The organism is Pseudoalteromonas sp. CuT4-3 (assembly GCF_035666335.1).
In the GTDB taxonomy this organism is placed as follows: Bacteria; Pseudomonadota; Gammaproteobacteria; order Enterobacterales; family Alteromonadaceae; genus Pseudoalteromonas; species Pseudoalteromonas atlantica.
The window spans coordinates 2,189,160-2,246,830 of sequence record NZ_CP142030.1; the positions used below are offsets into that span (position 1 = coordinate 2,189,160).

General features: G+C 40.6%; 52 protein-coding genes, 6 tRNA genes and 1 pseudogene (1 of these 59 only partly in view). 27 read left to right on the top strand and 32 right to left on the bottom strand.

The genetic code is table 11. From position 1 onward, the window contains the following. From pabB to VOI46_RS09975, 3 genes are all read left to right on the top strand, one after another. Nucleotides 1–64, top strand: the final stretch of a protein-coding gene (gene pabB / locus VOI46_RS09965) for an aminodeoxychorismate synthase component I (protein WP_282337919.1). Its footprint begins 1,283 nt before the window's first position; the window shows 64 of its 1,347 coding nt (coding positions 1,284–1,347); its start codon lies off the left edge, out of view; its stop codon occupies nucleotides 62–64. Between the two features lie 6 nt (nucleotides 65–70). Beyond that, a complete protein-coding gene (locus VOI46_RS09970; protein WP_282337920.1) occupies nucleotides 71–646 on the top strand; it encodes a CoA pyrophosphatase in 576 nt (191 codons plus the stop codon). 102 nt (nucleotides 647–748) lie between these two features. After that, nucleotides 749–2,125 carry an L-serine ammonia-lyase gene (locus VOI46_RS09975; RefSeq protein ID WP_282337921.1) on the top strand — a complete coding sequence of 459 codons (1,377 nt, stop codon included), beginning with the start codon at nucleotides 749–751 and terminating at the stop codon, nucleotides 2,123–2,125. Nucleotides 2,126–2,196: 71 nt separating this feature from the next. Here VOI46_RS09975 and cysB read toward each other — a convergent pair whose 3' ends face one another. After that, nucleotides 2,197–3,174: an HTH-type transcriptional regulator CysB gene (gene cysB, locus VOI46_RS09980; RefSeq protein WP_024032357.1), complete on the bottom strand. Its 978-nt coding sequence runs from the start codon at nucleotides 3,172–3,174 to the stop codon at nucleotides 2,197–2,199. Between the two features lie 293 nt (nucleotides 3,175–3,467). On the opposite strand from cysB, the gene VOI46_RS09985 reads away from it, so the two are divergent. Beyond that, nucleotides 3,468–4,226 carry a hypothetical protein gene (locus VOI46_RS09985; RefSeq protein ID WP_024032356.1) on the top strand — a complete coding sequence of 253 codons (759 nt, stop codon included), beginning with the start codon at nucleotides 3,468–3,470 and terminating at the stop codon, nucleotides 4,224–4,226. 250 nt (nucleotides 4,227–4,476) lie between these two features. On the opposite strand, the gene VOI46_RS09990 is transcribed toward VOI46_RS09985, so the two are convergent. Continuing rightward, on the bottom strand, nucleotides 4,477–5,769 hold the full coding sequence (locus tag VOI46_RS09990) for an NCS2 family permease (RefSeq protein ID WP_004589400.1): 1,293 nt from the start codon (nucleotides 5,767–5,769) through the stop codon (nucleotides 4,477–4,479). A gap of 117 nt (nucleotides 5,770–5,886) precedes the next feature. Here VOI46_RS09990 and VOI46_RS09995 point away from each other — a divergent pair, with 117 nt between their 5' ends. The 3 genes from VOI46_RS09995 (at nucleotide 5,887) to VOI46_RS10005 (ending at nucleotide 7,581) form a co-directional block, all read left to right on the top strand. Then, nucleotides 5,887–6,342, top strand: a complete 456-nt coding sequence (locus tag VOI46_RS09995) for a sel1 repeat family protein (protein WP_004589399.1) — start codon at nucleotides 5,887–5,889, stop codon at nucleotides 6,340–6,342. A gap of 282 nt (nucleotides 6,343–6,624) precedes the next feature. Beyond that, a complete protein-coding gene (locus VOI46_RS10000; protein ID WP_004589194.1) occupies nucleotides 6,625–7,059 on the top strand; it encodes a SulA-like leucine-rich domain-containing protein in 435 nt (144 codons plus the stop codon). A 42-nt stretch (nucleotides 7,060–7,101) separates the two neighbouring features. Further along, nucleotides 7,102–7,581 carry a YchJ family metal-binding protein gene (locus tag VOI46_RS10005; RefSeq protein WP_004589193.1) on the top strand — a complete coding sequence of 160 codons (480 nt, stop codon included), beginning with the start codon at nucleotides 7,102–7,104 and terminating at the stop codon, nucleotides 7,579–7,581. A gap of 129 nt (nucleotides 7,582–7,710) precedes the next feature. On the opposite strand, the gene VOI46_RS10010 is transcribed toward VOI46_RS10005, so the two are convergent. Both VOI46_RS10010 and VOI46_RS10015 read right to left on the bottom strand, forming a co-directional pair. Next, the gene (locus VOI46_RS10010) at nucleotides 7,711–8,013 is read right to left on the bottom strand and encodes a DUF6172 family protein (RefSeq protein WP_004589192.1); all 303 of its coding nucleotides are present in this window, start codon (nucleotides 8,011–8,013) and stop codon (nucleotides 7,711–7,713) included. Between the two features lie 190 nt (nucleotides 8,014–8,203). Next, entirely contained in the window at nucleotides 8,204–8,731 is a 528-nt protein-coding gene (locus tag VOI46_RS10015; RefSeq protein WP_004589191.1) for a VC2046/SO_2500 family protein, read from the bottom strand. A gap of 112 nt (nucleotides 8,732–8,843) precedes the next feature. Between VOI46_RS10015 and VOI46_RS10020 the strand changes: the two genes are divergently transcribed. Both VOI46_RS10020 and VOI46_RS10025 read left to right on the top strand, forming a co-directional pair. Continuing rightward, nucleotides 8,844–8,928 (top strand) — tRNA-Tyr (locus tag VOI46_RS10020). Between the two features lie 48 nt (nucleotides 8,929–8,976). Next, nucleotides 8,977–9,061: transfer RNA gene (locus tag VOI46_RS10025), tRNA-Tyr, on the top strand. 63 nt (nucleotides 9,062–9,124) lie between these two features. Here the strand turns inward: VOI46_RS10025 and VOI46_RS10030 are convergent. Beyond that, on the bottom strand, nucleotides 9,125–9,775 hold the full coding sequence (locus VOI46_RS10030; protein WP_004589190.1) for a SprT family zinc-dependent metalloprotease: 651 nt from the start codon (nucleotides 9,773–9,775) through the stop codon (nucleotides 9,125–9,127). Between the two features lie 309 nt (nucleotides 9,776–10,084). Here VOI46_RS10030 and VOI46_RS10035 point away from each other — a divergent pair, with 309 nt between their 5' ends. Together VOI46_RS10035 and VOI46_RS10040 are read left to right on the top strand one after the other, a co-directional pair. After that, a complete protein-coding gene (locus tag VOI46_RS10035; RefSeq protein WP_004589189.1) occupies nucleotides 10,085–13,417 on the top strand; it encodes an MHYT domain-containing protein in 3,333 nt (1,110 codons plus the stop codon). A gap of 9 nt (nucleotides 13,418–13,426) precedes the next feature. Further along, nucleotides 13,427–14,422, top strand: a complete 996-nt coding sequence (locus VOI46_RS10040; RefSeq protein ID WP_004589188.1) for a two-component system response regulator — start codon at nucleotides 13,427–13,429, stop codon at nucleotides 14,420–14,422. Here VOI46_RS10040 and VOI46_RS10045 read toward each other — a convergent pair. Both VOI46_RS10045 and VOI46_RS10050 read right to left on the bottom strand, forming a co-directional pair. Further along, nucleotides 14,419–14,847, bottom strand: coding sequence for a VOC family protein (locus VOI46_RS10045; protein WP_126007538.1), 429 nt, complete (start codon nucleotides 14,845–14,847; stop codon nucleotides 14,419–14,421). The two genes, VOI46_RS10040 and VOI46_RS10045, sit on opposite strands and share 4 nt — an antisense overlap. A gap of 1 nt (nucleotide 14,848) precedes the next feature. Next, nucleotides 14,849–15,505 carry an HD domain-containing protein gene (locus VOI46_RS10050; RefSeq protein ID WP_004589186.1) on the bottom strand — a complete coding sequence of 219 codons (657 nt, stop codon included), beginning with the start codon at nucleotides 15,503–15,505 and terminating at the stop codon, nucleotides 14,849–14,851. A 140-nt stretch (nucleotides 15,506–15,645) separates the two neighbouring features. Here VOI46_RS10050 and VOI46_RS10055 point away from each other — a divergent pair, with 140 nt between their 5' ends. Continuing rightward, on the top strand, nucleotides 15,646–16,836 hold the full coding sequence (locus VOI46_RS10055; protein ID WP_004589185.1) for a class I SAM-dependent methyltransferase: 1,191 nt from the start codon (nucleotides 15,646–15,648) through the stop codon (nucleotides 16,834–16,836). Nucleotides 16,837–16,932: 96 nt separating this feature from the next. Here VOI46_RS10055 and VOI46_RS10060 read toward each other — a convergent pair whose 3' ends face one another. From VOI46_RS10060 to VOI46_RS10110, 11 genes are all read right to left on the bottom strand, one after another. Continuing rightward, nucleotides 16,933–17,229: a PilZ domain-containing protein gene (locus tag VOI46_RS10060; RefSeq protein ID WP_004589184.1), complete on the bottom strand. Its 297-nt coding sequence runs from the start codon at nucleotides 17,227–17,229 to the stop codon at nucleotides 16,933–16,935. A 9-nt stretch (nucleotides 17,230–17,238) separates the two neighbouring features. Then, entirely contained in the window at nucleotides 17,239–17,619 is a 381-nt protein-coding gene (locus VOI46_RS10065; RefSeq protein ID WP_024034218.1) for a response regulator, read from the bottom strand. A 74-nt stretch (nucleotides 17,620–17,693) separates the two neighbouring features. After that, nucleotides 17,694–21,581: an ATP-dependent RNA helicase HrpA gene (gene hrpA, locus VOI46_RS10070; protein WP_282337922.1), complete on the bottom strand. Its 3,888-nt coding sequence runs from the start codon at nucleotides 21,579–21,581 to the stop codon at nucleotides 17,694–17,696. 95 nt (nucleotides 21,582–21,676) lie between these two features. Beyond that, entirely contained in the window at nucleotides 21,677–22,711 is a 1,035-nt protein-coding gene (locus VOI46_RS10075; RefSeq protein ID WP_282337923.1) for an isoaspartyl peptidase/L-asparaginase, read from the bottom strand. A 245-nt stretch (nucleotides 22,712–22,956) separates the two neighbouring features. Further along, the gene (locus VOI46_RS10080; protein ID WP_004589180.1) at nucleotides 22,957–23,664 is read right to left on the bottom strand and encodes a SapC family protein; all 708 of its coding nucleotides are present in this window, start codon (nucleotides 23,662–23,664) and stop codon (nucleotides 22,957–22,959) included. Nucleotides 23,665–24,002: 338 nt separating this feature from the next. Beyond that, on the bottom strand, nucleotides 24,003–24,713 hold the full coding sequence (gene pgl / locus VOI46_RS10085; protein ID WP_126007548.1) for a 6-phosphogluconolactonase: 711 nt from the start codon (nucleotides 24,711–24,713) through the stop codon (nucleotides 24,003–24,005). Between the two features lie 3 nt (nucleotides 24,714–24,716). Then, entirely contained in the window at nucleotides 24,717–26,189 is a 1,473-nt protein-coding gene (gene zwf, locus VOI46_RS10090; RefSeq protein WP_004589178.1) for a glucose-6-phosphate dehydrogenase, read from the bottom strand. Nucleotides 26,190–26,457: 268 nt separating this feature from the next. Continuing rightward, nucleotides 26,458–28,104, bottom strand: coding sequence for a glucose-6-phosphate isomerase (gene pgi / locus VOI46_RS10095; RefSeq protein ID WP_004589177.1), 1,647 nt, complete (start codon nucleotides 28,102–28,104; stop codon nucleotides 26,458–26,460). Nucleotides 28,105–28,622: 518 nt separating this feature from the next. Further along, complete coding sequence (locus tag VOI46_RS10100; RefSeq protein ID WP_273603778.1) at nucleotides 28,623–30,848, bottom strand: aminotransferase class V-fold PLP-dependent enzyme; 2,226 nt, start codon at nucleotides 30,846–30,848, stop codon at nucleotides 28,623–28,625. A gap of 126 nt (nucleotides 30,849–30,974) precedes the next feature. Then, nucleotides 30,975–32,051, bottom strand: coding sequence for an AI-2E family transporter (locus VOI46_RS10105; protein ID WP_004589175.1), 1,077 nt, complete (start codon nucleotides 32,049–32,051; stop codon nucleotides 30,975–30,977). Continuing rightward, the gene (locus tag VOI46_RS10110) at nucleotides 32,044–32,262 is read right to left on the bottom strand and encodes a hypothetical protein (protein ID WP_004589174.1); all 219 of its coding nucleotides are present in this window, start codon (nucleotides 32,260–32,262) and stop codon (nucleotides 32,044–32,046) included. Before VOI46_RS10110 ends, VOI46_RS10105 begins: the two co-directional genes overlap by 8 nt. Nucleotides 32,263–32,409: 147 nt before the next feature. Here VOI46_RS10110 and VOI46_RS10115 point away from each other — a divergent pair, with 147 nt between their 5' ends. The 5 genes from VOI46_RS10115 to VOI46_RS10135 are packed head-to-tail and all read left to right on the top strand — an operon-like array spanning nucleotide 32,410 to nucleotide 35,930. Continuing rightward, entirely contained in the window at nucleotides 32,410–33,075 is a 666-nt protein-coding gene (locus VOI46_RS10115; RefSeq protein WP_004589173.1) for a hypothetical protein, read from the top strand. Between the two features lies 1 nt (nucleotide 33,076). After that, complete coding sequence (locus VOI46_RS10120) at nucleotides 33,077–34,534, top strand: M48 family metalloprotease (protein WP_004589172.1); 1,458 nt, start codon at nucleotides 33,077–33,079, stop codon at nucleotides 34,532–34,534. A gap of 54 nt (nucleotides 34,535–34,588) precedes the next feature. Further along, nucleotides 34,589–34,936 carry an arsenate reductase (glutaredoxin) gene (arsC, locus tag VOI46_RS10125; RefSeq protein WP_004589171.1) on the top strand — a complete coding sequence of 116 codons (348 nt, stop codon included), beginning with the start codon at nucleotides 34,589–34,591 and terminating at the stop codon, nucleotides 34,934–34,936. Then, nucleotides 34,936–35,490 carry an NAD(P)H:quinone oxidoreductase gene (gene wrbA / locus VOI46_RS10130; RefSeq protein WP_004589170.1) on the top strand — a complete coding sequence of 185 codons (555 nt, stop codon included), beginning with the start codon at nucleotides 34,936–34,938 and terminating at the stop codon, nucleotides 35,488–35,490. Before arsC ends, wrbA begins: the two co-directional genes overlap by 1 nt. Then, nucleotides 35,487–35,930, top strand: coding sequence for a DUF2069 domain-containing protein (locus tag VOI46_RS10135; protein WP_004589169.1), 444 nt, complete (start codon nucleotides 35,487–35,489; stop codon nucleotides 35,928–35,930). Before wrbA ends, VOI46_RS10135 begins: the two co-directional genes overlap by 4 nt. 287 nt (nucleotides 35,931–36,217) lie before the next feature. Here VOI46_RS10135 and VOI46_RS10140 read toward each other — a convergent pair whose 3' ends face one another. Then, complete coding sequence (locus tag VOI46_RS10140) at nucleotides 36,218–37,555, bottom strand: ankyrin repeat domain-containing protein (RefSeq protein WP_004589168.1); 1,338 nt, start codon at nucleotides 37,553–37,555, stop codon at nucleotides 36,218–36,220. A gap of 210 nt (nucleotides 37,556–37,765) precedes the next feature. Beyond that, nucleotides 37,766–38,359: an ABC transporter substrate-binding protein gene (locus tag VOI46_RS10145; RefSeq protein WP_004589167.1), complete on the bottom strand. Its 594-nt coding sequence runs from the start codon at nucleotides 38,357–38,359 to the stop codon at nucleotides 37,766–37,768. Between the two features lie 246 nt (nucleotides 38,360–38,605). On the opposite strand from VOI46_RS10145, the gene VOI46_RS10150 reads away from it, so the two are divergent. After that, entirely contained in the window at nucleotides 38,606–39,142 is a 537-nt protein-coding gene (locus VOI46_RS10150; protein ID WP_004589166.1) for an acyloxyacyl hydrolase, read from the top strand. Between the two features lie 122 nt (nucleotides 39,143–39,264). Here the strand turns inward: VOI46_RS10150 and VOI46_RS10155 are convergent, their stop codons facing one another. Continuing rightward, the gene (locus VOI46_RS10155; protein ID WP_004589165.1) at nucleotides 39,265–40,635 is read right to left on the bottom strand and encodes a YjiH family protein; all 1,371 of its coding nucleotides are present in this window, start codon (nucleotides 40,633–40,635) and stop codon (nucleotides 39,265–39,267) included. Nucleotides 40,636–40,705: 70 nt separating this feature from the next. Then, nucleotides 40,706–41,764: an outer membrane protein assembly factor BamC gene (gene bamC, locus VOI46_RS10160; protein ID WP_029772477.1), complete on the bottom strand. Its 1,059-nt coding sequence runs from the start codon at nucleotides 41,762–41,764 to the stop codon at nucleotides 40,706–40,708. 360 nt (nucleotides 41,765–42,124) lie between these two features. Between bamC and VOI46_RS10165 the strand changes: the two genes are divergently transcribed. Both VOI46_RS10165 and bcp read left to right on the top strand, forming a co-directional pair. Further along, nucleotides 42,125–42,661, top strand: coding sequence for an ACT domain-containing protein (locus VOI46_RS10165; RefSeq protein ID WP_004589163.1), 537 nt, complete (start codon nucleotides 42,125–42,127; stop codon nucleotides 42,659–42,661). A gap of 10 nt (nucleotides 42,662–42,671) precedes the next feature. Then, nucleotides 42,672–43,151, top strand: coding sequence for a thioredoxin-dependent thiol peroxidase (gene bcp, locus VOI46_RS10170; RefSeq protein ID WP_029774548.1), 480 nt, complete (start codon nucleotides 42,672–42,674; stop codon nucleotides 43,149–43,151). Between the two features lie 133 nt (nucleotides 43,152–43,284). On the opposite strand, the gene VOI46_RS10175 is transcribed toward bcp, so the two are convergent. From VOI46_RS10175 to VOI46_RS10185, 3 genes and pseudogenes are all read right to left on the bottom strand, one after another. Beyond that, entirely contained in the window at nucleotides 43,285–43,782 is a 498-nt protein-coding gene (locus VOI46_RS10175) for a lactoylglutathione lyase family protein (protein WP_289156792.1), read from the bottom strand. A 78-nt stretch (nucleotides 43,783–43,860) separates the two neighbouring features. Next, a pseudogene (locus tag VOI46_RS10180) lies at nucleotides 43,861–43,941 on the bottom strand (twin-arginine translocation signal domain-containing protein); the annotation flags it as partial. 252 nt (nucleotides 43,942–44,193) lie between these two features. Further along, a complete protein-coding gene (locus VOI46_RS10185; protein ID WP_289156788.1) occupies nucleotides 44,194–45,105 on the bottom strand; it encodes a hypothetical protein in 912 nt (303 codons plus the stop codon). Nucleotides 45,106–45,119: 14 nt separating this feature from the next. Here VOI46_RS10185 and VOI46_RS10190 point away from each other — a divergent pair. Next, nucleotides 45,120–46,354 (top strand): IS3 family transposase gene (locus VOI46_RS10190; protein WP_324737994.1). Its coding sequence is split into 2 segments (ribosomal slippage): nucleotides 45,120–45,471 and nucleotides 45,471–46,354, totalling 1,236 coding nucleotides; the frame shifts between segments, so codons are not numbered across the junction. A gap of 932 nt (nucleotides 46,355–47,286) precedes the next feature. Here VOI46_RS10190 and queE read toward each other — a convergent pair. Then, a complete protein-coding gene (gene queE, locus VOI46_RS10195; RefSeq protein ID WP_004589468.1) occupies nucleotides 47,287–47,952 on the bottom strand; it encodes a 7-carboxy-7-deazaguanine synthase QueE in 666 nt (221 codons plus the stop codon). A 145-nt stretch (nucleotides 47,953–48,097) separates the two neighbouring features. Between queE and queC the strand changes: the two genes are divergently transcribed. After that, on the top strand, nucleotides 48,098–48,754 hold the full coding sequence (gene queC, locus VOI46_RS10200) for a 7-cyano-7-deazaguanine synthase QueC (protein WP_004589469.1): 657 nt from the start codon (nucleotides 48,098–48,100) through the stop codon (nucleotides 48,752–48,754). Between the two features lie 100 nt (nucleotides 48,755–48,854). Here queC and VOI46_RS10205 read toward each other — a convergent pair whose 3' ends face one another. Further along, nucleotides 48,855–49,304, bottom strand: coding sequence for an isoprenylcysteine carboxylmethyltransferase family protein (locus tag VOI46_RS10205; RefSeq protein ID WP_248534151.1), 450 nt, complete (start codon nucleotides 49,302–49,304; stop codon nucleotides 48,855–48,857). A 344-nt stretch (nucleotides 49,305–49,648) separates the two neighbouring features. Between VOI46_RS10205 and VOI46_RS10210 the strand changes: the two genes are divergently transcribed. Further along, nucleotides 49,649–49,891, top strand: coding sequence for a hypothetical protein (locus VOI46_RS10210; protein ID WP_324737995.1), 243 nt, complete (start codon nucleotides 49,649–49,651; stop codon nucleotides 49,889–49,891). Here VOI46_RS10210 and VOI46_RS10215 read toward each other — a convergent pair. From VOI46_RS10215 to VOI46_RS10235, 5 genes are all read right to left on the bottom strand, one after another. Beyond that, nucleotides 49,888–50,925, bottom strand: a complete 1,038-nt coding sequence (locus VOI46_RS10215; protein ID WP_324737996.1) for a hypothetical protein — start codon at nucleotides 50,923–50,925, stop codon at nucleotides 49,888–49,890. The genes VOI46_RS10210 and VOI46_RS10215 overlap by 4 nt on opposite strands. Before the next feature lie 101 nt (nucleotides 50,926–51,026). Further along, nucleotides 51,027–51,698: a tRNA (adenine(22)-N(1))-methyltransferase TrmK gene (locus tag VOI46_RS10220; protein ID WP_324737997.1), complete on the bottom strand. Its 672-nt coding sequence runs from the start codon at nucleotides 51,696–51,698 to the stop codon at nucleotides 51,027–51,029. Nucleotides 51,699–51,849: 151 nt separating this feature from the next. Beyond that, the gene (locus VOI46_RS10225; RefSeq protein WP_324737998.1) at nucleotides 51,850–52,800 is read right to left on the bottom strand and encodes a class I SAM-dependent methyltransferase; all 951 of its coding nucleotides are present in this window, start codon (nucleotides 52,798–52,800) and stop codon (nucleotides 51,850–51,852) included. Beyond that, nucleotides 52,801–54,795 carry an excinuclease ABC subunit UvrB gene (gene uvrB, locus VOI46_RS10230; RefSeq protein ID WP_096041470.1) on the bottom strand — a complete coding sequence of 665 codons (1,995 nt, stop codon included), beginning with the start codon at nucleotides 54,793–54,795 and terminating at the stop codon, nucleotides 52,801–52,803. 4 nt (nucleotides 54,796–54,799) lie between these two features. Continuing rightward, entirely contained in the window at nucleotides 54,800–56,170 is a 1,371-nt protein-coding gene (locus tag VOI46_RS10235) for an MATE family efflux transporter (RefSeq protein WP_324737999.1), read from the bottom strand. A 1,062-nt stretch (nucleotides 56,171–57,232) separates the two neighbouring features. On the opposite strand from VOI46_RS10235, the gene VOI46_RS10240 reads away from it, so the two are divergent. From VOI46_RS10240 to VOI46_RS10255, 4 genes are all read left to right on the top strand, one after another. Beyond that, a tRNA-Asn gene (locus VOI46_RS10240) sits at nucleotides 57,233–57,309 on the top strand. 21 nt (nucleotides 57,310–57,330) lie between these two features. Further along, nucleotides 57,331–57,407 (top strand) — tRNA-Asn (locus VOI46_RS10245). 21 nt (nucleotides 57,408–57,428) lie between these two features. After that, a tRNA-Asn gene (locus VOI46_RS10250) sits at nucleotides 57,429–57,505 on the top strand. Between the two features lie 26 nt (nucleotides 57,506–57,531). Next, a tRNA-Asn gene (locus VOI46_RS10255) sits at nucleotides 57,532–57,608 on the top strand. Nucleotides 57,609–57,671 lie beyond the last annotated feature (63 nt).

Below are 57,671 nucleotides of genomic sequence, written 5' to 3' on the forward strand. Positions count from 1 at the left end.
CGAATTGGAATACCAAGAAACATACGATAAAGTGAATAAAATACTTCCTTTATTAAAACAGTAGAACGCTTTGAATAGTGAACATATTATGGCGCGGTTTCAGCTAAGCCCTACTGCCGCGCCAAATCAAATAAAAGATACCCGTAAAAAGCGTGCCAGTGCGGTTATGCTGCCTATTATTGATGTTGATAACCAGGCGCATATTTTATTGTGCAAACGCCCTACTTATTTACATCATCACCCTGGGGAAATTTGTTTACCCGGCGGTAAATTTGAGCAAAGCGATAAGCACCTGCGCACCACAGCGCTTCGAGAACTACACGAAGAGCTTAATATAGCGCCAAGTAATGTTAAAGTGCTCGGGCAGCTGCCACAATACTCTACCCTAACTGGCTTTAGCATTAGCCCATTTGTGGGTTTACTTGGTGAACACACAGTATGGGAGAACGATTATAATGAAGTGCAAGCTAGCTTTTTACTGTCGCTTACCCAGCTTTCAAACGAGGCCAATTGGCAGCCCATTCCTTTTCAACGTTTTGGCAAAACCATCACCTTGCAAGGGTTTAGTACACCGCACGGATTACTGTGGGGAGCAACGGCTAGCATTATAAAAAACTTTACAAAACAGCTTGCCCTACCAGTGTAAAACTTACGGCCAAATAGTTACATAATATAGAATTAACGTTATGATACTCGACCGTTCAAAGAACAGCTTTCGGGCTGAGTAAATAAAGTAGAGACCCATAGTATGATCAGTGCATTTGATATGTTTAGCATTGGTATTGGCCCATCGTCGTCACATACCGTTGGCCCAATGCGTGCCTCGCGCTTATTTGTTAATGACCTACAAGAGCAACAACTTTTAACCTCTGTTACCGATATAAAGGTAGAGCTTTATGGCTCACTGGGTCAAACCGGCGTAGGCCATGGCTCTGGTAAAGCCGTTATATTAGGGCTTGCCGGCTACGACCCAGAAACAATAGATGCCGATTTAGTTGACGATATCCTTGCCACCATTGAAAAAGAGCAAGTGATATACCTCAACCAAACCCATAAAGCGAACTTTCCTAAGCAAGGGGCTATTGTTTTTCATCGTCGTAAAACCTTACCTAAGCACTCTAATGCCATGGAAATTATTGCCTCAAATAATGGCGAAAAAGTATATAGCAAAGTGTACTACTCTATTGGCGGCGGCTTTATTGTTACCGATGAAGAATTTGAAAACGAAAAACAAGCAGCCCTTGATATACGCGAACAAAACCCTGCTCCTTACCCGTTCGAAAGTGCAAAAGATTTACTAGAGCTGTGTAAAGAATCCGGCTTTAGTGTATCTACTTTAATGATGCATAACGAAAAAACGCTGCGCAAAGAAGACGATATTAAAGACGAGTTGTTTAATATTTGGCAAGTAATGAAAGCCTGTATTGAACGTGGCATGCGCACCGAGGGAATTTTACCAGGTGGTTTAAAAGTTAAACGCCGTGCACCTAGTTTGTATTTAAAGCTAAATGTAGAAGTGAGTAATGACCCACTCAGAGCAATGGATTGGGTGGATTTATTTGCCTTAGCTGTAAATGAAGAAAATGCCGCGGGTGGGCGCGTAGTCACGGCGCCAACAAATGGTGCTGCGGGTATATTGCCGGCCGTTTTAATGTACTACCACACATTTATTAAAGAAGTGGACCGCGAGATAGCCACACGCTATTTATTAACCGCAGCGGCGATTGGTATTTTATACAAAAAAAATGCCTCTATTTCGGGCGCAGAAGTAGGCTGCCAAGGTGAAGTAGGTGTTGCCTGTTCAATGGCAGCTGGCGCACTCACCGAAATTGTTGGTGGTAATGTAGTACATGTTGAAAACGCCGCCGAAATAGGCATGGAGCATAATTTAGGCCTAACCTGCGACCCTGTAGGCGGATTGGTACAAGTACCGTGTATTGAACGCAATGCCATGGGCGCCATTAAAGCAATTAATGCCTCTCGCCTAGCAATACGTGGCAGTGGCGAGCAAAAGGTGTCGCTTGATAAAGTGATTAAAACCATGCTCGATACCGGTAACGACATGAAAACCAAATATAAAGAAACCGCACGCGGTGGATTAGCGGTAAACATTATTGAATGTTAAGCGTATAAAAACAAAAAACCGCGTATTTTAGCAATACGCGGTTTTTTAGTATTTATATAATTAAAGTCTTACTATTTTACTGGCAGTTCTATGTCGGCAAATAACGCATCAACATCTTCTTGATTACGTAATAAGCTTGCTCGCTCTACTCGCTCTTTAGTTAAATGCGGGGCAAAACGCTCAATAAAGTCATACATATAAGTACGTAAAAAACTGCCCTTTCTAAAGCCAATTTTAGTTGTACTAGCTTCAAATAAATGGCTGGCATCAATACACACTAAATCTGTGTCACTTAATTGATCAACGGCCATTGAGGCAACTACACCTACACCTAGCCCTAACCTTACATAAGTTTTAATTACATCGGCATCGGTTGCAGTAAACACAATGTGCGGCTCAAGGCCGTGCGCGTTAAATGCTTTATCAAGCTCAGAGCGCCCAGTAAACCCAAATACATACGTAATAAGCGGATACTGCGCTATATCAGCAACGGTTAAATTGTCGGCCTTTTGTGCTAGAGGATGATCTTTTGCCACCACAATGCTGCGGTTCCAATGATAGCAAGGCAGCATAACTAAATCTGAGTATAAATGAAGTGCTTCAGTTGCAATGGCAAAGTCTGCGTCACCGCGCGCTGCCGCATCAGAAATCTGTTGTGGTGTACCTTGATGCATATGCAGCGAAACAGCTGGGTATTTTTTCATAAAGCCCTGAATAACACTTGGCAAAGCATAACGAGCTTGCGTGTGTGTAGTGGCTATATTTAGTTTACCCTGATCAGGCAGCGTGTGCTCATTAGCAACCGCTTTTATACCTTCGACTTTAGATAAAATTTCGCGAGAAATGTTAATTATTTCTTCGCCGGCACCTGTAACATGCGTTAAATGCTTACCACTGCGGCCAAAAATTTGTACACCTAGCTCATCTTCAAGCATACGCACTTGTTTAGATATACCAGGCTGTGAGGTAAATAAACTCTCAGCAGTTGCTGATACGTTTAGCTTATGGTTTTGAACTTCTACGATGTATCTAAGTTGTTGTAATTTCATGGTTGCAGTTTTTAACGTTATTATTAAGCTTATATGATGGTAATACTAAGCAAAACCAAGTTTAATTTAGTTAAAACTTGGCAAAGTAAGCACGTATATTTTCATTATTTAAGCATTAAGGCTAGCATAATAAACCCGCTGCAGATAGCGATGTTTATTCAGGTTCAACTTATAATACATTATTCTTATATCTAATTTTTAACATATTTTTTAGTTAATCAGCGCAAAGCTACCCTCAAAGCATATATTTGATGTAATATAAAAAAATAGATTATGAATCCGAGAATTAAGCCATGATCGTTTCGATTATAATTGTGCTTATAGTGGCACTAATAGTGATTGCACTGTGGGTAAGCGCTGTACAGCAGCATAAAGAAAAGCAAGAAATTGAACGTCGCAAAGAATTAACAAAACAAAAAGCGATAATTGAAGAAACCGAAGAAGCACTTATGAATAGCGCTAATATACCGCTTTCTGAAAACATTATACGCGTTTTACAACGTAGATGTTACGAAGCACTAAACGCTATGGTGAACCATTCACCAAATTCTAAAGCATTAAAAAGCAGAATGAACGAAGCTAAAGAAAAGCTAAGTGGTGCAGTACAAGGTAATAGCAGCGACAATTTATCGTTACCAAGTAACGATAAGCAGTTAGTCTCGTTAATTCAGGGCATAAAAAAGCTTAGAGTTATTATGCGCTCTGAGCACAGTAAAGGCCGTGTAGATAGCCAAGTATTTGCAGCAGAAGATAAGCGCCTAGAAAAGTTACAACTTAGAATCAACATAGAAAGCCAAATTAAACGCGGTTTATCTGCTCGTTCAGCGAGCATGGTGGGCTCTGCTAGGCAATATTTTGAAAAAGCCTATGCCACACTTAGTGCCGTTACCTATTCTGATGAATACGTAAACGCAAAACGCCAAGAAGTTGAAGCCTATTTAGAAGAAATAAGCACCGAACTAAAAGCATCAAATGCCACTGCCTTGAAGAAAAAAGCAGAAGCAGAGCAAGATGACTTAGACGTACTATTTGCACCTAAAAAGAAATGGTAATTTTAAATACCCAAAAGAAAGCCCATATATAATGTATGGGCTTTTTTGTATCTGTTAAGCTTTTACCAATGGGTAAATACTAACGTATTTTGAGGCACTACCTAGCGCTAACTACGTTATAAACGCTCATTTACCACAACATAGATACGCAAGGTATAACAATGCAGTGGCAATGAGCGATAGCCACTAAATAATAAATGTTTACCCACCCTCAAGCTAAAACTCTAACTAAAAGAATGGGTATTAACTATTACGATAGAAATGCAAACTTGATAATAAATAACGCTGTTAAAATCCACACGCTAATACTAACCTGATCGCGTTTACCACACAGTACTTTAACCGCAGTGTACGATATAAAACCAAGAGCAATACCATGCGCAATAGAGAATGTAAGCGGCGTCATAAGTAGTACCACACTTACCGGAATTGCATCGCTCATGTCATCCCAGTTTACAAACTTAAGGTTTTGCAGCATTAATACCGCAACGTATAAAATAGCACCCGCTGTTGCATAAGCCGGCACCATTTGCGCAAGCGGCGCAAAAAACATCATTAGTAAAAAGCATATACCCACAACAACAGCTGTTAAGCCAGTACGCCCACCAACCGATACACCGGCTACAGACTCAATATAAGAAGTAGTGGTAGAAGTACCTAACATTGCACCCGCAATAGTAGCTGTACTATCGGCACTTAAAGCACGCCCTAAACGTGGCATATTGCCTTTTTCATCGGCTAAGCCTGCTTTTTGAGTTACCGCAACTAACGTGCCTGATGTATCAAATAAATCAACAAACAAAAACGCAAAGATTACACTCAGCATAGAAAGCTCAAAGGCCGCTGCAAAATCAAGTTGCATGAAGGTAGGTAAAATAGACGGTGGCATTGACATTACGCCGTGGTACTCAACTAAGTCGAGGCTTAACGCAATGCCCGTTACTAGCAAAATGCTAATAAGTACGCCGCTTTTTATATCACGATAAAGCAAAGCAGCAATGACAAAAAAGCTTAAAATAGCTAATAAAGGACCTGCCGAAGTAATATCGCCAAGCTGTACTAATGTAGCTGGGCTTGAAACAATAATGCCTGCATTTTTAAGCGCAATTAACGCTAAAAACGCACCAATACCAGTGGCAATAGCCTGCTTTAAAACCAAAGGAATAGCATTAATTATCCACTCTCTGACCTTAAACAAACTTAATATTAAAAATATACAACCAGACATAAATACCGCACCTAATGCAGCTTGCCAGCTATAACCCATGCCCAGTACAACACCGTAAGTAAAAAATGCGTTTAAACCCATGCCCGGCGCAAGTGCTAAAGGGTAATTAGCCCACAATCCCATAATAAAACAGCCAATAGCAGCCGCAATACAGGTAGCAACAAATGCAGCACCTTGATCCATGCCTGCTTCCGCAAGCATTGCAGGGTTTACAAATACAATGTAAACCATAGTAATGAAAGTAGTGATTCCAGCAATGCTTTCGCGTCGCACATTGGAGTTATTTTCGCGGAGTTTAAATAGAGCTTCGAGCATAATAGACTTGTGATAGTAAAAAGTGACGTGATTTTACCATAAAATTAAGTATAAACAGGACATTTTACCTTGCGATATACTAAACTGTTGGCGTAGAAACTATAAAAAAGAAAATATATGAATAAGACTCAGCCTAGCGGACAAGACTTAGAGCAGCAATTAAACAATATTTTAGATTTTGTAACACAGCCTACAAACCACAGCGCTGAAAACAAGAGTGATGTAAGTGAGCAAACAACACTTAACAAAGCCCTGTATTATTTAAAGCATAACCAAGCACCGTTGGCAGCTAAGTGGATGCGCCTTGCCGCAATGGCCGGAAATCATCGCGCCCAGTTTTATTTAGGGTTATTTTTTGTCAAAGGCCAAGGCGTACCAAAAAGCGTATTTCACGCAGCAGCATGGTTAAGTTTAGCCAGCAGCCAAGGCTATGAACCGGCAACCGCTGCTTTAGATGATTTAAGAAAATATATCGACACCAAACGTCTTAAAGACGCTCAATGCTATGCAGCCAGTTTGTATGAGCAAATCCACCAAATTCAGTTTGCCCACTTAATTCCAAAAAATGACTAACTACTGTATAGCTAACAGCTAAGCACTGTAAAACACACTAAAATAACTGTATAGCCATCCCTTAAGTACTGTATAACACTGCTACACTTTATACAGTACTGCAAACACCCTCAGCTTTCACTTACACGGCTTAAATTATAACCCACTGTTTTTAAAGTGTTATTTTATTATTTATTTTTTAAAACCATTAACTGTATAAAAAATAACAAAAAACGCTTGCACACAACAACTGTATAAACTACTGTATACATGTACTGTATATAAACCCAGTGAGTGAGACCTATGCTACAGCCAATTACCGTAAGAACCGTTAAAAGCTACCAACAACATGATGAAAGTGAGTCGGTAAACTTAATAAAAGTAGAAGATGAAATTTCTGCTACGTTTGAGATGCTAAAAGTGTTGCACCAATACAATAGCTCTAACGCGTGGACCTTACTGATTGCGCCCGACCATGTGCCTAGTAAAGCCTTGTTAGATAGCTGCTCTATAGATACCAGCAAACTGCTTGTAATAAGACAAAAGCATTTAGTAAATTTAGAGTATGTGCTTAATTCAGCACTTCATAATGGTAACTTTGCAGCCATAATCACGTGGACAGATATAGTAAGTGAGCAGCAGCTTATTAATTTATCGCTTAATTTAGACAAAAGAAGCGCTAAGCTATTTTGCTTTACTAAAAAAACCAGCACTACAGCAATATCACTTACTCAATAAGCTTGGTAAAATACATTTTTAATTTATGTTAATTAGTATTTTATGAGTGTAACCAGTACTAGCGCTTGCTTATGCAACAGTCAGCTTAATTATGGTGACTGTTGCCAGCCTTATCATCTTGATATAAAAACCCCAGCAACACCTGAGCAACTAATGCGTTCGCGCTTTAGTGCTTATGCATTAAAAAATGCATCTTATGTATTTAAAACTTACGCCAAAGAAAAACAAGCACAAAACCCAGTAAATGAAATTGCTGACTTTGCCAATAGCTGCCGCTTTGTAAAATTAGTTGTGCGCGATACGCAGCAAAGTGATGAGCGAGGTTATGTTGCCTTTAACGCGTATTATTTTTACCAAAACTTATATTGTGAGTTGGATGAGAAATCAGACTTTATAAAAGAGGACGGTGAATGGCGTTATTTAGAGGGTATTATTAATCCGGTCGCCGATATAAAAGTTGCCAGAAACGACCTCTGCCCATGTGCAAGCGGTAAAAAATATAAAAAGTGTCACAGTGTATAAAAAATGCTAAACACTTAGCATAAAAATAGCTTTTTATTTAAGTGCTACTCTATACCACTAAACATGTTAATAACTGCCATAAACAAAAAATGGACCATCTAGGTCCATTTTCTACAATATTGCTATTGGTTATTCATCATCATCTAGATCGAACGATTCACGCTGCGCAGGTCTAGCTAAAATCTCAACATAGAATGAAGTAAGCGCCTGCTTTTCGATTTCGCTGATCTTGTTGTTAATTTCAGCTACGTGAACGACTTCGGCATCATCGGCACTTGTGCCAAACTTACAGTCAAACGCCCAGTAATCAGCTTCAACAGGTAGCGTTTTATTGCGCTCTCTTTTCAAATATTTTTTCACTTCATGCTTTGCAGCATCAACCATACGAGGGTATTTGATTTTCTCATGATTTAGCGTGAATGTTTTCTTCATTACGTTCCTAATTACCTTGATTTAATGATAATGGCACTCAAGTCATACCATTTGCAGCCATTATAGCAATTGCATTTAATTTGTGGATGCTTTTTTTAAACAAAAAAAGAATTGTTCTATTTTATTGCATAACCGGTTATTAAATAGAAGGTGTTTTAGGCTTTTAAAACGCACAAGTGTTAAATTATTTTTATGCGTTAGCAACAAGCAATGGCTTATGTATAGCCTCATTAGTTAAATCGTCATAAAATGCTGCGGCGTCCATTTGTGGGCTTGCAAGCGCGGTGTGCGTGTCATTTAAGCGCCTGCGTACTGATAGTTCACAATTATCGATTACTGTTAAAGGAATATGTAACTTGTCATCTCTAATCGCTAGTGGCTCAGGGTTTAAGCAGTGGCTTAATTTTATTGCTTTCATACCTGCTTGCTCGCCTTGTTGAACAATCATCGACGCGTGCTCTTGCCCTATGGTCATATCAAATTTTTCGGGAGCTAATAATTGCTTTGGTCCAGCACCAAAGCGCTCCCTTAACTGTTCTTCGTCTACATAAGCACTATGCGTTTCACTTTTTGGCAAGTGAAATTGACTAAAATCCAGCGCATCGTGCGATAGCATCGCTAATAAAAGTGAGAATTCGCCTCTGCGATTTTCATGCACACTTTTATTTAGCCTGGTCTTTAGTTGACTCTCTGTGATTAACAAATCATCGATTTGCATAGTCTTTAGCCGATTATGATAACTGGTAGATATTTATCGGCTTTATTTCAAATTTCTTTAGCTTTTTTCTTTACTTAAATACGCAGTTTGCTATTATCAGCGCCGTTGCATTGGAGGGGTTCCCGAGCGGCCAAAGGGATCAGACTGTAAATCTGACGGCTCAGCCTTCGCTGGTTCGAATCCAGCTCCCTCCACCACTTTTCTTACCGCTAAGTTAAGTGGGGCCAAATGTAACAAAATAGTGTGGAGGGGTTCCCGAGCGGCCAAAGGGATCAGACTGTAAATCTGACGGCTCAGCCTTCGCTGGTTCGAATCCAGCTCCCTCCACCACTTCTTATCTTCAGTATCCTTTTCTATATCTTTTTCATTACTATTTAAAACTTCATTTTTAGACTAATTATCAAATACCCACTGTAATGTTGCCCCGTGGTTTTTAAGCCATGCTGATGCAGATTTATAATCGGGATAAAAATTAGCTACGCGCTTCCAAAAAGCGCTGCTGTGGTTCAAATACTTTAAATGAGCCAATTCGTGCACAATAACATAATCAATTATATGATGAGGCGCCCCAACAAGGTTAAGGCTAAAGGTTAGCTCTCGCCGAGAATTACAACTCCCCCACTTACGTTTATAACTTCCAATCGTCAATTTAGTCGGTAATGCTTCTGACATCTGTTGGCAATAATAAGCTAAACGCATTTCAATGTAGTTTGTTAGCATTTCTTCAAGGGCAAGGCAAAGTAACTGCTTGCGTTTTTCAGGCTGTTTTTTTACTCGATTAGAAGTATAAATAGTAAATACGCTATCGGATTGCTGAACATGCGAGCGTGTCCCTTTTGCAAAAGTAATGGTATATGGCTTAGCAAAAACCATTATTTGCTGGTTTTTAAACGGGTGTTGTTGAGTATCAATGGCGTTAAGTTGTTTATGCAATTGCGCAGTTACCCACTCTTTTTTACTAAACAGCCATTGTTCTATTTGTAGTTTTGGCACGTGTGTAGGCGCATAAACAGTAACTAATTTTTGGCTAACTTTTATTGCCACTGTTTTACGCCTTGCACTGCGTTTTAGCTGATACTCAAACAAGGTGTATGCTCTAAATATAAATAAAAGCGTATTATAAAGCCTTATTTAATCAATGCAGTTATTTTGCGATAAATAAATGGGCTCAGTGTTTATTATTATTTTTATTTACGCAAAATCACGTCTTATTAATAAAGTACGCTACGCATGTTAATACTTTAATGCTAAAAAGTAACCTCGCTGATTTATAATATAAATTATTAGATTAACAGTTTATTTATAAAATAAATCTATTAAACTAGTTCAATAAAGATACTAATTTGAGCCACTATGCTGTCTGCATTTTTTATAACCGACCACGATCCGCGCCTCATTATCAACGGTGCATATAACCCTATACTGGTTAGTTTATCGGTCATTACCGCTATTTTTGCTGCCTTTTTTACGATCTGGTTGGTTGATGTAGCAAAGCAAACGCAATTCGAAAGCTATAAACGCTTAGCTAATGTAACCGGTGCCACGGTTTTATCGGCCGGTATTTGGAGCATGCATTTTATAGGTATGCTGGCCTTTTCGTTATGCACAAACATTAGCTATGATCCACTCATTACCATGTTGTCTTTTTTACCGGCGTTTATTTCATGTCAGTATGCTTTTTCGATTTTAGTAAAATCGCAAGGGTCATATAAAAACCTTATTATTTGCTCTATTTTACTAGGCTCAGGCATTGGTACAATGCACTACAGCGGTATGGCAGCAATGGAGCTGGCCCCGTTACTACGTTACGATGCAATCATATTTGCTTTATCAATTGTGGTCGCTGTTGGTTTATCGTTTATAGCACTTTTTACGCGTTATCATTTAACGCGTTTGCTACCTAATTTATCACAACTGCAAGCGCGCGCCATTACCGCTGTTATTTTAGGCTCAGCGGTGGCAGGCATGCACTATATGGGTATGGCCGCTACCCGCTTTGTTGCAACCTCTCCGCTTTTACCCGATTATCAAGAGTCAACCACTGAGCTTGCTTTTGTGGCTATTGCCGTAGCTACCGCGACCGTTGCTATAACCTGTGTCATTGCAGTTATAAATGGCATGGTTAGATACCGCTTACTGCTTGAGGAAAAATCGGCGGATGAATCTCGACTAAATGCTATTTTAGGCACTGCTATTGATGGCATTGTGACTATAGATCACACCGGCATTATTTTGAGCTTTAACGAAGCTGCCAGCAAAATTTTTGGTTGGCGAGAAAACGAAGTCCAAGGTCATAATGTAAAAATGCTGATGGCCGATGAAATCGCTCGCCACCATGATGGCTATTTGTCTCACGCCAAAAATGTAGATCTAGGAAAAGTAATTGGTATAAATAGGGATGTGTCTGCCAAACACAAAGATGGCCACCTTTTTCCTATTCGCTTAGGTATAGGGGAAGTTAATCAGCCAGGCCATATGCCGTTATATGTTGGCTTTATCACCGATTTAACCGAACAACGCGCTATGCAGCAAAGTCTTATTGAAAAAGAGCAAAAGTACCGCTCTTTAATGGATAATATGCCTGGCGCTGCTTTTCGCTGTAAGTACGACGAAAACTGGAGCATGTTATTTATCAGCCCAACAGTGGCTGAGCTAACAGGGTACACGCCAGAAGAGTTCACAGAAAGCTGCATTGAACTTAACGACCTTATTTTAAAAACAGATCAGCCAACGGTAAACGAAGCCGTAGCGCAAGCCATGACCTCAAGTTTAAAGTACTCGGTAGAGTATCGTATTCGCCACCGTAACGGCAAAGTTGCCTGGGTATTAGATAAAGGCAGTATTACCTGTGATAAAGATAATAACCCGCAGTGGATAGATGGGGTATTGGTTGATATTACAGAACAAAAAGAATACGAAGACAAACTTGAGCAGGCAAAATTGCAAGCTGAAGAAGCAGCGCACGCTAAGCAATCTTTTATGGCTAATATGAGCCATGAGATCCGCACGCCGATGAATTCTATTATCGGTTTTAGCGACCTACTGATGGACACTCCGCTAAACCAAGAACAGCAAAAGCACTTGGTTACAGTTAATAATGCGGCGCGTTCATTATTAAGGTTACTTAACGAAGTGCTTGATACCGCAAAACTTGAGCGCGGAAAGCTAACTATTGAACCCGTTCACTTTAGTTTAAAACAAGTACTCGATAGCATTATTTCGACATTTTGGCTTGAAGCAAAAAAGAAAGACTTGCGTTTAAAGTTGAACATTAAAGATTCTGTTGCCACAACTTACTATGGCGACCCAGATAGGTTAAGGCAAATTTTAACTAACCTCATCGGTAACGCCATTAAATTTACCGAGCAAGGTTCGGTTGAGCTAACTGTAAGTACTACGCAAACTGATCAGCTCTTTTTTGAAGTGCAAGATACCGGCATAGGTATTGCCAAAGACCGTGTTAAAGCTATATTTCAGCCGTTTGTTCAGGCCGATGGCACCACTACTCGTCGCTTTGGCGGTACAGGCCTTGGAACAACCATTAGTAAACAATTAGTAGAGCTAATGGGCGGCACTATAAACCTAGTCAGTGAAGAAAACAAAGGTAGCTGCTTTTACTTCTCTTTACCGCTTAAACAAGGCGATGCAGAAAAAATAGACCATTTCGATGGCCTGCACACTCAATTACCATCGCTAAGGGTACTTGTGGTGGATGATATTGAGCAAAACACCGAGCTGCTTTCGTTATTACTTTCTAAAGATCAACATTTGGTAAGCAAAGCAAGCAACGGTTTAGAGGCTATTGCAATATTCGAGAAACAAGATTTTGATGTCATCTTAATGGATATTCATATGCCTGAGTGTGATGGCATAGAAGCAACCACAAAAATTAGAGCCATAGAAAAGCAAAGGCAGCTTAAATTTACCCCCATTATTGCGTTAACGGCAAGCGTCCTACAACAAGATAAACTCACAGCTAAACGTGCTGGCATGAACGGCTTTGCTAATAAGCCGATAGATATAAATCAGCTTAACCAAGAAATTGCTCAGGTGCTTGGCTTAGGTATTGCTAAAGATATGGTTATTAGCCAATCAGACCCTGAAGCTAAACACATCGACTTTGAAAAAGGTGTGATGCTTTGGGGTAATAAATGCAAGCAGTTAACCGAAATTGCCAAATTTATAAATGACAGCAATAAACGATTTGATATTTTATTTAACAGTAAGTTATCTGAGATTAAAAACGCCAATAGCCTGATACATACCCTTAAAGGGGTCGCTGGTAATTTAGGCCTAACAACATTAATGACTTTATTAGCCAATTTAGAGCGCGAGCAAACTTCTGAGCAATCTAAAGCGTTAGTAACACAAATAAAAGACGAGTTAGAGACAATAACGCAATTAATATCAGGCGATGAATGCGCACAAATAACGCCTGCTGAGAGTGAAAATACTGAGCAAAAAAACACGCTAAGCGCGGCTGAATTAAAGTCACTGTGTGAAACGCTGCACCATGAAGCGCAAAGCGCCGAGCTCAACGATGATTTGCTTGCGCAGCTTGAAAATAACGCCCCTGCACACTTACAAACTCAAATAAATGAGGTTGTAAACGCATTTGATGAATTTGACTTTGATCAGGCGCAACACGTGCTAGACGGTCTAATTAAAGAGTTTACCCAAGAATGAGAATATTGAATGGATTTTAGCAACGACAAACCTCGTATATTAATCGTTGACGATGAACCTGCTAACTTAAAAGTCATGCGAGAAGTATTAGGTAATCAATACCGTATGTCTTTTGCTAAATCGGGCGCTGCAGCACTTGCGCTACTGGAAAAAGAACAGCCTAAACTTATATTACTCGATATCATGATGCCCGATATGAATGGCTTTGAGGTCTGCGAAATACTTAAAAGCACACCCGCGCTTTCGCATATCCCAATTATTTTTGTAACGGCTTTGGGTGATGAAAGCGATGAGTTTAAAGGCTTTGAACTTGGCGCTGTTGATTACATTACTAAACCTATTAGCCCCGCGATTGTGCGCGCACGTGTTAAAACGCATTTATCGCTCGTACAAGCCGAGCAATTAAAGCAAGCCCATGTTGATTTAGTACATCGGTTAGGCCGCGCTGCAGAGTACAAAGACACAGACACTGGCGAGCACATTGCTAGGATGAGCCAATACAGTAAATTATTAGCATTAGAATTTGGCATGGGTGAGCAACAAGCAGAGCTACTTCGCCAAGCAGCCCCCATGCACGATGTAGGTAAAATAGGTATTCCGGATGCTATTTTATTAAAGCCTGGGCGATTAACCCCTGACGAATTTGACCACATGAAACAGCATGCGGCTATTGGCGCACAAATTTTAGCAAATTCCTCATCACCGCTATTACAACTTGCCCATAAACTGGCTATAGAGCACCACGAAAAGTGGGATGGCAGTGGCTACCCTAATGGTTTAAAAGGCGAACAAATATCGGTTGAAGGACGTATTGTGGCTATTGCAGATGTATTTGATGCCCTTACCTCAAAACGCCCGTATAAAGAGGCTTGGGGTGTAGAAGAGGCGCTTGAGAATATGCAAGCACAAGCGGGTAAACACTTTGACCCCCACCTCATCAATTTATTTGTAAATAAGCTAGATGCTATAATCGCAATTAAAAGCGCTCACCAAGAGCAACACTAAGTATTGCGCGTGCGTGAGCCTTGTTTTACATCACCATATACCGCTTTTATGTGCGGGTAGTCATGAGAGGTTATTTCGTGGCTATTTCCACTGTTATCTTTAAAATAAAGCGAAAACGTTACACTGTGATCGGCCAGTACAGTTTTTATGTTTAAGCCATTTAAATAATCAACCCAACCAATAAACTGTGCACCGGTTGCTGCAAACGCAATACCTTTGCTTCGCCCTTGTCCTTCAAATAACGCTAAACGCGTTGTTTTTGCGCTATCTTCAAGTGTGAGTGGCCCCTTGCCATTTTCATCCCAAAAGGCAAGCTCTTCAACTACGCTAAAGCCTAGTACCTGCTTGTACCACTTTAGCGCTTCTTGGATGTTTTCAACATTAAGGTGGCAATGATCAATGCCCGATAATAAAGGCGCGCTCATATTATTGACCAATTTCTGATTTTAGCTGCTCTAAAAACGCATACATATACTCTGTGCGTCGCTCTGCCTCGGCTTTAGCTGAGGGCGTATTCATGCTCTTAGCAATATGAAGCAATTTAATAAAAAAATGATCAAGGGTATAGGTTTTATCATCTGCTTCGCGGTTAACACAAAATGGGTCATCAGGGTTATACAGTAAGCGGCTAATAGAGCCCCCTACTTTCATACAACGGCTAACGCCTATTGCACCGAGTGCGTCCATTCTATCGGCATCTTGCACGATTTGCGCTTCTACAGTTTTAACCGCTATATTGGCGCTAAAGCTATGGGCAGCGATAGCATGATGAATATCATCAAACAAACATGCGTCGTAGTTAATTGATTTTAAAAACGCAATGGCTTTATCTGCCGCCATAGTAGATGCTTTTGCTCTATCAGGGTGGTTTTTCGCCACCGCAACACAATCGTGCATCCACGCCGCTGGCAAAACAATATTCATATTGGCTTGCTCGGCGTGACATAATTGAATGGCAACACGCACTACGCGTTCAATATGCGTTATGTCGTGTGCTACATCGGCATGTATTAACGAAGTAATAAATGAGCGACATTGAGAATCAAGCTGTTGTAACTCAGGGCTTAAAGCAGTGTTGGCCACAGTGATGTTCCAAAAAACTAATTTATATGAGAATTATCCGTACTTTAACGTGCTTTACACCTCCCTTGCAAAACATTCATTGTATGTTGCCCTATGCTTGACTAAAATACAGCGCTTATTTATTTCAACTGAGAAGCCTTATGTCATCTGCCGTTTACCTACAAGCTGGTCGCGAAAAATCATTAAAAAGAAAACACCCTTGGTTATTTTCAAAAGCCATCAAAAAAATTAAAGGTAAACCAGGCCTAGGTGATACGGTTACCATTCACGACAGCGAAGGTAAATTTTTAGCCACCGCTGCTTATAGCCCTCACTCACAAATAAGAGCGCGTGTGTGGAGCTTTGATGAAAAAGAAGTAATAGACCAACACTTTTTTGAGCGTCGCTTACGCCGTGCTTTACATGCCCGCGAGCATGCAATAGCCGAAGGCGGTTTAACTGGCTTTAGGTTGTGTGCTGCTGAGTCTGACTACTTGCCAGGTGTAACCATTGATAAGTTTGATAACACCTTAGTTTGCCAATTACTAAGTGCCGGCGCTGAGCGCCATAAAGGTGAAATTGTAGGCGCGTTAATGGCTATTTTTCCTGGTGCGAATATTTATGAGCGCTCAGATGTAGACGTGCGCACCAAAGAAGGCTTAGAACCTTTTAAAGGTGTACTGTGGGGCAACGAACCTTCAGAGCCTGTGGTTATTGAAGAAAATGGCTTAAAGCTTGAAGTAGACATTTTAGAAGGTCATAAAACAGGCTTTTACCTGGATCAACGTGATAGCCGCGCAGCACTTGAGCGCTTTTCAAAAGATAAAACCGTATTAAATTGCTTTAGCTACACAGGTACTTTCTCACTTTACGCACTACGTGGTGGCTGTAAACACGTCACTAATGTTGATGTATCACAACCAGCACTGGATACCGCTAAGCGTAACGTAGAGCACAATAACTTAGATTTAAATAAAGTCGATTTTGTAAAACAAGATGTGTTTAAGCTATTACGCCAATACCGTGAGGAAGGCAAACAGTTTGATACTATTGTGATGGACCCTCCAAAATTTGCAGACAACAAAGCGCAGTTAACCGGTGCGTGTCGTGGTTATAAAGATATAAACATGATTGCTATGCAAATATTAAAACCAGGCGGTACATTACTTACCTTCTCGTGCTCTGGATTAATGGAACAAAACTTGTTTCAAAAAGTGGTAGCAGACGCTGCGCTAGATGCAGGTAAAGAGCTATTGATTATGGAGCGTTTAAATCAAGCGGCCGATCACCCTATTGCTGGCAGTTACCCTGAAGGCTTTTATTTAAAAGGCTTGATTTGTAAGGTTTACTAAAAATTATTGTTATTACCTACAAGGACGTAGGTAATAAAATCGAACGTTATTTAACACCTGCAATAGCAAAAGCCAGCCGCTAGGTGTTTATTCAATTTAATTAAACTGAACTATTTCTAATCCTGCGGTAATGGTGCCATCGTCTTCTTTGCTAGCACGTATAACTTTAGCCGTTGCATTTAAAGAGGCAATACTTGGGTGAGTCGACTCTATATTAACCTGTAGCAAAGTATCGAGCTCAAGCAAGTCATCTAAATGTAGTGATAACCCAGTGGCACTTAAATCAACACATTCTGCGGTATAATTAAGCCCAGCAACAGGCTCTATTGTTGTTAATTGCGCAGGAGTATTAACCTGCATACGTCTAAAATTGCGCTTATCTTCAGTAAACATGCATCACCTTTAAACAACCGTGTTTATTTGCTCAAATAAAGTACCCATCGAAAACGGTTTTACTACATAGGCATCACACCCTGCATCAAAGCCAGCTTGCTTTTCCGAGGGCGACTCTAAGCCCGAAACCATAACAACAGGTATATTTTTAGTTTCAGGCGTGTGCTTAAGCATCCGACATGTATCATACCCATCGAGGCCAGGCATACATACATCAAGCAAAATAATATCCGGCGGGTTAGCAATGGCAGACGCCAAACAGCTTTTACCCGAGTCAGCATAACTAACATCAAATTTTGAGGTCAGGGCAGATTTAAGCATTTCATAATTGAAATACTCGTCATCTACAACTAACAATCGCTTAATCTTATGTTCAACCGATGAGGACATAGGTATGTCGCTTCCTTCTCAACCAAAAATAAATCCTTCTATTAAGGTACTAAGCTTAATAGAAAATGCAAGTTTTATTCTATCTCTTTTATCGCATTCATAACGCGTTTTGCAGAAATAGGATATGGGGTACCTAAGGTTTGCGCAAACAGTGACACCCTAAGCTCCTGCTGCATCCAAAAAATAGCGTTTACCTGTTGCGGAATAGGCAAGCCTTTTGGAATTTTATTTACGAGCTTTTTGTACTCTTGCGCTACTTTTTCAAGTTCTAAAACGCACAATCTATCGCGGTTAGGATCAACAGGCAGTTTTTCTAAACGTTTTTGAATCGCTTTTAAATAACGAATTAGGTCGGGCATTTTATTCGCACCGTGAGCGCTCACAAACCCTTTGAAGATAAGTGACTCAAGCTGCGATTTTATATCGCCATGGGCAGTTATCATAGTTAAATCGACACGCCCTTTCATTTTTTTATGTAACGCATGAGCAATGCTTAAAACTTGTTCAACCAGTGTGGCAATTTCGACCACAGCATCGCCTAGTTCGCCCCTAATTTGCTCTTTAACTTTATCAAAACCGTTTTCATCGCGTATATCGCCATGCTTTATTAATAAGCTGTCTACGCCGGCGGCAATACAATCATCAATTAAATCTGCAATTTTCCCAAACGGATTAAAGTACAAGCCCAGTTTGGCTTTATTAGGCAAGTTTTGCTGAAGGTACTTTATTGGCGACGGCACATTTAATAATACTAAACGCCGTAAACCTTGCTGATGCGCTTGCTGGGCTTTTTCTTCACTATCAAAGAGCTCAATTGCCGCTGTGGATTTTTTATCTACCAGCGCTGGGTAAGCTTTTATTTCGTATTGGCCTTGCTTTTTAACGTACGAGGCAGGCAAAGCGCCAAAGTCCCATTGTGTTAAATCGGCTTTTTCAATGCCTTTATCGGCCACCTTTGATAGCGTATCGGTTACTTTGCCTTGCAGCTGTGTTTTTAGTTTTGCTAAATCTAGTCCGCGTGCAAGCAATTTATCGTGCTCATCACGCACCTCATACTGCAATCTTAAATGAGGCGCCAGTGCGTTTAAATCCCACGCTTCTATATCTACTTTTACGCCTGTCATTCTTAGTAAGCGTGTAGTAAGTGCATCAAGTAAGCTGCCTTGCATAGGCTCAATGGCAGCCAGTACAGCATCAGCGTAATTGGGAGCTGGTACAAAGTTTCGACGTAACGACTTAGGTAACGATTTAATTAAACCACTTATTAGCTCATGCCTAAAGGCAGGTATGTGCCAATCAAACCCAGTTTCTTGCACTTGGTTTAAAAGTGCTACCGGTATTTGTACAGCCACCCCATCAACAGCTTGTCCTGGATCAAAATGATAGCTCAGCGGCAAAATAATATTATCTTGCTGCCATGTATCAGGGTAATCAAACTCAGTAATATTACTTGCACCGTGTTGCATAAGCTCTTCACGGGTCATGTATAGGTAGCGTTTGTCTTTTTGCTTTTGGGTTTTATACCACTTTATAAAGGCTGCACGGTTGTTGATTTCTTTAGGTATTTTTTTATCGTAAAATTCAAATAACGTTTGCTCATCCACCAAAATATCGCGACGTCGCGATTTATGCTCAAGTACCTGAATATCTTCTATTAGCTCGCGGTTGTACGCTAAAAATTGCTCATTTAAGCCAAGCTCTTGCTCTACAAGGGCGGTGCGTACAAACAGCTCACGGCTAACTTTAGGGTCTATATTGCTATACACACAGCGGCGTTTATTAACCACCAATAAGCCGTACAAGGTTTGTTGCTCGAACGCGATAACAGCGCCTGGTTTTTTCTCCCAATGCGGCTCAGAATAGCTTCGTTTTACTAAATGCTGTGCAAGGGGCTCTACCCAATTAATATCTATTTTGGCATTAATACGTGCGTATAGTTTACTGGTTTCTACCAGCTCTGCCGACATAATCCATTTGGGGCTCTTTTTAAATAATCCAGAACCCGGAAAAATATTAAACTGGCTATTACGAGCACCTTTATATATTTGCTTTTCGTCTTTAAAGCCTATGTGACTTAATATGCCGCTCAGTAGCGCTTTGTGTATTAGCTCAGAGTCAGCCACTTGCGTGGTGGCTTTAATTTTCATTTCGTTGCACACAGTGCTTATTTGATAAACAATGTCTTGCCACTCACGAATACGCATATAAGCTAAAAAGTCTTTTTGGCACAACTTTCTAAACTGGCTATTTGTCAGCTCACTTTGCTGCTCTTCTAGGTAATTCCAAAGATTTAAAAAGGCAATAAAATCCGAGTCAGGGTCATCAAAGCGGCTGTGTTTTTCGTTCGCTGCGGCGCGTTTTTCTTGCGGGCGCTCTCGGGGGTCTTGAATCGATAGCGCTGCGACAATAATAATAACTTCTCGTAGTGCACCGAGCTTATTAGCCGTCAACACCATTTTAGCTAAGCGCGGGTCGACCGGTAAGCGGCTAAGCTCACGCCCTGATTGCGTTAAACTCGTTTGATGGCGCTTTTTACTCGGCTTAATCGCCTGAAGTTCTTCAAGTAGGGTTAAGCCATCGTTAATATTGCGACTATCTGGCGCTTGTACAAACGGAAACTCGCTCATATCGCCAAGCCCTAATGCCAACATTTGCAAAATAACAGAGGCTAAATTAGTGCGCAGTATTTCTGGGTCTGTAAATTCAGGGCGAGATATAAAGTCATCTTGCGAGTATAAACGAATACAAATACCCGCTTCAACACGGCCGCAACGTCCCATACGTTGGTTCGCACTTGCCTGAGAAATAGGCTCAATAGGTAAACGCTGTACTTTAGTACGATAGCTGTAACGGCTAATACGCGCTGTACCTGGGTCTATTACATAGCGAATACCCGGCACCGTTAATGAGGTTTCGGCCACGTTGGTTGATAAAATAATATGGCGGCGCGAATGCGGTGCAAATATACGGTTTTGCTCTGCGTTAGATAAGCGCGAATAAAGTGGTAATACGTCGGTGTGTTTTAAATTACGTTTAGAGAGCGCCTCTGCAGTATCGCGTATTTCGCGCTCGCCATTTAAAAATATGAGAATGTCCCCGGGCCCTTCAGCGCACAGCTCATCTACCGCATCAAAAATACCTTGCAGTTGGTCGCCTTCGGCTTCCATAGCGTCTTTATTTATATCGCTTATAGGGTTATAGCGCACCTCAACGGGGAATGTACGTCCCGACACTTCAATAATTGGCGCATCATCAAAGTGCTTTGAAAAACGTTCAGGATCAATGGTCGCCGAGGTAATAATAACTTTTAAGTCGGGGCGCTTTGGCAGTAAGTTTTTTAAATACCCTAAAATAAAATCGATATTTAAGCTGCGCTCATGGGCTTCATCAATAATGATGGTGTCGTACTGATTTAAAAAGCGGTCTTGTTGTATTTCGGCGAGCAAAATACCGTCGGTCATCAGTTTTACATACGTATTATTAGAAACCTGATCACTAAAACGTATTTTAAAACCGATTTGTTGGCCAAGCTCACATTTCATTTCCTCAGCAATTCGGTTAGCTACACTGCGCGCGGCTAAACGTCTTGGCTGGGTATGGCCAATAAAGCCATCAACCCCACGGCCAAGCTCTAAACACATTTTTGGTATTTGCGTGGTTTTACCTGAGCCTGTTTCACCGGCAATAATCACCACTTGATTATTCGCAATGGCGTCTTTAATGACGTCCTTTTTTTGACTTACCGGTAATTGCTCAGGGTACGTTACAGCGGGCAGCTCAGCTAAACGTTTTTCACGTAGCTGCTGGCTGCGGGTAATATCAGCCGCTATTTTTTCAAGGGCATTGGCCTGCTTAGTCTCGTCTTGTATTTTTTTTACGCCATGTAAGCGTTTTTTAAATATAAACTGATCTTTTTTTAAGCACGTTTTAAGCTCGCCAAACAACTGACCTAGGTTTACCACCCGCACACCTTATAAATTTAATAAATGAGGGCTAATAGTATCAAAATAAACACGCAGCGTTAATCCTACAATCCCTATAAGGCTTATATATCATGCTATTGGTTTTTAAAAATGCCCACAAAGGTTGATTGCGTGTTCGATTTGCTTGCTCGGTACATGCCCGAGGTATTAAATGGCATACTAATATGACCTTTAGCATCTACAATAATAACCCCACCTGTACCACCTGTAGGCGCAAGTACTTGGTTAATAACCTCATCCCCAGCTTGTTCAATGGTTCTATTTTGATATTTAACGCGTGCACAAATATCACTGGCAACACTGTAGCGAATAAAATACTCGCCGTGACCGGTGGCCGACACCGCACACGAATCGTTTTCAGCAAATGTACCCGCGCCAATCACAGGGGAATCGCCAATGCGGCCAAAGCGTTTTGCGGTCATGCCACCTGTAGATGTACCTGCGGCTAAATTGCCGTTTTTATCAAGTGCCACTGCGCCTACGGTGCCCATTTTATAATTTGTAGGCAGGGCTTTATGCGCAGCTTGGTAGTCTTTGCTGGTTGCTTTTTCTTTTTCTAATTTTTGCTTTGCTTTTATAAGTGCTTCATAACGGTGCTTAGTATCAAATATATTATTTTCTATCAGCGCAACGCCCTGCTCTTTTGCAAATTCTTCAGCGCCTTGACCACTAAGCATTACGTGTACTGAGTTATCCATTACTAAGCGGGCTAATTGAATTGGGCTTTCTATGTGCTTTACGCCAGCGACCGCACCCGCTTGACGGTTTCGCCCATCCATTATTGAGGCATCAAGTTCATGGCTGCCATCATAGGTGTACACTGCACCACGCCCAGCATTAAAGTAAGGCGACTGCTCTAATACTTCAATAGCAGTGGTGATTGCATCTAAACTTTCGCCGCCCTTTTCAAGTACGGTGTAACCCGCTTCAACAGCTTCGGCTAGTTTTGCTCGGTAGGCTTTTTCTTGCTCTGGGGTAAATTTTGCTTTTTCAATTGTGCCTGCTCCACCATGAATCGCTATAGCAAACGGGGCTTGTTCACTTAATGCTTGCGTGCTTAGTGTTAAGCAGCCGCTGGCTAAAACTGACAATAAGAATTTTTTTTTCATAGTGCGCTCTTTTTTAAATTTAGTATTGAATTTACTTTGAATGGTTACACGTATTTTTTCAACTAATATCAACGGCATTAAGTTAGCACTTTATTTAAGCAGCTAATAAACAGCCTAATAACAAAGCGAAATACGAGGGTGTTATTTCCCTTCATCACCCCTACTTTTTAACCCAATTGGCATAGAGTAAGTTTAATGGCACAAAAAAAGCGCCATCAGGCGCTTTTTACTAAACGTGTATGTAATTACGCGTCTTGCTTAGCTTTTAAACGTGCTAAACGTGCTACTTGGTGAGTAGATGTTAAGAACGAATAAATAGGTGCTAAGTAACCGCGCTTACGAAGCTCTAAAAATTCTTCATCGCTAAGCGAGTTAAGTTTTTTCTCATCGATAAGGTAAATACCGTTGATGTCTTTTTTCTCGCCTTTAATGTCTACTGTTAGCGTTTGCGCTACTAGTAGCTCTTTATCAGCTAAGTATTTAGTGAATGCTTCTGTTACTTGAGAAAACTCAATGAAAGACACTAAAGACTCTTTACGACGCTTTAAGTAGTCTGTTTCTTCACCGTTTTCAAATAATGCGTTGCCTTCTTCTTCACCTACAAGCGAGCTTGCTTCGTCAATCACAATACCGTACTGATCTTGCTCAGGGTGCTTTACTAGACCTAATGGGTAACGCGTTGATGCCATAGGCGCAAAAGCTGCTGTCCATTTACCATCTTCTACAAACAGGTTTTCGCCTGGCTCTAGGCCAAACATTGCAACTGCTTGGAAAGTACCGCTTTCGTTGTTTTTAACAAAAGACATTGGGAATTCATTTGCTACGCGTGCAAACTCATGTGCAACTACTGGCACTAAATGTTGAGTTTTCATAAATTCAACGTTGATGCCGTTTTGAATTTTAGTGTTGGCATGCTTTTCGTTGTGTAAAGGCTGTACTTGTTGCTCCGCCATGTTACTGCTCCGTTTATTTTTAATATATATGTTTCATTGTTAATGCCTTTAGGCTAATGCTTTTGAACGAAAAAAGGAAGGGAAAGTTTTATGACAACCGTCATGAAAAAATAAAGTTTAACTAAATCTGGGCGTTGCTAAAAAACAGACAATAAAAACGTAACCAATACGCTCAAAAACAGTACAAATAACGGGTGATTTTAATACAGCGCTATAAAAACCATTAACATTGGTTAACAGTTTGACGGTATTTTTCGAATAGATTTAGCATGTTATTTAGCCAAATAAAAAGGCAGCTTAATTAAGCTGCCTTTTTAAACTGTAAATGAGCGGCTAAATTAAGGCGCCCAATACACTTCAATATTTATGCTTGGGTGGTTTAGCACAGCGCGAAGTGGCATATCGTTTACATCACCACCCGCTTTAGCTTGCTTGTATACCGCTAGCTTTTCTTCACCACTGATCAGGAGTTTAACCACTTTAGAGTTTGCTATTGCATTTAAAGTCAGTGTCATGCGCTCTGTAATGCTGCCTGTCACGTCACTTTCTATTGCATTAATAGCGCACACAGTTTGCTGTGTTGTTAAACCATGCTCAAGACCCTGCGCATGTGGGAACAAAGAGGCTGTATGGCCATCTGGGCCCATGCCTAAAATTGTTACATCATACGGTGCTTTTAAAGCGCTATAAGCGGCTTCACATACTTGTGCGCCCTGCTCGGCCGTTGCTGCATCGTTTTTCATGGTAATAAAATTAGCGGCACTGCCATAATTTTGTAACAAGGTGCTTTTTATAAACGCTTCGTTACTTTTTTCGTGGCTTGGCTCAACCCAGCGCTCATCAACCATGGCAACATCTACATTTTGCCAATCTAAATCAAGCGTTGATAAGTGCTTGTACGCCGGCGCCGGAGACGAACCGCCCGATACCATTAGCACAGCACGGCCATCACTTTTTATGCCATCACGTAAAGATTGCTCAAGCGTGTGTGATAGCTCAGCGGTTAACTCATCTTTTGAGTCAAAAAATTTTTCAACAAGTGTTGCCATACCTTACGCCTTATCGCCTGTGTTAAACCACACGTGGTTGTTTTCAGCTAATAATTCATCAGCATCATCCGGTCCCCAGCTACCAGCACGGTAAAGTGCAGGTTTGCCTTTGGTTTGCCAGCGCTCAATAATTGGATCTATCCATTTCCACGCTTGACGAACTTCGTCACGGTGTATAAATAACGATGGGTTATTAGCTGCAGCATCAAGCATTAAGCGTTTGTACGCATCAGAATGGAAACCATTGCTGTATGCTTGAGAAAGCTCAATATTCATCGTTACCGGCTCTAATTGCATTTCAAGATTATCAAGGCGCTTAGACATAAGCGTTAATTGAATCGTCTCTTCCGGCTGCAAACGAATAACAAGGCGGTTTGGCTCAATATTACCCACGTTCTCTTCATAAATATTGTGCGATACTTTTTTGTACTCAACCACAATTTCTGCACAACGTTTAGCCATACGCTTACCAGTACGAAGGTAAAAAGGTACCCCCGCCCAGCGCCAGTTATCAATGTGTGCACGAATAGCCACAAAGGTTTCTGTTTTACTTGAACCTTCGTTAAGCTCTTCCAAGTAACCTGGTACAATTTTACCGTTTAAATCCCCTGGTACGTATTGACCGCGAACGATATTTTCATCTACGTCACCTTCTAGTAACGGACGAAGTGCTTCTAATACTTTAAGTTTTTCAGTACGGATGCTATTTGCGTTTAGTTTATTTGGTGATTCCATTGCCACTAAGCACAATAACTGTAACAGGTGGTTTTGCACCATGTCGCGCAGTGCACCGGCTTTATCGTAAAAACCAGCACGGCTTTCAAGGCCTACCGTTTCAGATAAACTAATTTGAATATTATCAATAGATTTAGCATCCCACATGTTTTCAAACAGTGAATTTGAAAAACGCAGTGCCATTAGGTTTTGTACTGTCTCTTTACCTAAGTAGTGGTCAATACGGAAAATTTGCTCTTCGTCAAAAAACTCTGCAATTTTACCATTGATAGCCTCTGCTGATTCGCCGCAGTAACCAATTGGCTTTTCAACAACCACACGTGAAGTGGGTGTGATCAAACCTTTCGTTGATAAAATTTCACAACATGTGCCGTAAACAGCAGGCGGAAGTGATAAATAAAATACGCGAGATTTATTGCTGTCGTGCTCATCTAAAATGCCTTTTAGTACATCCCAGTTGTCGTCAGCTTCAGTTACGTTGCTTACTACAGGCACTAAGTAAGTAGAAAATGCTTTCCAATCTTTAGCGTTAAATTCGCCTTTACTTAAAAACTCTTTCAGTGCGTTGTGTGCTGTTTCTATGTAGTCAGCACGCTTACTTTCTTCACGCACTGTAGGCAGAATACGCGAGCCTTCTGGTAAGTTGCCTTCTTGATATGCTCTGTACATTGCAGGTAGCAATTTGCGTAACGCAAGATCACCACCGCCCCCAAAAATTATAATATCAAAAGGATTAAGCATAGTTACTCTCTACGTTTGTAATACCTAAAAGCGACTTCCATAAGCCGCTTGGTATGCAGGTTTAGTGCTTGAATGACAGTGGCTCTTAGTGTTAATAAAAGCCTATTGAATGTTTTACGCTATGGCGTTTTATTTATTATTTGACTGTTCGCACAATTAAATGAGTCTTAGGAGTCCTGTAAATCCTCTCACAAAAATACAGGCCCTAAGAACTCCAGCGCTACCCGTTCAAAGGTACTCGGTTTGCTTATTTACATAAGCGAATATATTACTGCGTACGGTGTTGCTTGTAGTACGCGATTAAGCCATTTGTTGAACTATCGTGGGCGTGTTTTACGCTGTCATCGGTTAGTTCGCTTTCAATTTTAGAGGCAAGGCCTTTACCAAGCTCTACACCCCATTGATCAAATGAGCAAATTTCTAAAATTATGCCTTGGCAGAAAATTTTATGTTCGTACAGTGCAATTAAGCGTCCTACTGTTTTTGCATCAACTGTATCTAGCAGTATAGATGTTGTAGGGCGATTACCCTGATGAATTTTATGATTTAGTAACTCATCAATTTGCGCTTGTGTTTTACCTTTAGCGGCTAAATCTTCTGTGACTTGCTGTGCATCTACACCGCTCATCATTGCTTCTGTTTGCGCTAAAAAGTTAGATAATAAAATATCGTGATGCTTATCTACGGCTACCTGCGGCTTAACTGAGGCAATAAAATCAGCAGGTACAATTACATTACCTTGGTGTAAACACTGATAAAACGCATGTTGGCCGTTAATACCGGTCATACCCCAAATAATAGGAACCGTTGTATAAGGTACGGTTTCGCCAGCAAAGTTTACGTGTTTACCGTTACTTTCCATCTCACCTTGTTGTAAATACGCAGGTAACATATGAAGCGCTTGGTCGTACGGTAAAATAGCTTGCGACGTAAAGCCTAAAAAGCTGGTATTCCATACACTAAGTAGTGCCATTATAAGCGGAATATTTTGCTCAAATGGGGCTGCTTTAAAGTGCTCATCTACTTCAAATGCGCCTTCTAAAATAGCTTCAAACGCGTCATAACCTAGGTATAACGCAATAGGTAAGCCTATCGCACTCCAAAGTGAAAAGCGACCCCCAACCCAATCCCACATAGTGAATACGTTTTCATCGCTAATACCAAAGGCTGCGGTTTTTTCTAAGTTTGTGCTCACAGCAACAAAATGCTTAGCAATGGCGCTGTCATCTTTTGCTGTTTGTAAAAACCAATCAACGGCCGTTTTGGCGTTGGTCATGGTTTCTGATGTGGTAAATGTTTTCGATGAAATAACAAACAAGGTTGTTTCTGGGTCAATTGCTTTTAACACAGAGGCAATTTGAACACCGTCAGCATTAGATACGTAATGAACATTTAAAGTGTCATCAGCAAGTGCTTTTAGCGCTTCGGTTGCCATTTGCGGGCCTAGGTTTGAACCACCTACACCAATGCTTACCACATCTTTTACTGCTTTACCTGTGTAGCCTACCCACTGCCCACTGCGTACTTTTTCTACAAAGGTTTTAATTTTTGCTAATTCGTTATCAACCGCTTGCGTTACGTCTTCGCCGTCAACAACTAAAGGTGTATGGGCACGATTACGTAAAGCAGTATGAAGAACAGCACGCTCTTCTGTAATATTGATTTTTTCACCGCTAAACATCTTGTCGCGCCAAGAGGCAATGTCACACTCTTTAGCAAGCTCGATGAGTTGTGCAAAAATAGTTTTATCAATACGCTGCTTTGAATAATCAAACAACACACCCGGAATCTGAGTAGAGAATGCATCAAATCGTGTATCATCTTGTGCAAATAACGTTTTTAGATGGGTTTGTTTCATCTGCGCGGCACTATTTTGTAGTGCTTGCCAACTTGCTAATTGCGAACGATTAGACATGTAAATATCCTCTAAAATATTTAAATTAATGATTTAAAAACAGTTTTAGGTAAAAAGACTTCGCTAATTGCGCGTAGTGCTAGTAAAAAAGCAAGCGCTTAGTATAACGAAAAAAGCAATAAAAATGCTGTTTTTATAATTTATGATGCAGATAATAACGCAATTTTTTACTTTTGACACCGGTATCATAAAAATTTTATGAATTAATTACCCACAAATTTTAAGCATTTAATAGTTTAAACAACATTTATTAAATATTCATGAATTAGGGCCTGTTGACCTTTTAGGATTAAAATTTGTACAAACTAGGAACAATTTAATCCTGCCGCGAGGTTTGTTCCCTTATGGGCTCAGTAACTGCTCTTGCGTTACGCTACTGGCTTACATCCATGTAAAAATACCAAACACACTGCTGCAAATTAAACTTCGAAACATTATAGGCCCAAAGCATAAAATGCATCGTATGCACTCGCCTAGCTTTATAGGTGGTTAAAACATCCTCAAAACTAGGCCCATAATTAGCTCACCAACGCCAAGCCACCCGCTACGTTATAAATATTCGCAAAGCCTAATTGCTGCAAATTTGCCGCTGCAATTTTAGAACGATTGCCGCTTCTACACAGTAATATATAGGTGTGCTGCGGGTTTAATTGATTTTGTACTATGGCGTTAGCCATACGGCTAAGTGAAATATTAAGCGTATTAGCTAAAGGCGCGGCAAAAAGCTCCGCCACATTAATTGCGCCATGTTCATACGGCTCACGGGTATCAATTAAATACACATTTTTTTGCGTTAGTAACGCTTTAGCTTGTCCAAAGTCTAGCTGCTTAGTGTCTGTTTGCACCGCCGCCTGTACATAGCCACACAGTTGGTCACTGGTTTGCCTATGCAGCTGATCGTGTTGTGCTTTTAGCTGTGCAAATTGCGCCGTACTTATTTCTCCATTTAATAACGGGCTAAGCAAAGGCGTTTGTGCACGTACAGTACGCCAGTTAATGGCAAAGCATTGCTGATAGTCATGCCCCGAACAAATAACCGTATCGTCACTTATTTGCTCAGCAAGGGTAATAAGTGAGTGTGCCATTTGCGTTGCACTGCCCCCTTCAAGCGAGGTATTGCCAAGTCCTGCAGGTAAAATTAAATCACCGCAAAAACAATAATCAATATGGCCTGTGGTGCGCTCTTTTAATAAATAACTAACGCTGTCTTTGCTGTGCCCTGGGGTTGGCTCTATGGTTAGCGTTTTTGTACCAAGCTCAATGCTATTTTGCATCGCATGCGTTGTGCCTAGTACTTCATTTAACAAAGCCACTGCGCTTGGATGGTCTTGGTGCTGGTGGGTATCTAAAATTGCTTTTACGTTGAGCTGTTGTGTGCTCACTATTTTTTCAAAGCGCGGAATAAGCTCTAATACGGGGTCAATGATAACGGCACTGTCGTCGTCACTAACATACAGCCAGCTACACGCCCCTTTATGCCTAAATTGTGTTAACCCCAGCGCGCACACTTCTTGCTTTGGCGACGCACTGTCAGAAACAATTAAGCAATTGGCCTCTAATACCGCCTTTAACGAGCATATACGCTTGCATGCTTGGCTAATTTGCTGCTCGGTTGCAGCAGGCCCAAAAGACAGCCTAATGGCGTTTTCACTTTGCCAATTAGTTGCCCCCATTGCATCAAGCACAAAACTGCGCGTTGCACCTGTACTGCATGCCGAACCACCGCTCACTCTAATGCCTGCTGCGTCAAATAAATCAATAACCTCTTTGGAGGTAAGCGTATCAACAGCAAAATTAAGGGTGGTAGGTACAGAATGTGAAAGATCGTGATTAAAGGTTATATCACCAAAGGTACTTTGCAGCGCATTAAGCAGTTGCGCTCTGTAGCTATTTAATACCTCAACCGACTTAAACGTGTCGTCGTTTTTATCTAGCAGCAAGTTAAACAGTTTATTAAGCCCTGCTATGCCTGGTAGGTTTTCGGTGCCAGAGCGCATGCCGCTTTCTTGCCCGCCCCCCGCAATAAATGGCGTATAGGCACTGCCATTTTTAATGTATAAAAAACCAATACCTTTTGGTGCATAGAGTTTATGGCCCGAAAACGGGGCATAATCTATGCTGGTACTACTAAGCGCTAGCGCTTGTTTACCTAAAGCTTGTACACAATCAACCATCCAAGACACTGATTTATTACGGCTGCGAATAGTATGTTCTATAGCGTTTAGGTCTTGATAAACACCGGTTTCGTTATTAACCGCCATGGTGCAAATCATTAGCGCGTTATTTATGTGCTCACTAATAAACGCTAAATCTAAAACCCCTTTACTATCAACAGGAATAGCCAGTAATTGGGCGTTAATGCCTAAAACGCTATTCCAATGTTTTAACGTGTTAGGCACCGCTTTGTGCTCAGTTGCCCCGTACAATAATACAGGGTTTTTAATCGTATGATTTTTAGCATGAATGAGCGTTGAAACAATGGCTGTTTGTATGCCCTCTGTGGCACCTGAGGTAAAAAGAATATCGCCATCGGGCGCACCAATAACATGGCGTGCATTTTGTCTTGTTTGTTCTAATAAATACTTAGCTTGTATGCCGCTAATATGGGGGCTTGAAGGGTTGCCAAAACAAATTTGCATGGTATGCGACACCACATCGGCAATACAGGGTAAAACAGGTGTTGTAGCGTTTGCATCAAGATAAACTTGGGCTGCTTGTTCATCGTGCAATAAAAACTCAGACATTAAAAACGCACCTTTATTACTAAAAAATATATCTTATACCCAATAGTACATAAGTTTGTTCACGTTGGGTAATAATCAATTAGTAACTTAGGTGCGTTTACTATGCTTTTTTAAACTAAAAGTACGTTACTCTGCCCGCTCTTTTGTTATTTCTCCATGGGTTGATGACCAGGCATTTATTAGCGCTTTAACAAGCGATGCGAGCGGAATGGCAAAAAACACGCCCCAAAAACCCCATAAGCCACCAAAAAATAGCACTGCAACAATAATAAATACGGGATTTAAATCAACGGCCTCAGAAAACAACAAGGGCACTAATACGTTGCCATCGAGCGCCTGAATGACCCCGTAAATTATTAATATGGTCCAAAACTGCGTTTCGATACCAAATTGAAACAGCGCCACCGCCGCAACCGGTATGGTAACCAATGCCGCACCCACAAACGGAATTAACACCGAAAACCCAACCAACACGCCAAGTAAAGCTGCATAACGCAAATCTAGTACAGTAAAGGCAATAAACGAGGTGCCACCCACAATTAAAATTTCGAATACTTTGCCTCGAATATAATTCATTATTTGCTGGTTCATTTCGTGCCACACTTGCAAAATTAACCGTCTCTGTTGCGGAATAAGCGTAGCGGCACTACTCGTAAGCTCAAGCTTGTCTTTAAGCATAAAAAATACAAGTAAGGGTACAAGCACCAAATAAATAAGCCATGCCACAACATCTTTTAGAGAAGTAAGTGAAAACGAGACAATAACTTGGCCAAATTCGAGCGCCTTTGCCTCTACACTTGCCACGATAGCTTGGACCTGCTCGGCATTAATTAAACTGGGGTATTGCTGCGGTAAGGCCATTAAAAATGACTTACCTTGCTCTACCATGTGCGGGGTTTCTTGTACTAAATTACTGGTTTGCTTCCAAAGCACGGGGCCAATAACCAAAATAAGGGTAAGCATAACCCCGGTAAATATCAGCATTACAATTACTGTGGCGCTAAAGCGTTTTAACCCAAAGCGCTCTAAGTGCACGACCGGCCAATCAAGTAAATAAGCAATCACCAATGCCACTAACACAGGAACAATTAACGAGCCAAAAAAGTACAGTAATGCCACAGAGGCAATGAGTAAAAAAAGTAAGGTGACTGAATGAGGATCTGAGAACTTTCTTTCGTACCATGTTTTAACGTATTCAAACATGCAGTGGCTCCACTAGTAATAGTCCTAGGTGTTGATCAAATTTATATGTATATGCATTTTTGCTTAAAAAACGCGTAATATCATCTGCGCTTTCGTCGTTATTTATACTAAACGTTATTGCCTTATTAGATGACTGCGCATTACGAAGCGCTAATTTAAATTGTACAAACTGTTGTGGGCATTTAAATTTTTTTAAATCGCACTCTAACATAACTACTTTACTCGCTAAGTAAAATGAATAATAAGTCGCATATTGTCGGTCATTCTATTTATAAAATGTGAACAGCAGTAACTTTTTCTTAAAACCATTCCAGCAATGGTTTATCCTTATAACATAATTAGCAGTAAGGATAAGTTAATGCCTGGCACGCATAATAAAGCGCAACTACCTAGTAATCCAACTCTCAAAGAGATTAATTGGTATAAAAAGCAGATAAACTGGGGAGAACTCCCGCCTTTTTATCATCTTGTTGCTTCTTCGGTCAGCGAATCTGAAGGAATATTGGAGCACGGATTTGATAATGCTGTAAAAAGCCTGATCAATAAACGCAATTGGAACTTAGACTTACTTGATGGCTATGAAGATGATTTTGGTGAAATACACACCAAGCATAAGCCGCGTATAGCGCTACACCAAGTATTTACCGACCGAGGCTTTGAGCTCTGGGCGCAACCTTATGCTAAAGACATAATTATTGATCAATACGTTAAAGATAACCGCTTTATGGAGTTTAAAGTATGGGATCCGCATTCTATGAAAAACCTGATCCGCATAAATCAGCTCCATAAGTTTATTGGCTTTTATTTTGAGCGCGGCGACAAGGCCGATAAAGCCATTATTTTACATGCACATAAGGTAGTACATAAAATTATTAAATTTTTGCAGCAGGAATTGAACGTTGTAAAGCTTGATGGAGTCACAATAAAAGAACTCTACCAATTGTGCGAAAAAGACAGCCGTGCAAGCAGCGATGAAATTGACATAGCAAAAATTGCCATTGGTGAACAAATTAACAAGGAATAAAATGCAGCTAAAATCAGCCTTTATCACTTTATGCAGTGCCGCGCTTACCTTTAGCCTACTGGTTAGTGAGCCGTTAAAGGCACAAACAAACTTTACGCTACCCGATTTAGGCACGTCTGCGCTACAAGTGTTGCCACTTGAAAAAGAGCAAGCCATTGGCGAAGTGATGATGATGCAAATAAGAGGCTCATCACCGGTAGTAAACGACCCCGTTTTAGACGAATACTTAACCACACTTGGCCGAAAACTTGTGGCTAATGCTAACGACGTGCGTTTTCCTTTTTCGTTTTTTTGGGTAAATAACAACGAAATTAATGCCTTTGCTTTTTACGGCGGGCATGTTGGTGTGCATACGGGGCTTATTGCGCAATCAGATAACGAAAGCCAATTTGCCTCTGTACTTGGGCACGAAATAGCGCACGTAACTCAGCGCCATTTAGCTCGTCGTATTCAGCAACAACAAGACAACAGCGCACTGACTATTGCAGGCATGATAGCCGGTATATTAGCCACCGTTGTTGCTCCCGACGCAGGTATTGCTATTATTTCGGCTAACCAAACCCAGGCTGCGTTTAGCCAATTAACTCACAGCCGTGCTGCCGAGCAAGAAGCCGACAGAATTGGTATGCAAACCCTTAATAACGCCGGTTTTGACGCCCGTGCATCGAGTGAATTTTTAACTAAACTTTCAGCGCAAATAAGATATAAGTACAAACCACCCGCTTTTTTACTGACTCACCCATTGCCAGAGAGCCGTGTATCTGACGTACGCCTACGTGCAGAGCAATTCCCTGTGCGCCATTTAAACCCAAGCCTTGAGTTTAATTTAGCAAAAAGCCGTGTACTTGCCCGTTATGCCAATAAGCCCGAAAATGCCGAAGCGTTATTTAAAAAATTAATGCGCGAAAACAGTTACAACAACACCGCGCTTAAATATGGCTTGGGTATAAGCTTACTTGATCAAGATAAACTAGATGAAGCCGCCGAAATTTTAGAGCCGCTATTAGCGCAAAGTCCTAAAAATTTATTTTATATCGATACCCATACCGATTTACTAATAGCGCAAAAAAAAGCCGACGAAGCGGTAAATTTTTTGGCTGAACTAAATAACTATCGCCCTAACAACCAAGTTATAACTTTAAACTATGCAAATGCGGCATTAGAGGCTGAGCAGTTTGAATTAGCTGAAAACATTTTAAAAAGCTTTTTACTTGAAAAACCCGACCACAACTTAGGTAAACAGCTATTAGCCGATGCCTATAAAAAGCAAGACAAGCTTGCCGCTTATCACGAGGCCAATGCTGATGTGTTATCGCAATATGGCGCGTATATTAAAGCCGCAGACGAAATCCAAAAAGCGCTTAACTTCGTAGAACCCACAGAGCTGGTTAAACAGCAACGCCTAAAAGCCTTGCTTACTCAGTATCGCCGTTTACAAAAAGAGCTGGCAAGGCTTTAAGTCTGTCAGCGCTTGCCCTAAAATAGCGGCAAATTACATTTTGGAACTAATTGTATGTCAGTTACTATTTATCATAATCCACGTTGTTCTAAATCGCGTGAAACCCTCGCATTACTAGAGCAGAACAACGTAACACCAAGCGTAGTAGAGTATTTAAAAACACCGCTTAACCATGAGCAAATAAGCCAACTTTTAGAACAATTAGGGTTTAGCTCAGCTCGCCAGCTAATGCGCACAAAAGAAGATGCATACAAAGCGCTTAACCTAAAAGAAGAAACCAACGAGTCAGAGCTAATAAACGCCATGGTAGACAACCCTAAACTTATTGAACGCCCTATTGTACAAAACAACGGTAAAGCAGCCCTTGGCCGTCCGCCTGAAAACGTATTAAGCGTATTATAATGACGACTCGCATTGTTGTACTGTATCACTCAAGCCATGGCTCGGTTGAGGCTATGGCGCACGAAATAGCCGAATCTATAGAGCAACAGGGTGCCACAGCCGTATTGCGTACCTTTGTTGCTAAAAATCCGCACGATATAGTAATTACAAAAGATGATTTAATAAATTGCGACGGCCTTGCTTTTGGCACACCTACCCGATTTGGCATGATGGCATCGCAAGCAAAAACGTTTTGGGAAACCACCAGCGATCTCTGGCTAAAAGGCCAGTTAATAGATAAACCGGCCTGTGTGTTTTCATCGTCAAGCAGTATGCATGGCGGAAATGAAGCCACCTTACTTAATTTATCATTACCGCTACTACACCACGGCATGATGTTATTAGGGGTACCTTACGAAGTACCAGAGTTACTAGCTACGCAAACCGGCGGCACACCTTACGGGGCAACACATGTAGCCGGCAGTAGTAATACGAATACTTTAAGTAAAGACGAAATTAAAATATGCCAAAGCGTTGGTAAACGCCTCACTCACATTGCGAGAAAACTTCAATGAATACCGCTGACACCCCTGCTAAAAAGCCAATTACTGTAAAATTTCAGCGCACCGCTATTTTTGGCTATGTGGGTTTATTACTTTTATTTCCTCTGTGGATGTACTTTGTACCTCCGCTAAATGGCAACGCAAGTTTTGTATCCTTGTTTGTGCCTATAATCCCGTTACTGTTGCCCTTAAGAGGCTTTATTAAAGACAACACTTACACTTACGCCTGGGCTAACTTTGTTGTTATGTTGTACTTTATACACGGCTTAACCATGCTATGGGCTGCGCCTGATGAGCTAATATGGGTGTTATTAGAGCTTGTTTTTGCCTCAGCCATGTTTATTGGCTGCACGTATTACGCAAGGCACCGTGGGCAAGAGCAAGGCTTAAAAATACGTAAGCTTAAAGAAGAGCTAGCAGAGGAAAAAGCCGCTAACGAATACAATAAATAATACTAATTCGCAAAATAAATTATTTAAGTTGAAAGTTGAAATAATACCAATCCGCATAAGTAAGTAATCTATTTTGAGGATGGAAAAACGTGTTGATAGCAAGGCAAAAAATTCGCTATTTAGTTGTTCTAAATGAGAGTTTTTTAACGCAGATAGCGACACGTTTAGCCCCGCAAAATGATTAGATATTATTGCGGATTGGTATAACAGCTTATACATACAAAAAACGCGCTTAACATAACAATGTAAGCGCGTTTTTTTAGGCTTTTAGTTTGCCATGGCAGTCGCTACACTAATTCGCTCAGTGCAGCCAGTGCAACTATGCTGGCTAATCCAAGCTGAGCTATTAAGCTTAACAACGAAAAAACACGCAACACAAACAATCCCCACGGGTGCTTTATATGTGGATAGAGCGCACAGCGCTTTAAACTCGCCGCAAAGAAAAAACACACCGATGCAATCAATGTAAAAATTAAAGTCAGCTCACTTTTTATGGCAATGCTTTCATCAAAAAAGAAATAGAGCTGCAATGGTAATAAAATAGTGACAATTGCGTGTAAGGCGTGCACCTTTTTAATGCGGTTAAACTGCCCTTCTGGCGAAAGCTCTTTTATACCAAAATCGCGCTCAAGGCATTTAACTAAATTGCTTGCTTTAATACTTACTGCTAACCGGTAACAGCTTAAGCCCTCGTTATTACGTGCTCTAAAGTCGTAACCTGCTTTTAGTAATAGCACCATAAGGGTTTCGTTTTTAGCTAACACTGCATAATGCAGTGCAGTATTGCCTAAGGTGTCTTGCGCTTTTTGATCCTGTTTAGCCAACAGGGTTTCTATCACATTTACATAGCCTTTTTCGGCTGCCCACATAAACGCTGTTTTATTGTTTTCATCAGCCAATGTACCAGTGGCACCTTGCTCTATAAAACGCATTGCCATGGTTTGCTTTGCGCTTTTTTGGCTTAAATGAGCAAGTAATGCTTTTTCAAGCAATACAATAGAATCAACATCAGGCGATACTTGCGTTAACAGCGTAAAATAGTCTTTACCGTTTGCTACTTTTTGACTGGCAAGCTCTGTAAGTTCGTTTAAATCAGCAACCGATTCAGGTAAAAAAGCACTTAAACGCTCTCTAAAATCAACTTCTTGCCACAGTGCTAGCGTATCGTGTGCACTTAATTTGCTGCCACTATTTAGAGCATGTTCAATTAACGAAAAATAGCGTTTACTAAATAATAAGCTAAACAACGAAAGCGGCGTATCAAGTGCGTTTTGAGCCGCCACACTGGCGTATTTTTCTAAGCGCTGGCACAGCATTAACGCCATGGACTCGCTGGTGTATTCGTTATCTAAATAATGATTTTTAACAGCAGCAATGTAAGCGTGCGCATCTTCGTCATATTCACTAATATGCTGAAAATAACACTCTTCAAAGGGTTCAAGCGGGGTTAACCATATCAAATAGTAAATGGGCGGTAGCACAGTGGTGCATACACCGTCATCTTCAATAGTAGAACGACATGCAGGCCAAGCTTCTAAAGCATCTAAAATAAAGGCACCGTTTTGTTCTACAAGTCCTTTAATAAGTAATGGGTATTCCTTTGGCCAAATCAGTACATTTTCCATTAAAACAGCACAACTCCAGTGTAGCTTGATGAGGCGTCAGTTATAGCAGTTTTTAGCTGACACCACGCTTAATCGACGTGCTGATATTCTATCACACCTTTTTTTTGCTGCGAGCTTAAAGTAGATGAATATTAAGAAAATATAAAAGCAGCCAATACACTTTAGTGCGGCTGCTTTTGTGGTTGGAGAGGGTCTTAATCAGGAAGTGAACTATTTATTTTTTAGTTCAGTAATTACTTGCTCTAAGCCTACATCAGAAATGCGTTGAATGATCTCTTTTTGCTTAGCGCTTAAAAGCGAAATACCTTCGGCAACAATGTCGTAAACTTTCCATTGCTGGTCTTTACCTTGGCGCAGCTTAAAATGCAGATCAATCACGGGCGCGTTTGGCTCAATAATTTGCGTTTTAACTGTAGCGTACTCAGAGTCGCTTTTAGCGGTATCTTGTTCAAATACTACTTGCTGGCCGGTGTATTTCATTAGCGCACCTGCGTAAGTACCTGTTAAATAATGCTCTACCGCATCAATAAAACGTACAGCTTGCTCGCGCTCAATGCCTTTAATGTGCTTACCAAGCAATTTAAACGACACGAACTTAATATCTATGTTTGGCATTAAACGCGTCTCTACAATGCGCGCCATATCGGCTTTGCTTGCATCGCCTTGTGCATTTACTTTTGCAATATCGCTAAAAAGCGTATCGGCAACGCCTTCAAGCATATGTTGAGGCGACTGCGCCGTTTGCGCAAATAACGCGCTGCTAAAAAAGGCAGCAGCAATAAAAATAGTGTTAAAAAGTTTCATGAGCGTGACCATGTGTGTGATTAAGATGTGGCTAAATTACGCGATTTTAAGCCACAAAAACAGACACAAAAATGCACCTTATTAATGCCAAAACAGCACCAATTAAATAAATTATTTATTTTCAATTAGTTAAGCTTTCCCTGTTAACACCCCATAAACAAGCGGCATTTTGTCCTCATTGAAAATGTGAATGGCTCGCCCTTATCATTTATTTACTCATTCGACTCACACACCAATTTGGCAGTTATGAAAACGGTATATAAAACTTTCACACTTATTTTATTTTTAGTTATTTCTGTATGGGGTAACACGGCGCTTGCGCAGTCTAATCATGGTTACGCCGTAGATGTTCTCAAAGGCGAAGGCAACGTGAATGGTGTTAAGCTGGCTTATCAATATCATGCCCCTAGCTTACAAAACTTAGTGGGCGATGCGCGCTTTTATTTTGAAACCAGCGTTAATATGTGGGAATACCGCCATGGTGACAACTCGCAATCTAATCTTGTTTTGGCTATGTCGCCCGTACTGCAGTTTCCTGCTTTTAGTTTTCACAATACCCCGTTTTATATTGAAGCAGGTATTGGTGTATCGCTTATTGATGAAACTAAATTTGCGGGCAAAAATATTAGTACTCACTACCAATTTGAAGACCGTATTGGCCTAGTTGCAGACTTTGGCCACACTAACGTAGCGCTTCGGGTTATTCATTACTCAAACGCCGGATTTAAAGAGCCTAACCCAGGTTTAAACTTTTTAACTCTTTCAGTGGCAAGGCGTTTTTAATCTTAATTCGTATTTAGTATCAATTTGCCCACTTAAGAATGTTAAGCATTAGGGTAAATTGAAATAACTAGCCACAAAAAAGCCCTGACAAATCAGGGCTTTTTTATAATTAAAACACACTACTAGCCAACTAACCAATGCGCCATTAAGGCAATAACCGGCAGCGTAATAAGTGTACGTAAAATAAATATAACGAACAGCTCAACAATGTTTACCGGTATTTTACTGCCCAGTAAAAGTGCACCAACCTCAGACATGTAAATTAGCTGAGTTACGCTCATTGCGGCAATAATAAAGCGAGTTACATCACTTTCAATGGTGCCCGCAGCTAAAATTGACGGAATAAACATATCGGCAAATCCCACCATAATAGTTTGTGCCGCGGCCTGTGCTTCGGGTACTTGTAACCACTCTAAAAATGGCACAAACGGCATACCTAAATATTGAAATACCGGCGTGTGCTCAGCAATTATAAGTGCAAATGTTCCTACGGCCATTACAACAGGCAGTACACCAAACACCATATCAAGCGCATTATGTACACCCTCTTTTAAGGTACCTTTAAAGCCCGACGAGTTATTGGCTTTTGCTAATGCTACATCAAGTGAGTGCCCTACTAAGCTTTTACCCGTTGGGATAGCCTCTGCATCGCGATTTGGCTCACTACCATCAATAAGCAAATCTTTTTTAAAGCGAAGTGGCGGTAAGCGCGGCACAATAATAGCGGCAACCACACCGGCTAAACATACGGTGGCATAAAATGGGGCAAATAAGTGCTCTAATTTCACTTGGCCTAAAACCACCAAGCTAAAGGTAATAGAAACCGCCGAAAACGTAGTACCAATAATAGCGGCTTCGCGCTGCGTGTAGTGCTTTTGGTCGTACTGCCTTGCGGTCATTAAAATACCAACACTGCCATCACCTAACCACGACGCAGTACAGTCAACTGCACTTCGCCCAGGTACGCCAAATACAGGGCGCATTACCTTGGTTAGCATAGTGCCTGCAAGCTCTAATAACCCAAAGTTAATTAGTAAAGGCAGTAATAAACCGGCCAGTATAAATACCGAGAACAAAACAGGTAATAAGTCGTTTAATACCAAAGCACCTGTGTTTGCAGAGGTGATTGCCTCGCTACCTAACCCTAAATGGGTCATTAGCACAAACGCCATACCAAATAAACGCACCACTAACCACACTACACTTACATCAAATAAATGTTTTAACAGGGGTGATTGGCAAATAGCGGTGGGTTTAAATACTTTGGTGATCACCGACATAACTCCAGTAATACAAATAATGAGGGTAATAATTGCTTGCGCAGAGCCAGACATCAACGCTTGCACGCCTTTAGCCATTAACGCAATAGGAATGGTCATCCCGTCTGCGGTAGGAATGGGTGTCATAAATAAAAACACACCAATTAACGACGGTACTAAAAAAGTAAACCAAGTGCGCCACGTATAGTGCCCGCGAGGAGGTAACTGAGACATATTTTTTAATCCATAAAAACTACAAAAAGAGCAAAGCGCTCTTTTTGTAGTAAAAACTTATTATTAATTATTAAATTTTGATGCCGCGCTGAATAAGTGCTGCTTCTAACGCTTGTTGTAAACCATTCATGGTGCCAGGTTCGAGTGTTTCGCCTTTGTCATCCATCCAGGTTAAGCTTGTACCGCCTTCTTTAGTTTTGCTCACTAAAATTTGGTATTGGCCTTCTTCAATTGGAAGCTGCGCAACTTCGTCGCCCCAAATCGAATCCCATACACTGCTTTCTGGCTTGTTGTAGTCGGCAGTTATTAAGCCGGTATCGGTTTTAATCTCAACAATAGTAAACGATAGGCGCTCTAAAAAGCCCGAGAAGCGATCGAATACTGCATCGTATGATTGCTCAGTAACAAGTGCAGCATTGCCTTTGTTATCAAAGCCCATTTCTAAAGAAATAATACCTTGGCGCTTGCGGTTTTCTACTTCTAACTGACGGTAGCGATAATCAAATTCAGCCACAACTTGGTTAAGCGCGCGTACTTCTAATTGCTGCTTAAGTAAATCAGTTAACGTGTCATCACCTTTAAAGTCAATAAGTTCTGCGCGTAACGAAGCAGTACGCTGATGCGATTTTTCTTCAATTGTGAATCTAAAACGCTCTTGGTTTTCGCTTACCTCATCGCCCCACAACCAGCTCTCTTCAGCTTTAATTATTGAGTACCAGTCAGTTTCGATAATACCAAGTAGCTTATCTTCTTTTGTGGTTGTTGCATTATTTTCGGCAATAACCGCTTTAATTGAGTCCCAAACAAATTCATCTAAATCAACAATGCCATCGTTTTTATCAAAGTAAATACGCGCTTGTTTATCGCCCTCTTCTACCCAGCTACCTTTAGCAACAGTTAAAACCTGTGCTGGTGGACGATAGTTTGTTGCCTCAGGGTTGTTATCGTATTGGCCCACATCCATTTTATAAACCGGATCTTGCGCTGGTTGAGATAACGATGGCGGGGTTTTAACACCTTCATGCGTACGATAATTGCGTTCGTTGTGCGCTTCATTAATAAAAACATTACACCCTGATAAACTTACCAATACACTCACTGCAAGTGCTTTTGGGATCCAATACTGCACAGATATTTCTCCTTAGCATACCCTTTAATTGTTTTACACGTATATGAGTGGGTAATACCGAATTTGGTTCAGTGTAAAATCAACATTAACTTTACATTTATTATTTGGCTGTCTAATTGCAATAAAGTTCACACCTAAGTGTTATAAAATCAATCACAACAAAAAGACAAATTTTAGCTATGGTACTTTCCTGTGCCAGTAAAAACAAGGAACACAACGCTTTAAAGCGCCTTTAATTAAGCGCCTATGTAGTTTAGGGCGCTTTTTGTGTTAAACTTCGCCGCCGTGCAACGTAGTGTATGCGCAGCGGGCTATACCAACTCGGTTGTTATATTTCAAAAAACGTAGGTATTAAACTTCATGACTGCATTTTCAAATCATCAAATTGTTTTAACCGCTATTGGCGAAGATAGACCGGGAATTGTAAGTGAACTTACACAGCTTGTAAGTGATTGTCATTGCAACATTATAGATAGCCGAATAGCCATTTTAGGCAGCGAATTTACCTTTACCATGCTGCTAAGCGGCGATATGTCGGCCATTAGCCGCATAGAGCACACCTTGCCTACTAAAGGCATGGAGCTAGGCCTACTCACCATGATGAAGCGCAGCACCACTCGCCACACCGAAAGTGAATTTTGCGCAGGCTATACCCTTGAATACACAGGGATAGACACCCCAGGTACACTGAGTAAAGTAACGCGTTTTTTTGCCGATCACCACATTAGTATCTGCTCATTAAAGTCAGACACCTACGATGAAGAAACCAACACTAAAATGCGCTGCGAAATTGAGTTTAATATCCCAGTAGAGGTTGATATAGACCAATTTAAAGTGACCTTTGAAAACCTTTCGCACAGTCTTAACGTAGATTATATTTTTAAACGTATTCGCTAAGGAGCACAGCATGAACAAAATTAGTCCATTACAAGCCGGTGATACAGCACCAGAATTTAGCTTACAAAACCAAAACGACGAAACAGTCACGTTAAGTGAGCTGTTAAAAGAGCAACAAGTACTGGTGTACTTTTACCCTAAAGCCTCTACACCGGGTTGCACGGTTCAAGCCGAAAACTTACGTGACCAACAAGCGCAGCTTGCTCAATTTAACACCCGCGTTGTAGGCATTAGCCCAGACCCTATTAAGCGCCTTAAAAACTTTGAAACTAAAAAAGAGCTTAACTTTGATTTACTCGCCGATGAAGATCACGCCATTGCTGAAGCATTTGGCGTATGGGGCTACAAAAAGTTTATGGGTAAAGAGTATGACGGTATTCACCGCTTAACCTTTTTAGTAGGCCAAGACGGTAAAATTAAACACTTATTTGATAAGTTTAAAACCAAAGATCACCACCAAGTGGTTTTAGATTATTTAGCGGCGGAATAAGTTAGCTGTAAGCTGTAAGCTGTAAGCTGTAAGCTGTAAAAAATATACAAAAGCGTTGCTCTAGGGCTACGCTTTTTTATTAGCGTTTATTCAATGAAGTACAGTGAAGTACAGTGACGCGTTACATAATTAATTAACCATAAGCGCCACTTGAATATATAAGCTCGTAACTGTGGCTATAAATTTCTAAAATATTGCCAAACGGGTCTTCCATGTAAATCATGCGGTATGGTTTTTCCCCTGGGTAATAATAGCGCGGCGCTTTCATACGCTTTTTTCCGCCCGCGGCCACTATTTTATCAGCGAGTCCTTCTACATCAGGGTCTTGTACGCATAAATGAAATATTCCCGTTTTCCAATACTCAAAATTATTTTTTGGGTTTTGCTGATTTTTAAATTCAAATAGCTCAACCCCCACCCTATCCCCTGTTGATAAATGGGCTATTTTAAAACTGCCCCACCCAGCACCAAATACATCAGTACACATCTCACCAGTCGGTGATTTATCTTCTGTTATTTGTGTGGGTTTCATAATTAAATACCAGCCTAACACCTCAGTGTAAAACTTAACGGCTTGTTCTAAGTTTGGCACTGACACACCAATATGCGAAAACGTGCGCGGGTAAGGCATTGGCGAATCAGCTAAGCCATTTGCTTGCTCGCCTTTATCAGCTGCTTGCAGGTTGGCATTAGCATTTAGACTTGTAAACAGCATAGGCAGCGCGGCAGCACCCAACCCAGCAGCCGATAACTTCATAAAGTCTCTGCGGTTTAACTCTTTTTTATTCATGGCATGTTCCTTAACGGCAAACGCGTTAAATGTAATTAAAGGAATTAATTAGCCATGATAAATGAATGTAGTGAGGACAAAAAATTATCAAATATGATATTAATGATTACGTTTTGTGATGGTTTATAAGATTTTTGTAGATTAAGGCAATAATATCGTATAGTTATTAGATAAGTGTAATATGAAGAACGTTCGTAGTAATTGTTTACTATGTCGTAAATCAAACAGTTTCTTAACCTAGAAAATATTATATCATTCTTGCGAGGCGTCTAGATTACTATCCACTTTTTCATATTTATCAAAAATTAGTCTGTAAGTTTCACTTTCACAAAGAGCATCCTTATGAGTACTCTCAATTAACCCGAAGCTACCAAGCACAGTTATTACTCTATTTATGTCCATGTAAAATACTCTTCCATCAAATTTTTTACTTTTTTTCGAATAAAACTTGATGGCAATACCCATATTAGAGAGGTTTGCAGTAAAAATTCGTAATTTCTCTTCCAATTGCTTATCACTCATACCCCTATCCACCTCATTAAGTAACCCTAAATCAAGAAGCGGACTATCCTTGTCATAAATAATATTACTGGATTTCAAACTGATATTTTCAACACTTTTGGGGCTGTTTTCAGGGAAAGTAACACTGTATAGCTTATCTTTAAATATTAATACATTTTCTTCTTCAGACAGAACAGAAAGCCTAAAAGTAGACTTTGATATTTGTAATAAATCTTCTAACTTTTCATAAAACTGCTTTTTATGCTCTTGATAAAGCATAAAATTTTCTTTCTTAATAGAGAGCCTAAGTTGCTCTTCGACTCTTTCAGCCTGCTTTTTAGCTAAGAGTAATTGCTCAAAGGCTAAACCCTGTTGGAGCCTCGATAACCTAAGCTGCTCTGAAAATTTCAAGCTTCTCGAATACACCCCTAATAATGTCGTAATGGTAACCATTAATAGAAACACTTTAATAGGTAAAGAAAAAGTGACTTCAATAGTTTCCCAATTATTAAGCTTTGAAATATCAAAATTAATCTGATTGCCAACTAAGCTGAGCTGAAAAGCCAAAATTACAAGAGGAGCAATCCATGTAATACTAAAGGCAATGAAAAATCTATTTTCCCATTTTATAGCTTTGTCTTGTCCTGAAATGTGTTTACACATTTAGGACTTATTTTATGAAAACCACTAAAACTAAAGACGTTAAGCGTACTCAGCGAGATTATACATTAGGCTTTAAATTATCTATTGTTGAGCAAGTAGAAAAAGGCGACTTCACCTATAAACAAGCGCAAAGTCATTACGGCATTCAAGGCCGCAGTACCGTTCTGGTATGGCTGCGAAAACATGGTAAATTAGATTGGTCTAAACCAACTTATATAGCCAACATGCCTAAATCGAAAGAAACCCCAGCACAAAAAATTAAACGTTTAGAGCGCGAGATAGAAGAGTTACGCCTAAAGGATTTAATCAAAGATGAAATGATTAATATTATGGATGAAGAATATGGAGCGGGCTTGCGAAAAAAGTACATATCCGAGCTATCACGCGCGCAAAAGAAAACCATCAAATAAAGCTTACTCCGTTATGCCGTGCATATGGCGTAACGCGACAAGGTTACTATCAAGCTATGCGCAGAATAGATGCTCGGAATAAAGAATTGGAGCCAGTCAAAGAATTAGTGATGTACTGGCGGCAATTCATGCCTCGTATTGGTGGGAAGAAACTTTATCTGATGATAAAGCCAGACCTGCAAGAGCGTGGCATTAAACTAGGTCGTGATTGTTTTTTTGATTATTTGAGAGAGCATGACTTTCTTGTAAAACCAAAGAAAAATTACACTAAAACAACAAACAGTAACCATTGGATGCGCAAGCATCCCAATTTACTAAAGGAATACATGCCTACTGCGGCCGAGGAAGTCTTCGTTAGTGACATTACATACGTAAAGTCGGCGCAAGGCGTGCATTACCTATCGTTAGTCACTGATGCTTACAGTCGAAAAATAATGGGTTATGAGCTGAGTGATGAAATGAAAGCAACCGATGTAGCCAAAGCATTAGAAATGACAATTAAGCAACGCGTATATAAACGTGATGCCATTCATCATTCAGATAGAGGTTCACAATATTGCTCTGAAGTATATCAAAATGCGCTATTAAAAGAGGGCATTAGACCATCGATGACCGATGGGTATGACTGTTATCAAAACGCATTAGCAGAGCGTATTAACGGGATATTAAAGCAAGAGTTTTTACTGTATAAATGTCGCAATATGGCAGAGTTAAAACAGCTCGTTGAAGAATCGATATTTATATACAATGAAATGCGACCGCACTTAAGTTTGGATATGAAAACACCAAATCAAGTGCATAAAAAAGACCTGGCGCTTTCGCACCAAGTCTTTCATTAAAACCGTCAACCTATTTCAGGACGGGACACTTCTTTCTCTTGAAAGTTTTGATGCCCAGTATTTACATTTTCTCTATCCATCTCACTCTCCTTAATATGTGGCTCTTAATACTTTCAATATAAGCCCTGAGAGCTTTTTAAACTCAGTGATTTAAATGTCCATATTGTTAGATTACGCACCTTAAAATATCTCATATAAAATAAAACTTTGTATAGCTAATTACCAATCTATTTGATAAAAAGATAAAAAAAGGAGAATTTAATTTTGAGTAAGGCAATTAAGTTTAGAGTGTATTTAGTCGCATTGATTATATGTGTTATTGGCTTTATGTTTTCACCAGCGAGTAGCCAGTTTTATACAAACCCGTTTTATATTGGCAGTTTTATTTTTGCAATCGCGTTAATTGTGAATGTTATTAATTACTTTTGCCCAAATTGTAAGAAAAACCAGGTAATGCAATCAGCTACTAGCTATCGCCTGCCAAAAAATAAATGCTATCACTGCGGGGAAGAAATTAATTAGCCTTTTCGGATGGCGCTTTGCTTATCCGCCCTACGCGTTTAAATAAGCTGGTGTGGTGGTTTATATAAAGAGTGAGTAATGGAGTTGTGGTGTTGGGTTTCGTTTCACTCAACCCAACCTACTAGAGAACCTTAGGAGAACCTTAGGGGTCAAATCTTGACTTCATACATCATAAATTAATTAGCTATTTATATTTGTCGAAACTTAAATAAGTTACTGCGTCGGATGGCGCTTCGCTTATCCGACCTACGTGTTTAAATAAGCTGGTGTGGTGATTTATATAAAGAGTGAGTAATGGGGTTATGGTGTTGGGTTTCGTTTCACCAAACCCAACCTTGTATCTACGTGATATAACTTAACGCCGAGCAGCTTATCGCTTACAGCTAAGCACTTACAGCTGCCCTTGCGCTTTAGCTAATCCCTAAATACTTATGTACCTGCACCGATAAGCGCCAGTTTTTGGCAATACAGGTGTCGATGGCTAATTTGGTGGCTGACACTTTTTGGCTGATTGGCTGTAAGTAAACAAGCTTAGGATTAACGCCTGTTTTGGCAAATAGCGCTTCAAGCTCTTCTACGTGCTTTTGCATCGCTACTGGGTGCTTTATCTCGTTGGCGCGCTTCATGGCGCTGGTAAGTACTTCGTAGCCGCCGCGCATGTTAATTTTAGGCGATACGGTAACCCAGGTTTGCTCAGGGGCAAGTATTTCAAAGGTGCCGCTGGTTTCTATTTGTGTTGTAAAGCCGTTATCGTGCAATAGCTTACACACTGGGTTTAAATCGTACATACACGGCTCGCCGCCGGTAATTACAACATGCTTTGCTGTATAGCCACGCGATTTAAATAGCTCAAGTACTTGCTCGGCGCTGGCATCGGCCCAATGATCTGAATCGGCTTTTTTTTCTACCGTTTCATCAAGCGATACTTTGTACACGTTATCGACTTCCCAAGTTTGTTTAGTATCACACCATGCGCAGCCCACTGGGCAGCCTTGCAAACGCAAAAATATTGAGGGTGTGCCGGTAAAACTTGCTTCACCTTGGATGGTTTCAAACACTTCATTAATTTTGTACAAAAGAGATCTCACTTACTGCCTAGCTGCAAAATTGCTACTATAAAAGACGAAAAAGCGCTGCCCAAAAATTGTTATTTAAGCTGCGGCCGTGTAGTATATCGCGCCCTGATATAAACCTCTATTAAAACTAAAGAGCAATCCAGATATGACGCAAAAAGTAGTTGTTATTTATTCCGGCGGTATGGATTCGTTTACCGTATTAAATAAAGCCTTACAACAAGGCCATGATGTTTATGCCCTTTCATTTGACTATGGTCAGCGTCATGTTAAAGAGCTTGAAGTGGCTGCAAACGTGTGTGAAAAACTTAATGTTCCACATAAAATTGTAGATATATCAGCTATTAACCAGCTTATTGGTGGCTCATCACTGACTGATGATATTGATGTACCAGAAGGTCATTACGAAGAAGAAAGCATGAAAAGCACCATAGTGCCTAATCGTAATATGATTTTGCTTTCGCTGGCGGTTGGTTACGCTGTGTCTTTAAAAGCGAGCAAAGTATATTATGGCGCGCATTCGGGGGATCATGCTATTTACCCTGATTGCCGTCCTGAGTTTGTGCAAAAAATGGATGATGTATGTCGTATTGCTAACTACGACGCTGTAGAAATTTTTAGCCCGTACTTAAATAACACCAAAATTGATATTTTAACCGATGGCATAAAAATGGGCTTAGACTACAGCCAAACATGGACTTGTTATAACGGACGCGAAAAAGCCTGTGGTAAATGTGGCGCCTGCCAAGAACGTTTAGAGGCATTTTCGCTTAATAACGTCACTGATCCAATCGAATACGAATAACCGCTAGTTACGGGGTTTTCAGTGAAAGTACGGTTAATTTATTAGCGCTGAACGCAAAAAGGCTATCATCTCGATAGCCTTTTTTGTATTTGCTTGTAAATTACAACCAGCGTTTTACTTTGTTTTTATACTCTGTGAATTCTTGGCCAAATAATTTGCTAAGCGCCCGCTCCTCAGGAATTATTTGAAAAAACGTTAAATAAGCAATAAACCCAGCAACACATAAAAGTGCCCACAGCGAACTAAGCCAAATACCCCAGCCAGCTAAAATAAACGCAAAGCCTACATACATAGGATTACGTGAAATTTTATATACACCACTGGTTACCAACTTTGATGCTTGCTCGGGCTTATTTGGATTAACTGTGGTACGTGCAAATTTAAAGCTTACCACTCCGGCTATACAAAATGCGCACCCTATAATGACTAAGCTTGCTGCTAAGTAGGCAATAAACGCTGTAAAATCAATCACACTGTAATGGGCTATTAACGCCATAATGCCTGCAAAAACGAGCACGACAATAACCGGAGGTATTTTATTATTTAACATAGCAACTCACTGTATTGATTATAAAATAAAGTTCTATAAGTCTGTAAACACTATACCCGTTTGCATTAATACACAATTAGATACAAGGTTAACGCTTGCATAGAGAGCGTTAAAACTGCAGATTAAAGCAACACAATAAAAATGTTGGCTTTAAAGTCACACGGTTTAATCTCAAATAGACTTATTAATTACGCCATTAGTTATTAAACAATAACGCAGGTGTATCAATGATGAACACAACTCCACGCTGCAATCGACAAATAAAGTTACAATTGTCAGGTTTAACCGCTGCTAAATATGGTTATACTTTATGCAACAGTTAAAACTATAAAAAGGAAGTGGTTATGTCAGGCACTACAATGATAGTACTTATTGTGCTTATATCGATTGGCTCTGGGGTTATTTACGATATGTACAAAAAGCACCTTGAATTTAAACACAAAATGCAAGATAACAACCAAGATGCAAATAAACAACTGGCCGAGGTAAGTGCCCAAGTAGTTGCTTTAAAAGAGCGCGTGCAAACGCTTGAGGCCATAGTGACAGACTCAAGCTACACCACAAAAGAAGAAATTAACCGCCTTTAAAAACGATATAAATGTGCATTTTCTGGCTGCTCTATACCGTGGGCAGCTAAAAACCCATCTATAGCTTGGCCGCAACCTTGTGGCGCACGCGAACTATCAATTTCAAAATTAAGCTTATTAGCATGTTGCTTGCCAAGTGAGCACAGCCCCAACACTTTTGGCGAGCGCATTGCCACACTAAGTGCACCTATTTTTTCTACGCAATTGTGTTTACTAAATCGGGCAAACCCTTGGTATTTAAATTGCTCACTCACATACTCATTACTAATATCAACCAGGGCATTAATAAGGCCATGTAAAAAGCTATTTGCGCTGCTATCACTGGTTAAAAATGAAAAGGTTTTATTATTAAACTCAGTAAGCTGGCAAGTGTTGCAGTGTAATTTTAAGGTGTATAACCACTGCTGCGAGCTTAGTTGCTGCATAGCACTTAGCGATACCTTATCACCTGCAAATACTACCCGTTTTAATAACTGCTCAATAGTGCAATGTTGCTCATTGCCCTGCGCCGCGTGTGCAATAACAAGCTCTGCATTTTGTGCCATAACCGGTAAATCATGATGATTATTAAATGGCGTGCTGGTGGTATTATTGCTGTGAGTAAGTTGAAACAGCTCTCTTACCTCGTGCTCTCGCGCTATTTTAAGCGCTAAAAACGCTGTTTGAATAAGCTCGGAGGTTGGTAAGTTTTCCTCTACTATCCAGCGCCTGCCAAACAGTAATTTTTTTGCTGTGCCCTCACCCGCGTAACTACTGGTTTTGTAATTATCGGGGCTGAGTACGGCAACTTGTAAATAAAGTTGCTGATCTTTTTTTGCAGCAAGCACCCTAAAGTGCGCTGAAAAACTTATATTTTGAAGCACTTGATTAACACTTTGTAAGGTGTGTTTATAGCGTAAAAAGTGCTGTGGAACTATCCAGCTGTTATTAGCAAGTTGCACTAACGGAGCATACGAAATTGGCTGCTCGTAACTGTTTTGCCATTTTTGCTCTGCACTGAGCAGCGGCTCAATGCGACTTTTTTTATCTGACATACATAAACCAAATAAACTCGCGCAAGGCGATATAATCTATGTTGATGTTACGTTTTTGCGCCTTGCATTAGATCACACTATTAGCGCTAAATAAGCCATTTTTAAGCGTCGCTGAGCTTTTTATAATCTGTTATAACTTTTTGATAATAAAGCTCGTCTTTATTAAGCATTTTATTATAATGAGTGAGTAACTGTTTAAGGTATTGCTTGTGCGATGCATTATTTAAATCCCACATGCTGTTACCGGTAGATGTGAGCAACGTTGTGCTACGTTGACTTACCTCTATAAGCTCATAATAGCGGTTGTTTTCAGTGATTAATTGCTCGCTTTCAAGGCCAAAGCCTAATTTGGCTAAACCACTGCGCAAATGATAAGTATGGTGTATAGGGCAAACTATAAAGCGGGTGCTTGCTACAGATGCAGCGCAATTGTTTTTAATAATGCCAGTAACAAGTTTTAGTAACAGCTCGCCGCCAACACCTGCAATAACCACAGTATTTAACGCATTTGGAACGAGCTTTATTTCTCTTACATCTTGGCAATGTACTTTATATTGCGCATCACTTGGCAGTGTTTGGCTAATATTTGTAAGGTGCTCGCTCAGCTCGGCCATTATTTTATCTACCACATCGACAAAATTAACCTGTTTTGCAGCGCGGCGCTTTAATAGTGCAATGCCTAAGTAACCATGATCGCAGCAGCAATCCCAAATAACATCAACGGGGTCAGTAATTAACGCATTAATTGCGTTTAAACGCTTACTCAGTTTCATTTAATACCAATTAGCTTAATTAAGTGATCTATTTTGAGGCTGGAAAAACGTGTTGATAGCTAGGCAAAAAAATCGCTATTTAGTTGTTCTAAATGAGAGTTTTTTAACACAGATAGCGACACGTTTAGCCCCTTAAAATGATTAAGTATTATTACGAATTGGTATAAGTTGCGGTATGCGCCGTTTTATACACTAACGCTTTTAAACTTTTATTGCTGTCTACTTCTACAAAACGGGCCGTTGGTGCAAGGCGCTCAACAAATTCTATTGCTCCTTGGGTGTGCTCGTTTATTAAAGCTTTAAACGCATCTTCGCTAAGCTCTGGGCTATTAGCGCATAATAAAAGCTGTGTGGTATCGCACAGTAGTTCGGGTAATCTGCGCAGCACCTTTTGGTAATCTTTAGTTAGAATAAAGCTGCCCTTTTGAAAGCTTGGCGGGTCTACAATAATTAAATCAAACGGCGCTGCTTTTTTTAATTTACCATACGACTTTAAAATATCGTGCGGTAAAAAACTCACTCCGCGTTCAAAACCATTGAGTTGGTGGTTTTGCTTACCTACTTTGAGTACGCCTTTACTCATATCCATGTTCATAACGTGATCAGCCCCGCCTTGCATTGCCGCAAGCGAAAAACCACACGTGTATGAAAACAAATTAAGTACTTTTGCATGTTTACTATTGGCAGAGACAAACTCACGCCCACTTCGCATATCGGGGAATATTCCGGTGTTTTGGCGGCTTGTTAAATCCACTAAAAAACCAATGCCGTTTTCTTTTACCACATGTGGAGAGGGAAGATTACCATGCACTAAACGATTGCTGCTTTGTACACCCGCGCGCTGTTGATAGACCAATGCAGATATTAATTCAGGGTGATGCTGCTGCGCCCACGCCCAAAGGGTACTGGTCAGTGTATTTAACGTGGCTTCGTCAATTTCATCGTACGAAATTAAAAACAAGCTTGGCGGATAAAAGTCTAAATTAATATGGCTTAGCGATGCCACGCTATGGCCGCGACCATGAAATACGCGGCATAGTTCGTTTTGTAGTAATGGCGCATCTTCAAGCGCGCTTATTAGGGGCGAAAAATCGGGTGTCATTTAGTTAATCAACTGTTGTTGTAGTTCGTGTATTTCGTCGCGTACAGACGCGGCTTTTTCAAATTCAAGATCGCTGGCATAAGCATGCATTTTGCTTTCAAGCTGCTTAATTTGTGTGGCAATTTCTTTAGCACTGAGTATTTTTTTAGACTCTTTACGTACCAGCTTAAGGTTATCTTTTGGTGCTGCTTCTTCGCCCACATCCATAATATCGGTGATCTTTTTAACCAAGGCTTGCGGCTCAATGCCGTGCTCTATATTAAAGGCGTGTTGTATTTCGCGGCGGCGCTGTGTTTCGCTAATCGCTTTTTCCATCGATTTAGTTACTTTATCGGCGTATAAAATGGCGCGCCCGTCGAGGTGACGAGCAGCTCGGCCAATGGTTTGAATAAGCGAACGTGCTGAGCGTAAAAAGCCTTCTTTATCGGCATCTAAAATGGCAACTAGCGCCACTTCTGGCATATCTAAGCCTTCTCGTAATAAGTTTATACCCACTAACACATCAAACACACCGGCGCGTAAATCACGAATTATTTCAACGCGTTCTACTGTGTCTATGTCTGAGTGCAGGTAACGTACTTTTACATTGTGCTCGCTTAAGTAATCGGTTAAATCCTCAGACATGCGCTTGGTAAGCGTAGTTACCAGTACTCGCTCACCTTTTTCTACACATTTATAAATTTCTGATAGTAAATCATCTACTTGAGTGCCTACAGGGCGTATTTCTATTTCTGGGTCTAACAGGCCCGTTGGGCGTATAACTTGCTCTGCTACTTCGCCTGCGCTGCGCTCTAATTCAAAATCACCCGGCGTTGCCGATACATAAATCGTTTGCGGTGCTATGGCTTCAAATTCTTCAAAGCGCAATGGGCGGTTATCCATCGCCGATGGCATTCTAAAGCCATATTCAACTAGGTTTTCTTTACGGCTTCTATCGCCTTTATACATGGCACCAATTTGCGATACGGTTACGTGCGATTCATCGATGATCATCAATGCATCATCAGGAAGATAATCGAGTAATGTTGGTGGTGGATCGCCCGGTGTACGCCCCGACAAATAACGGCTGTAGTTTTCTATGCCCGAGCAATAACCAAGCTCGGTCATCATTTCTATGTCGTATTGTGTACGCTGCGCTATGCGCTGCTCTTCTACTAATTTATTGGCACTTAATAATTGTGCTCTGCGTTCTTTAAGCTCAGCTTTTATTTTTTCTATGGCATCAAGAATTTTTTCGCGTGGCGTTACATAGTGCGTTTTAGGGTAAATAGTGGCACGAACTATGTGTTTTTCTACCGCACCAGTAAGGGGATCAAAAATACTAAGGCGCTCTATTTCGTCATCAAACATTTCTACGCGTACTGCATAGGTGTCTGACTCGGCAGGAAATATATCAACAACTTCGCCGCGTACACGGTAAGTACCACGGCTAAAGTCAATGTCGTTACGGGTATATTGCAGCTCAGCTAAACGGCGCAGCATATCGCGTTGGTCGACCTGTTCGCCTACTTTTAAAAGCAGCATCATTTTCATGTATGAGTCGGGGTCGCCCAAACCATAAATAGCCGACACAGAGGCCACTATTATGGTATCGCGTCGCTCAAGCAGTGCCTTAGTAGCACTTAAACGCATTTGCTCTATGTGCTCATTAATAGAGGCGTCTTTTTCTATAAACGTATCGCTGGCAACCACGTAGGCTTCTGGCTGGTAGTAATCGTAGTAAGATACAAAATACTCAACTGCATTATTAGGAAAAAACTCTTTCATCTCTCCATATAACTGCGCGGCAAGTGTTTTATTATGCGCCATTATTATTGTCGGGCGATTTAAATCACTAATAATATTGGCCATGGTAAATGTTTTACCTGTACCTGTGGCACCGAGTAAGGTTTGATGCGCAAGCCCGGCTTCTAAGCCTTCTTCAAGCTGTTTAATCGCTGTGGGTTGATCGCCCGCGGGTTTAAATTGTGACTTTAGCTCAAAGTGATCACTCATTCATTTACTCCGTTACCGTGTTACTACATATTGCTTCTAGCTCTTTTACAAACCATTTGTACGCGACTAACCCTGTGAATACATTACCGATCGCAGCGCCAATAAATAAACCAATCAAGCCACCTAGCATACTGCCTACATAAGCAAAAGGCAGATAAAACACAAACAAACGAATAATACTTAAAAACAATGCATTCATAGGTTTGTGTAAAGCATTAAACGATGAGTTTGATAAAATGATCACCCCTTGAAAACCATAACTTAGCGGTATGGTGTATATAAAGAGCTTAATAACATCGATTACAGCTTGTTCTTTACCAAATAATTGGCTTATTCCCCCTGACAGCGCAATGAGTAAAATATAAATAGCAAATTGCCATATCATCACAAATTTAAGCGTACCAATGTACGCCTCTTTTACGCGGCCTAATTTACCCGCCCCAAAGTTTTGGCTAACAAAAGGAGGCAATGTCATCGATAAGGCCAGCACTAAAATACTGGCAATTGATTCAATACGGCTGCCCACACCAAAAGCGGCAACCGCTTCGGGTCCATGATTGGCAACGAGTGCGGTCATCACAGCCATTGCTACTGGGGTAAGCATGTTAGCCCCCGCTGCGGGTAAACCTATTTTAAGTACTTTTTTAATTGCACTTGCCGCAGTTTGATTACCGGCTTTTAAGCTTAATAGCCGCTTTTTAACGCCCAGCACATATAAAATAATAATAACCGCTACGCCCCAGGCAATAACACTGGCAATAGCGGCACCTTGAATGCCTAATGCTGGTACTGGGCCCCAGCCAAATATTAAAATAGGATCGAGTATGGCATTAATAAGCCCTGCCCCACCCATTACTATGCTGGGTGTTTTAGTATCGCCACTGGCTCGTAATACCGAATTACCTATCATGGGGGTAATTAAAAATACGCTACCAATAAACCAAATATTCATATACTCATGAATAAGTGGCAGCACTAATTGTCCGGCCCCTAATAAAGTGAATATTGGGTCGATTAGTAAATATCCAACAAACGAAAGTAAAATAACTAATAGTAGCGCCACAATAAGCGACACACTGGCATCAAAACGCGCCTCTTCTATTTTATTACTGCCTAAGGCTTTCGCTATTACCGCTGATGTACCAATACCTAAACCTATGGCTAGGCTTATTACCGTAAAGGTTACCGGAAACGTAAAGCTTACCGCCGCAAGGGGCCCTGTGCCCAACATACTAATAAAAAATGTATCGACTATATTGAACATCATTAGCGTGACCATGCCAAATATCATCGGAATGGTCATTTTTTTCAATGTAGGCAAGATGGGATCGTTAAGTAAATCTGGGCGTGATTGAGAATGTGAAGTTTCGCGCATGGAATAAATAAGCCTCTTTTACTGAGCGAGCCATTTTAAAGCATCATAGCAATTCAAGCCACGGATTTATCAATGGATTTCATACTAATAATAAAGCAACAATTAAAAAAATAGCTAAAGTTGAATTTTTAAGCATTTGTGCACAAATACGCCCTTAGAGCGCCAAAAAACAATAAGTGAACATTTTTATTACTTTTTTAACATTTAACCCTGCAAATTCGCTGAATTTTTACACAGCGCGGTATTAATCCTTATCGTAACGAATTAATTTACTCATCGTTGCATGGTAATTCGGCATGCATTTATAACCCCATGTTTTTTATAGTAATAAAAAAATCGTTTTAAAAGCTTGAAATCGTTGTAGCGCCCTAAAACTCTGGTCGGGACAGTGTTCTTAAAGTTTCATAAACAGAGTTATCCACAGAAACCGTGGATAACTCAGCTGAGCCCGCATTTATAAAGGCTTGCGCGCTGGCTAAAATTCAGCTCAAGTCCAACCTTTGCTCAAAGTTAAAGTAAAAACTTATCAATGCTTGCAAACAAAAAATTAAACTAAGCCAAATCTTTGTGCCTAATACAGCTATAAGTGACTTAATTAGTTAACGCAAATATTTAGCAACTAATTGATTGTTTTGTTTTTGTACAGCTTTTTAAATTAAAGTTTCCAGCCACGGCTTTATTAGTTTAACCCCTGTTAAATAACGTAATACGAAAAAACTACCCTGCTGGATTTTTTAAAAAGATCTGCTAGCTAAATTTATACTCGGTTTTATGACAACCAGGTTAAATACAAATTTACTGATTTGCCGCGATAAATTTTGTCTCAGCGGCATTTTTTACACATAAATTAAACAATGGCTATTTTATGGGCGCTGTTTTTTTTCACATTGGTGTGAGTCTAAATAGAGATTTAACGCCGTGTTTTGCATAAATAGAGTTATAAAATGCGCAGATCGAACATAAAAACAACGAATAAACTTCTTTTTTAAATTTATGACTTTTATATGTTGACACTTTGCGGCTCCATCATTAATATTTCGCCCCGTTGAAAGGCATGACGCTTCCCCCTTAGCTCAGTTGGTTAGAGCGACGGACTGTTAATCCGCAGGTCCCCCGTTCGAGTCGGGGAGGGGGAGCCAAGTTTTTCAATCATAAACGATTCCCCCTTAGCTCAGTTGGTTAGAGCGACGGACTGTTAATCCGCAGGTCCCCCGTTCGAGTCGGGGAGGGGGAGCCAAGTTTATGTTTATGATGTAGTTCCCCCTTAGCTCAGTTGGTTAGAGCGACGGACTGTTAATCCGCAGGTCCCCCGTTCGAGTCGGGGAGGGGGAGCCAAATCATAAAATGACATCTCTATTTGTTCCCCCTTAGCTCAGTTGGTTAGAGCGACGGACTGTTAATCCGCAGGTCCCCCGTTCGAGTCGGGGAGGGGGAGCCAATCATAAGAATTTCATAGACATTTCAGTAATTTTCCACTACCCTTCTGCTTTATAACTAAAAC

Excerpts from the sequence above, each read along its gene's own strand:
- VOI46_RS09975 (WP_282337921.1), top strand. The coding sequence starts at position 749 with ATGATCAGTGCATTTGATATGTTTAGCATTGGTATTGGCCCATCGTCG.
- cysB (WP_024032357.1), bottom strand. The coding sequence starts at position 3,174 with ATGAAATTACAACAACTTAGATACATCGTAGAAGTTCAAAACCATAAG.
- VOI46_RS09985 (WP_024032356.1), top strand. The coding sequence starts at position 3,468 with ATGATCGTTTCGATTATAATTGTGCTTATAGTGGCACTAATAGTGATT.
- VOI46_RS09990 (WP_004589400.1), bottom strand. The coding sequence starts at position 5,769 with ATGCTCGAAGCTCTATTTAAACTCCGCGAAAATAACTCCAATGTGCGA.
- VOI46_RS09995 (WP_004589399.1), top strand. The coding sequence starts at position 5,887 with ATGAATAAGACTCAGCCTAGCGGACAAGACTTAGAGCAGCAATTAAAC.
- VOI46_RS10000 (WP_004589194.1), top strand. The coding sequence starts at position 6,625 with ATGCTACAGCCAATTACCGTAAGAACCGTTAAAAGCTACCAACAACAT.
- VOI46_RS10005 (WP_004589193.1), top strand. The coding sequence starts at position 7,102 with ATGAGTGTAACCAGTACTAGCGCTTGCTTATGCAACAGTCAGCTTAAT.
- VOI46_RS10010 (WP_004589192.1), bottom strand. The coding sequence starts at position 8,013 with ATGAAGAAAACATTCACGCTAAATCATGAGAAAATCAAATACCCTCGT.
- VOI46_RS10015 (WP_004589191.1), bottom strand. The coding sequence starts at position 8,731 with ATGCAAATCGATGATTTGTTAATCACAGAGAGTCAACTAAAGACCAGG.
- VOI46_RS10035 (WP_004589189.1), top strand. The coding sequence starts at position 10,085 with ATGCTGTCTGCATTTTTTATAACCGACCACGATCCGCGCCTCATTATC.
- VOI46_RS10040 (WP_004589188.1), top strand. The coding sequence starts at position 13,427 with ATGGATTTTAGCAACGACAAACCTCGTATATTAATCGTTGACGATGAA.
- VOI46_RS10045 (WP_126007538.1), bottom strand. The coding sequence starts at position 14,847 with ATGAGCGCGCCTTTATTATCGGGCATTGATCATTGCCACCTTAATGTT.
- VOI46_RS10055 (WP_004589185.1), top strand. The coding sequence starts at position 15,646 with ATGTCATCTGCCGTTTACCTACAAGCTGGTCGCGAAAAATCATTAAAA.
- VOI46_RS10060 (WP_004589184.1), bottom strand. The coding sequence starts at position 17,229 with ATGTTTACTGAAGATAAGCGCAATTTTAGACGTATGCAGGTTAATACT.
- VOI46_RS10065 (WP_024034218.1), bottom strand. The coding sequence starts at position 17,619 with ATGTCCTCATCGGTTGAACATAAGATTAAGCGATTGTTAGTTGTAGAT.
- VOI46_RS10075 (WP_282337923.1), bottom strand. The coding sequence starts at position 22,711 with ATGAAAAAAAAATTCTTATTGTCAGTTTTAGCCAGCGGCTGCTTAACA.
- VOI46_RS10080 (WP_004589180.1), bottom strand. The coding sequence starts at position 23,664 with ATGGCGGAGCAACAAGTACAGCCTTTACACAACGAAAAGCATGCCAAC.
- pgl (WP_126007548.1), bottom strand. The coding sequence starts at position 24,713 with ATGGCAACACTTGTTGAAAAATTTTTTGACTCAAAAGATGAGTTAACC.
- zwf (WP_004589178.1), bottom strand. The coding sequence starts at position 26,189 with ATGCTTAATCCTTTTGATATTATAATTTTTGGGGGCGGTGGTGATCTT.
- pgi (WP_004589177.1), bottom strand. The coding sequence starts at position 28,104 with ATGTCTAATCGTTCGCAATTAGCAAGTTGGCAAGCACTACAAAATAGT.
- VOI46_RS10100 (WP_273603778.1), bottom strand. The coding sequence starts at position 30,848 with ATGTCTGAGTTTTTATTGCACGATGAACAAGCAGCCCAAGTTTATCTT.
- VOI46_RS10105 (WP_004589175.1), bottom strand. The coding sequence starts at position 32,051 with ATGTTTGAATACGTTAAAACATGGTACGAAAGAAAGTTCTCAGATCCT.
- VOI46_RS10110 (WP_004589174.1), bottom strand. The coding sequence starts at position 32,262 with ATGTTAGAGTGCGATTTAAAAAAATTTAAATGCCCACAACAGTTTGTA.
- VOI46_RS10115 (WP_004589173.1), top strand. The coding sequence starts at position 32,410 with ATGCCTGGCACGCATAATAAAGCGCAACTACCTAGTAATCCAACTCTC.
- VOI46_RS10120 (WP_004589172.1), top strand. The coding sequence starts at position 33,077 with ATGCAGCTAAAATCAGCCTTTATCACTTTATGCAGTGCCGCGCTTACC.
- arsC (WP_004589171.1), top strand. The coding sequence starts at position 34,589 with ATGTCAGTTACTATTTATCATAATCCACGTTGTTCTAAATCGCGTGAA.
- wrbA (WP_004589170.1), top strand. The coding sequence starts at position 34,936 with ATGACGACTCGCATTGTTGTACTGTATCACTCAAGCCATGGCTCGGTT.
- VOI46_RS10135 (WP_004589169.1), top strand. The coding sequence starts at position 35,487 with ATGAATACCGCTGACACCCCTGCTAAAAAGCCAATTACTGTAAAATTT.
- VOI46_RS10140 (WP_004589168.1), bottom strand. The coding sequence starts at position 37,555 with ATGGAAAATGTACTGATTTGGCCAAAGGAATACCCATTACTTATTAAA.
- VOI46_RS10145 (WP_004589167.1), bottom strand. The coding sequence starts at position 38,359 with ATGAAACTTTTTAACACTATTTTTATTGCTGCTGCCTTTTTTAGCAGC.
- VOI46_RS10150 (WP_004589166.1), top strand. The coding sequence starts at position 38,606 with ATGAAAACGGTATATAAAACTTTCACACTTATTTTATTTTTAGTTATT.
- VOI46_RS10155 (WP_004589165.1), bottom strand. The coding sequence starts at position 40,635 with ATGTCTCAGTTACCTCCTCGCGGGCACTATACGTGGCGCACTTGGTTT.
- VOI46_RS10165 (WP_004589163.1), top strand. The coding sequence starts at position 42,125 with ATGACTGCATTTTCAAATCATCAAATTGTTTTAACCGCTATTGGCGAA.
- bcp (WP_029774548.1), top strand. The coding sequence starts at position 42,672 with ATGAACAAAATTAGTCCATTACAAGCCGGTGATACAGCACCAGAATTT.
- VOI46_RS10175 (WP_289156792.1), bottom strand. The coding sequence starts at position 43,782 with ATGCCTTACCCGCGCACGTTTTCGCATATTGGTGTGTCAGTGCCAAAC.
- VOI46_RS10185 (WP_289156788.1), bottom strand. The coding sequence starts at position 45,105 with ATGTGTAAACACATTTCAGGACAAGACAAAGCTATAAAATGGGAAAAT.
- queC (WP_004589469.1), top strand. The coding sequence starts at position 48,098 with ATGACGCAAAAAGTAGTTGTTATTTATTCCGGCGGTATGGATTCGTTT.
- VOI46_RS10205 (WP_248534151.1), bottom strand. The coding sequence starts at position 49,304 with ATGTTAAATAATAAAATACCTCCGGTTATTGTCGTGCTCGTTTTTGCA.
- VOI46_RS10210 (WP_324737995.1), top strand. The coding sequence starts at position 49,649 with ATGTCAGGCACTACAATGATAGTACTTATTGTGCTTATATCGATTGGC.
- VOI46_RS10215 (WP_324737996.1), bottom strand. The coding sequence starts at position 50,925 with ATGTCAGATAAAAAAAGTCGCATTGAGCCGCTGCTCAGTGCAGAGCAA.
- VOI46_RS10220 (WP_324737997.1), bottom strand. The coding sequence starts at position 51,698 with ATGAAACTGAGTAAGCGTTTAAACGCAATTAATGCGTTAATTACTGAC.
- VOI46_RS10225 (WP_324737998.1), bottom strand. The coding sequence starts at position 52,800 with ATGACACCCGATTTTTCGCCCCTAATAAGCGCGCTTGAAGATGCGCCA.
- uvrB (WP_096041470.1), bottom strand. The coding sequence starts at position 54,795 with ATGAGTGATCACTTTGAGCTAAAGTCACAATTTAAACCCGCGGGCGAT.
- VOI46_RS10235 (WP_324737999.1), bottom strand. The coding sequence starts at position 56,170 with ATGCGCGAAACTTCACATTCTCAATCACGCCCAGATTTACTTAACGAT.